The 57671-nt window shown below is 70.2% G+C and carries 54 protein-coding genes (2 of these 54 running past the window's edge); 32 read left to right on the top strand and 22 right to left on the bottom strand.

The window, feature by feature from the left end:
• From KIP79_RS15360 to KIP79_RS15370, 3 genes are all read right to left on the bottom strand, one after another.
• Positions 1-464 carry the 5' portion of an alpha/beta fold hydrolase gene (locus KIP79_RS15360; protein ID WP_214105466.1) on the bottom strand. Its footprint begins 355 nt before the window's first position, so the window shows 464 of its 819 coding nt (coding positions 1-464); it begins with the start codon at positions 462-464; its stop codon lies off the left edge, out of view.
• Positions 465-486: 22 nt separating this feature from the next.
• Positions 487-1056, bottom strand: a complete 570-nt coding sequence (locus KIP79_RS15365) for a DJ-1/PfpI family protein (protein WP_214105467.1) — start codon at positions 1054-1056, stop codon at positions 487-489.
• Between the two features lie 81 nt (positions 1057-1137).
• Entirely contained in the window at positions 1138-1881 is a 744-nt protein-coding gene (locus KIP79_RS15370; RefSeq protein WP_214105468.1) for a GntR family transcriptional regulator, read from the bottom strand.
• Positions 1882-2279: 398 nt separating this feature from the next.
• Between KIP79_RS15370 and KIP79_RS15375 the strand changes: the two genes are divergently transcribed.
• The 7 genes from KIP79_RS15375 (at position 2280) to KIP79_RS15405 (ending at position 10714) form a co-directional block, all read left to right on the top strand.
• Positions 2280-3653: an extracellular solute-binding protein gene (locus KIP79_RS15375; protein ID WP_214105469.1), complete on the top strand. Its 1374-nt coding sequence runs from the start codon at positions 2280-2282 to the stop codon at positions 3651-3653.
• Between the two features lie 101 nt (positions 3654-3754).
• A complete protein-coding gene (locus KIP79_RS15380; RefSeq protein ID WP_214105470.1) occupies positions 3755-4600 on the top strand; it encodes a carbohydrate ABC transporter permease in 846 nt (281 codons plus the stop codon).
• A complete protein-coding gene (locus tag KIP79_RS15385) occupies positions 4600-5511 on the top strand; it encodes a carbohydrate ABC transporter permease (RefSeq protein ID WP_214105471.1) in 912 nt (303 codons plus the stop codon). Before KIP79_RS15380 ends, KIP79_RS15385 begins: the two co-directional genes overlap by 1 nt.
• A complete protein-coding gene (locus KIP79_RS15390) occupies positions 5511-6578 on the top strand; it encodes an ABC transporter ATP-binding protein (protein ID WP_214105472.1) in 1068 nt (355 codons plus the stop codon). Before KIP79_RS15385 ends, KIP79_RS15390 begins: the two co-directional genes overlap by 1 nt.
• Entirely contained in the window at positions 6578-7654 is a 1077-nt protein-coding gene (locus tag KIP79_RS15395; RefSeq protein ID WP_214105473.1) for an ABC transporter ATP-binding protein, read from the top strand. Before KIP79_RS15390 ends, KIP79_RS15395 begins: the two co-directional genes overlap by 1 nt.
• Before the next feature lie 239 nt (positions 7655-7893).
• Positions 7894-9354, top strand: coding sequence for an NAD-dependent succinate-semialdehyde dehydrogenase (locus tag KIP79_RS15400; protein WP_214105536.1), 1461 nt, complete (start codon positions 7894-7896; stop codon positions 9352-9354).
• Positions 9355-9478: 124 nt separating this feature from the next.
• The gene (locus KIP79_RS15405; RefSeq protein WP_214105474.1) at positions 9479-10714 is read left to right on the top strand and encodes an iron-containing alcohol dehydrogenase; all 1236 of its coding nucleotides are present in this window, start codon (positions 9479-9481) and stop codon (positions 10712-10714) included.
• Between the two features lie 570 nt (positions 10715-11284).
• Here KIP79_RS15405 and KIP79_RS15410 read toward each other — a convergent pair.
• Together KIP79_RS15410 and KIP79_RS15415 are read right to left on the bottom strand one after the other, a co-directional pair.
• Complete coding sequence (locus KIP79_RS15410; protein ID WP_214105475.1) at positions 11285-11593, bottom strand: hypothetical protein; 309 nt, start codon at positions 11591-11593, stop codon at positions 11285-11287.
• Between the two features lie 3 nt (positions 11594-11596).
• Entirely contained in the window at positions 11597-18754 is a 7158-nt protein-coding gene (locus tag KIP79_RS15415) for a LamG-like jellyroll fold domain-containing protein (protein ID WP_214105476.1), read from the bottom strand.
• Positions 18755-19207: 453 nt separating this feature from the next.
• On the opposite strand from KIP79_RS15415, the gene KIP79_RS15420 reads away from it, so the two are divergent.
• Complete coding sequence (locus tag KIP79_RS15420; protein WP_214105477.1) at positions 19208-19495, top strand: aquaporin; 288 nt, start codon at positions 19208-19210, stop codon at positions 19493-19495.
• Positions 19496-20553: 1058 nt separating this feature from the next.
• Here KIP79_RS15420 and KIP79_RS15425 read toward each other — a convergent pair.
• A complete protein-coding gene (locus tag KIP79_RS15425; protein WP_214105478.1) occupies positions 20554-21003 on the bottom strand; it encodes a hypothetical protein in 450 nt (149 codons plus the stop codon).
• A gap of 167 nt (positions 21004-21170) precedes the next feature.
• Entirely contained in the window at positions 21171-21554 is a 384-nt protein-coding gene (locus tag KIP79_RS15430; protein ID WP_214105479.1) for a hypothetical protein, read from the bottom strand.
• Positions 21555-21707: 153 nt separating this feature from the next.
• On the opposite strand from KIP79_RS15430, the gene KIP79_RS15435 reads away from it, so the two are divergent.
• Positions 21708-22421, top strand: a complete 714-nt coding sequence (locus KIP79_RS15435) for a DUF2786 domain-containing protein (protein ID WP_214105480.1) — start codon at positions 21708-21710, stop codon at positions 22419-22421.
• Here KIP79_RS15435 and KIP79_RS15440 read toward each other — a convergent pair.
• Complete coding sequence (locus KIP79_RS15440; RefSeq protein ID WP_214105481.1) at positions 22418-22732, bottom strand: DUF952 domain-containing protein; 315 nt, start codon at positions 22730-22732, stop codon at positions 22418-22420. The genes KIP79_RS15435 and KIP79_RS15440 overlap by 4 nt on opposite strands.
• Positions 22733-22746: 14 nt before the next feature.
• Positions 22747-23070, bottom strand: coding sequence for a DMT family transporter (locus KIP79_RS15445; RefSeq protein WP_214105482.1), 324 nt, complete (start codon positions 23068-23070; stop codon positions 22747-22749).
• Positions 23071-23271: 201 nt separating this feature from the next.
• On the opposite strand from KIP79_RS15445, the gene KIP79_RS15450 reads away from it, so the two are divergent.
• Positions 23272-24006 (top strand): HAD family hydrolase, encoded by a 735-nt coding sequence (locus KIP79_RS15450; RefSeq protein WP_214105483.1) that lies wholly within the window; start codon positions 23272-23274, stop codon positions 24004-24006.
• A 19-nt stretch (positions 24007-24025) separates the two neighbouring features.
• Here the strand turns inward: KIP79_RS15450 and purB are convergent, their stop codons facing one another.
• Both purB and KIP79_RS15460 read right to left on the bottom strand, forming a co-directional pair.
• Complete coding sequence (gene purB, locus KIP79_RS15455; protein WP_214105484.1) at positions 24026-25450, bottom strand: adenylosuccinate lyase; 1425 nt, start codon at positions 25448-25450, stop codon at positions 24026-24028.
• A gap of 170 nt (positions 25451-25620) precedes the next feature.
• Positions 25621-28776: an efflux RND transporter permease subunit gene (locus KIP79_RS15460; RefSeq protein ID WP_214105485.1), complete on the bottom strand. Its 3156-nt coding sequence runs from the start codon at positions 28774-28776 to the stop codon at positions 25621-25623.
• A 153-nt stretch (positions 28777-28929) separates the two neighbouring features.
• Here KIP79_RS15460 and KIP79_RS15465 point away from each other — a divergent pair, with 153 nt between their 5' ends.
• From KIP79_RS15465 to KIP79_RS15480, 4 genes are all read left to right on the top strand, one after another.
• Positions 28930-29514, top strand: coding sequence for a MarR family winged helix-turn-helix transcriptional regulator (locus tag KIP79_RS15465; protein WP_308169735.1), 585 nt, complete (start codon positions 28930-28932; stop codon positions 29512-29514).
• Positions 29515-29656: 142 nt separating this feature from the next.
• Positions 29657-29866: a ferredoxin gene (locus tag KIP79_RS15470; protein WP_214105486.1), complete on the top strand. Its 210-nt coding sequence runs from the start codon at positions 29657-29659 to the stop codon at positions 29864-29866.
• On the top strand, positions 29856-31226 hold the full coding sequence (locus KIP79_RS49445; RefSeq protein ID WP_214105487.1) for an NAD(P)/FAD-dependent oxidoreductase: 1371 nt from the start codon (positions 29856-29858) through the stop codon (positions 31224-31226). Before KIP79_RS15470 ends, KIP79_RS49445 begins: the two co-directional genes overlap by 11 nt.
• 29 nt (positions 31227-31255) lie before the next feature.
• Positions 31256-32458 (top strand): cytochrome P450, encoded by a 1203-nt coding sequence (locus tag KIP79_RS15480; protein ID WP_214105488.1) that lies wholly within the window; start codon positions 31256-31258, stop codon positions 32456-32458.
• Between the two features lie 16 nt (positions 32459-32474).
• On the opposite strand, the gene KIP79_RS15485 is transcribed toward KIP79_RS15480, so the two are convergent.
• Both KIP79_RS15485 and KIP79_RS15490 read right to left on the bottom strand, forming a co-directional pair.
• The gene (locus KIP79_RS15485) at positions 32475-33695 is read right to left on the bottom strand and encodes an RNA polymerase sigma factor (protein WP_250213304.1); all 1221 of its coding nucleotides are present in this window, start codon (positions 33693-33695) and stop codon (positions 32475-32477) included.
• Positions 33692-34060: a YciI family protein gene (locus KIP79_RS15490; protein ID WP_214105490.1), complete on the bottom strand. Its 369-nt coding sequence runs from the start codon at positions 34058-34060 to the stop codon at positions 33692-33694. The genes KIP79_RS15485 and KIP79_RS15490 overlap by 4 nt, the downstream gene beginning before the upstream one ends.
• 173 nt (positions 34061-34233) lie before the next feature.
• On the opposite strand from KIP79_RS15490, the gene KIP79_RS15495 reads away from it, so the two are divergent.
• Positions 34234-35148 (top strand): TIGR03619 family F420-dependent LLM class oxidoreductase, encoded by a 915-nt coding sequence (locus KIP79_RS15495; RefSeq protein WP_214105491.1) that lies wholly within the window; start codon positions 34234-34236, stop codon positions 35146-35148.
• Positions 35149-35206: 58 nt separating this feature from the next.
• Here the strand turns inward: KIP79_RS15495 and KIP79_RS15500 are convergent, their stop codons facing one another.
• Entirely contained in the window at positions 35207-35929 is a 723-nt protein-coding gene (locus KIP79_RS15500; RefSeq protein ID WP_214105492.1) for a VOC family protein, read from the bottom strand.
• Between the two features lie 123 nt (positions 35930-36052).
• Here KIP79_RS15500 and KIP79_RS15505 point away from each other — a divergent pair, with 123 nt between their 5' ends.
• Positions 36053-36823 (top strand): SDR family NAD(P)-dependent oxidoreductase, encoded by a 771-nt coding sequence (locus KIP79_RS15505; RefSeq protein ID WP_214105493.1) that lies wholly within the window; start codon positions 36053-36055, stop codon positions 36821-36823.
• Positions 36824-37019: 196 nt separating this feature from the next.
• Here the strand turns inward: KIP79_RS15505 and KIP79_RS15510 are convergent, their stop codons facing one another.
• The 6 genes from KIP79_RS15510 to KIP79_RS15535 form a co-directional block, all read right to left on the bottom strand.
• The gene (locus tag KIP79_RS15510; RefSeq protein WP_214105494.1) at positions 37020-37490 is read right to left on the bottom strand and encodes a pyridoxamine 5'-phosphate oxidase family protein; all 471 of its coding nucleotides are present in this window, start codon (positions 37488-37490) and stop codon (positions 37020-37022) included.
• 108 nt (positions 37491-37598) lie between these two features.
• The gene (locus KIP79_RS15515; RefSeq protein ID WP_214105495.1) at positions 37599-38345 is read right to left on the bottom strand and encodes an alpha/beta fold hydrolase; all 747 of its coding nucleotides are present in this window, start codon (positions 38343-38345) and stop codon (positions 37599-37601) included.
• A gap of 105 nt (positions 38346-38450) precedes the next feature.
• Positions 38451-38864 (bottom strand): DUF3147 family protein, encoded by a 414-nt coding sequence (locus tag KIP79_RS15520; protein ID WP_214105496.1) that lies wholly within the window; start codon positions 38862-38864, stop codon positions 38451-38453.
• The gene (locus tag KIP79_RS15525; protein ID WP_214105497.1) at positions 38861-39202 is read right to left on the bottom strand and encodes a DUF3147 family protein; all 342 of its coding nucleotides are present in this window, start codon (positions 39200-39202) and stop codon (positions 38861-38863) included. Before KIP79_RS15525 ends, KIP79_RS15520 begins: the two co-directional genes overlap by 4 nt.
• A gap of 14 nt (positions 39203-39216) precedes the next feature.
• Complete coding sequence (locus tag KIP79_RS15530) at positions 39217-39387, bottom strand: hypothetical protein (RefSeq protein ID WP_214105498.1); 171 nt, start codon at positions 39385-39387, stop codon at positions 39217-39219.
• Between the two features lie 99 nt (positions 39388-39486).
• Entirely contained in the window at positions 39487-40455 is a 969-nt protein-coding gene (locus tag KIP79_RS15535) for a helix-turn-helix transcriptional regulator (RefSeq protein WP_214105499.1), read from the bottom strand.
• 54 nt (positions 40456-40509) lie between these two features.
• Here KIP79_RS15535 and KIP79_RS15540 point away from each other — a divergent pair, with 54 nt between their 5' ends.
• The 3 genes from KIP79_RS15540 to KIP79_RS15550 are packed head-to-tail and all read left to right on the top strand — an operon-like array spanning position 40510 to position 43338.
• A complete protein-coding gene (locus tag KIP79_RS15540; RefSeq protein WP_214105500.1) occupies positions 40510-41268 on the top strand; it encodes a DeoR/GlpR family DNA-binding transcription regulator in 759 nt (252 codons plus the stop codon).
• Positions 41269-41301: 33 nt separating this feature from the next.
• A complete protein-coding gene (locus KIP79_RS15545) occupies positions 41302-42474 on the top strand; it encodes an MFS transporter (protein ID WP_214105501.1) in 1173 nt (390 codons plus the stop codon).
• Between the two features lie 60 nt (positions 42475-42534).
• Entirely contained in the window at positions 42535-43338 is an 804-nt protein-coding gene (locus tag KIP79_RS15550; RefSeq protein WP_214105502.1) for a hypothetical protein, read from the top strand.
• Here KIP79_RS15550 and KIP79_RS15555 read toward each other — a convergent pair whose 3' ends face one another.
• Positions 43339-44088 (bottom strand): hypothetical protein, encoded by a 750-nt coding sequence (locus tag KIP79_RS15555; protein WP_250213260.1) that lies wholly within the window; start codon positions 44086-44088, stop codon positions 43339-43341.
• A 95-nt stretch (positions 44089-44183) separates the two neighbouring features.
• On the opposite strand from KIP79_RS15555, the gene KIP79_RS15560 reads away from it, so the two are divergent.
• The 13 genes from KIP79_RS15560 to KIP79_RS15620 all read left to right on the top strand — a co-directional run bounded on the left by KIP79_RS15560 (position 44184) and on the right by KIP79_RS15620 (position 57028).
• A complete protein-coding gene (locus KIP79_RS15560) occupies positions 44184-45221 on the top strand; it encodes an AAA family ATPase (protein WP_214105504.1) in 1038 nt (345 codons plus the stop codon).
• Positions 45218-46138: a DUF58 domain-containing protein gene (locus KIP79_RS15565; protein ID WP_214105505.1), complete on the top strand. Its 921-nt coding sequence runs from the start codon at positions 45218-45220 to the stop codon at positions 46136-46138. Before KIP79_RS15560 ends, KIP79_RS15565 begins: the two co-directional genes overlap by 4 nt.
• The gene (locus KIP79_RS15570) at positions 46135-47082 is read left to right on the top strand and encodes a VWA domain-containing protein (protein ID WP_214105506.1); all 948 of its coding nucleotides are present in this window, start codon (positions 46135-46137) and stop codon (positions 47080-47082) included. Before KIP79_RS15565 ends, KIP79_RS15570 begins: the two co-directional genes overlap by 4 nt.
• A 169-nt stretch (positions 47083-47251) precedes the next feature.
• The gene (locus tag KIP79_RS15575) at positions 47252-47857 is read left to right on the top strand and encodes a class I SAM-dependent methyltransferase (protein ID WP_214105507.1); all 606 of its coding nucleotides are present in this window, start codon (positions 47252-47254) and stop codon (positions 47855-47857) included.
• Positions 47854-48402 (top strand): TrmH family RNA methyltransferase, encoded by a 549-nt coding sequence (locus KIP79_RS15580; RefSeq protein ID WP_214105508.1) that lies wholly within the window; start codon positions 47854-47856, stop codon positions 48400-48402. The genes KIP79_RS15575 and KIP79_RS15580 overlap by 4 nt, the downstream gene beginning before the upstream one ends.
• Before the next feature lie 37 nt (positions 48403-48439).
• Entirely contained in the window at positions 48440-49942 is a 1503-nt protein-coding gene (locus KIP79_RS15585) for an AAA family ATPase (protein ID WP_250213307.1), read from the top strand.
• Positions 49943-50081: 139 nt separating this feature from the next.
• Entirely contained in the window at positions 50082-51476 is a 1395-nt protein-coding gene (locus KIP79_RS15590; RefSeq protein ID WP_214105509.1) for a CBM96 family carbohydrate-binding protein, read from the top strand.
• Between the two features lie 5 nt (positions 51477-51481).
• Positions 51482-52681 carry an MFS transporter gene (locus KIP79_RS15595; protein ID WP_214105510.1) on the top strand — a complete coding sequence of 400 codons (1200 nt, stop codon included), beginning with the start codon at positions 51482-51484 and terminating at the stop codon, positions 52679-52681.
• On the top strand, positions 52678-53637 hold the full coding sequence (locus KIP79_RS15600; RefSeq protein WP_214105511.1) for a TolB family protein: 960 nt from the start codon (positions 52678-52680) through the stop codon (positions 53635-53637). The genes KIP79_RS15595 and KIP79_RS15600 overlap by 4 nt, the downstream gene beginning before the upstream one ends.
• Before the next feature lie 80 nt (positions 53638-53717).
• Entirely contained in the window at positions 53718-54287 is a 570-nt protein-coding gene (locus KIP79_RS15605) for a GNAT family N-acetyltransferase (RefSeq protein WP_214105512.1), read from the top strand.
• A 54-nt stretch (positions 54288-54341) separates the two neighbouring features.
• On the top strand, positions 54342-55139 hold the full coding sequence (locus KIP79_RS15610) for a glycerophosphodiester phosphodiesterase family protein (RefSeq protein WP_214105513.1): 798 nt from the start codon (positions 54342-54344) through the stop codon (positions 55137-55139).
• A gap of 6 nt (positions 55140-55145) precedes the next feature.
• Positions 55146-56522: an MFS transporter gene (locus KIP79_RS15615; RefSeq protein WP_214105514.1), complete on the top strand. Its 1377-nt coding sequence runs from the start codon at positions 55146-55148 to the stop codon at positions 56520-56522.
• A gap of 161 nt (positions 56523-56683) precedes the next feature.
• Positions 56684-57028, top strand: a complete 345-nt coding sequence (locus KIP79_RS15620; protein WP_155336694.1) for an RNA polymerase-binding protein RbpA — start codon at positions 56684-56686, stop codon at positions 57026-57028.
• A 119-nt stretch (positions 57029-57147) separates the two neighbouring features.
• Here the strand turns inward: KIP79_RS15620 and KIP79_RS15625 are convergent, their stop codons facing one another.
• Positions 57148-57671 carry the 3' portion of a glycoside hydrolase family 15 protein gene (locus KIP79_RS15625; protein ID WP_214105515.1) on the bottom strand. Its footprint extends 1363 nt past the window's final position, so 524 of the gene's 1887 nt are visible here — the last part of the coding sequence; its start codon lies off the right edge, out of view; it ends in the stop codon at positions 57148-57150.

Here is a 57671-nt window from a genome sequence, read left to right on the forward strand (position 1 = left end):
CGACTCAACATGTCTCGTGCCCCGAGCGGGCCGGCGGGGGCGGCCCAGACCGCGTCGAGCTCGGCGGACAGCGGCGCCCCGGGGGCGCCCATCGTCGAGACCGCCACGACACGGGTGACCTGCCGGGGACGCGCGGCCGCCAACGCCAGCGCCACGGCACCGCCCATGGAGTGGCCCACCACGGCGTAGTACTCGACACCGAGAGCATCCATCAGGCCCGCGGCCTGCTCCGTCCACAGCCGGAGCCCACCCCTGGAGCCCGCCGGGACTGGTGTACGGCCGAACCCCGCCTGGTCAGGAGCCACCAGGTGCCAGGACGTGCCCAGCGCCTGTGCCGTCGTCGCCCAGGCGCCGGATCCGGTCGTACCGGGTCCGGAGCCGTGCAGCATCAGCACCGCGGGCCCGGTGCCGCTCTCCAGGACGTGGACGGGGGAGCCGTCGACTGTGACGGTCCGAAGTGCCATCACCGGGACAGGCCAGGTGTGCTCATGCGGATGCGGAGTTGATGGACTTCGAGAACAGCTCCATCATCGCCCTGCCGAATTGCGGCATGTCGGGCCACCCGCGGCAGGAGACGAGGTTGCCGTCCACGACGTCGGGGGCGTCGATGACCGTCGCGCCCGCGTTCTCCATGTCGCCGGTGATGGGGGGGAAGCACGCCGTCTTCCGGCCCTTCAGCAGCCCGTACACCGCCGGCACCTGCGCGCCGTGGCATATCAGCGCGATCGGGAGGTCGCGCGCGAAGAAGTGCTCGGTGATGCGCCTGACGTCGGGGTCGACCCGGATCCACTCGGGGGCGCGTCCCCCGGGGATGATGAGGGCGTCATAGCGCTCGACGTCGACCTCGGCCCAGGGCACGTCGACCGGCAGCTTCCGGCCGTTCTTCTCCACGTAGGCGTCGCAGTTGGGGTCGAACTCGTGGATGACCAGCTGAACGTCACGCATCGTCCGTGACGAGACGTCGACGTCCCAGCCGCCCTCCTGCACGCGATAGTAGGGATACATGGTGTCGAGCTCCTCGGCGGCGTCGCCGGTCAGAAGCAGCGCTCTGGGCACCTACTTCTCCTTGCATCTGGGGCGGTGAGTTGGATCAAATCCGATCCGATTGAGTTAGCATTCCTCGGTCCAGCCCGCCCGTCAAGCCTCTACCGCCATTCCGTCCGCGCCCTTGGCCTCGTCGAACAATCGCCGGAACCGCTCGCCGGACCGCAGGATGTGCCGACGCATGGCATAGGCGGCGGCGTCGGGATCACGGGCGGCGATCGCGGCCAGAACTTCTTCGTGCTCGGCCATGGCCAAGTGAGTGACCTGGGTGTCGTGGTGCAGCCGGAACAGGTGCACGTGCGTGTGCAGGCGAGCGAGCGCTTCGCGGATGACCTGGTTCTCCGCGCTCAGGGCGACGAGATCGTGAAAAGCGGCGTCGCGTAGCCCGAAGGCGCCATAGGCCATGGGCCCGGTGCCCCCCTCCAGCTCCGCCATCTCCTCCAGCAGTCGTCGCAGACCGGCCACCTGCTTGGAGGATGCGCGTTCGGCGGATCTGCGCGCCGCTGCCGGCTCCAGGAGCAGGCGGAGCTCAAGCATGTCCTCGAATCGTTGACGGGTGATTTGGGGGGGAATGCGATAGCCGGCATGGGGCACACGCACGACCAGGCCCTCGGCCTCCATGCGGTTCAGCGCGTCTCGGATCGGCGTCTGCGAGACCCCCAGCTCTCGCGCCAGGACGTCGATCGTGACGCGGGAGCCAGGCTCGATCCGTAGCGACATCAGCTGTCCGAGCAGCGTGTCGTACACCTCGTCGGCAAGGCGGCCGCGAGATCTTCCCGGCGGCATTCCGCCCGTCATGGCCCCACGGCGCCGCGCGATCATCGTTTCGTCGTCCATCGTGACGTGAGGTCCTTTCTTGCGTCTTCGGGAACCTGTTGACATCGGTCGCAACGCTGCGGGATGTTGACGCCCCCACATCAGATCGTATAGGAAAGGTGGCGGATGCCAGCCATCCTTCACCCATCGGGGAACCGCCCGCCATCGCTCCGCTTCGTTCAGTTGGAGCTCCCATGAGCATGCTCGACGTCCTACTCGACTGCCTGAAGCCCCATTACGTCGCGGCGTACTCGTGACGCCGGTCCGCGGGTCAGCCCTGCGACAGCCGGCAACACGCCTGAACCCAGCAACTGCTCGGCGAAGCACGCAGCAAGGCTACAAAAGTCCCCACCCAGAAAGCAGGCAAGAAGATGCGGTATCCAAAGCGAATAGGACGACTGTCCGTTCCCGGTCGAAAGGTGCAGCTGGCGACCGCGGCCATGTTGGTGGCCACGACCGTGGCGGCTTGCGGCGGCGGCCAGGACGGCGCGAGCGCCCCCAAGGCACCGGCGACCATCCCGGAGCTCACCAAGGACCCGCTGACCCTCAGCTTCATCTGGTTCGAGTGGCCCCCCGCCCAGGCGCTGGAAGCCTTCGCGAACGCGGAGTACACCAAAGAGCGGCCGAACGTGACCATCAAGGTCAACACCGTGCCGAACGCGAACTGGCACGACGCGATATTCACCCAGTTCGCAGCGCACAAGACCGACTTCGACATCCCGATCCTGGACTCGCAGCACATCGGCGAGGCCGTGACGAACGGCAACATCCTCGACATCACCGACTTCGTCAAGCAGAACATCGACGTCAATGCCTACAACCCGTACCTCCTGGCGGCCTACGGCCAGTTCCCCCAGGCGGAGACCGGGAAGCGCGACGAAAACGCCAGCCTGTACGGACTGCCGCTGCTCGGCGACACCTGGACGATGATCTACCGCAAGGACCTGATCGGCGACAAGCCACCGCAGACCTGGGACGAGATGATCGCAGCCGCCGCGAAGTGCCAGGCGGACAACCCCGGCGTCAGCGGGCTGGCCTTCCACCAGGCCAACGGCTCCGACGCCGCGGCCGTAACCTACAACACGGTCAACGGCGTCTACGGCGGCAACCTCTGGGACCCCAAGTCGCGCAAGATCGAGGGCGTCCTCAACGACGCTGCGGGCCAGGAGGCGATGGACGTCCTGGTCAACAAGATGAAGCCGCTGACCGCCACGGGCTCAGGCAACTGGTTCATCGACGAGGTGAACGCGGCGGTCGCCCAGGGCAAGGCATGCATCGCGTTCAACTGGATCGCCGCGAGCGGCGGCCTGCTCGACCCGAAGCAGTCGACACTCGGCACCACGCGGGAGGAGATTCTCGGCAAGCTGGGTTTTGCCACCCTGCCGAGCCAGAAGACGAACCTGGTGCCTCTCGGCGGCATGGGGATGCACGTGTCGGCCTACTCCTCCGAGGCGAACCAGGCGGAGGCCCTGAACTTCATGAAGTGGTTCCAGCAGGCTGACATCCAGAAGAAGTGGGCCGCGGCCGGTGGCGTGCCTTCGCGTACGGACGCCCTGGAGTCGCCCGAGTTCCTCAATGCCGGGCCGTTCAACAAGGTGTACGCCGACTCGGTTCCGCGGATGCGGGACATGTGGAATGTGCCCGAGTACGCGCGCCTCGTCGACATTGAGAACACCAACGTGAACGCGGCTCTCAACGGTGCGAAGACGCCGAAGGACGCGCTCAACGACATCGCCAAGGAGCAGCAGGCCGTGCTCGACTCCAGCGGCAGCAAGGGCGGCGGCGGGCTGTGAGTGACCCCGTCCCTCTGACGACCGACCACCCCGGGCAGGTGGCGTCCGCGACGCCGCCTGAACCGGGCTGGTCCCGCCGCTTGAGCGACCGCTGGCTCACTGTGGCATTCATTTCCCCCGCGTTGCTGCTGTTGCTCGCAATGTCGGTGTTCCCGTTGTTGTGGGCGTTGTACCTGTCTTTCACCGACTACTCGGCCACCCGCGGGGGGTCCGCCCATTTCGTCTGGTTCGAGAACTACACCGCCATCCTGACTTCGGCGCAGGTCCACCTGAGGGCCTTCACGACGTTGATCTACGTGGTCGGCGCGGTCACCCTGCAGACCGTGCTCGGTTTCACCATCGCCTACCTGATCTCCCGGCGCACGCACGGGCGAGGACTGCTGACCACTCTGTTCCTGGTTCCGATGATGCTGTCGCCGGTCGTGGTCGGGCTGTTCTGGCGATTCATGCTCGACGCGCAATTCGGCGTGATCAACAGCATGCTCGGCTCGATCGGCCTGGGGCAGGTGGAGTGGCTCACCCGGCAGCAAACGGCATTGATTTCCCTGATCGTGGTCGACACCTGGCAATGGACGCCGTTCATCATGCTCATCGCACTTGCCGGCCTTACCGCGGTCCCCAAGTACTTGTACGAGGCCGCCTCGATCGACCGGGCGTCCGAGTGGTTCCGGTTCCGCACCATCACTCTTCCGCTGGTGTGGCCGCTGCTCCTCATTGCCGTGTTGTTCAGGGCCATCGAGGCCTTCCGGCTGTTCGAGCTCGTCTACATCCTCACCAGCGGAGGGCCGGGGGTCTCCACCGAGACGTTGTCGTTCCACGTCTACAAGGTCGCGTTCCTGGGCTTCAACACCGGAACCGCCTCAGCGTACGGGATCCTCATGGTCCTCATCGTCATCGTCCTCACGCAGCTCTACCTGCGCTACCTAAACAAGCTCAAGGAGGACTGATGGCCGTCTCCGTCGACGAGGCCGCGTCCACCGGTCCTGTCCGGGATCGCACGCCCCGCGCGCGCCGCTTCGGCGGCCGGGGCCGCTCCGTGCTGGAGGTCGCGCTGCTGACCGTGCTGGCCGTCGTGATGCTCTTTCCGGTGCTGTGGATGATCGAGACGTCCATCAAGGAGAACCGGGACGTCTACGCCATCCCGGCCAAGTTCTTCGACTTCAAGGTCACTCTGGACCATTTCAAGGACGTGTTCTTCTCCTCCGGCGGCGGTCGCTCGTCCCTGTCCGTCTCGTTCCTCAACTCCGTCGTGGTCGCCGGGATCTCCACGGTGCTGGCCACCGTGCTGGGAGTCCCGGCGGCCTGGGCCTACTCACGCTTCGCCGTGAAGGCCAAGAAGGACCAACTGTTCTTCATCCTGTCCACCCGCTTCATGCCGCCCGTGGTGGTCGTGATCCCGATCTTCCTCATGTACCGCCAACTCGGACTCATCGACACCAAGCTCGGCCTGATCCTCATCTACACCGCGTTCAACGTCCCGTTCACGATCTGGATGATGAAGGGGTTCGTCGACGAGGTGCCCGCAGAGTACGAGGACGCCGCCATGCTCGACGGCTACACCCGCTTGCAGGCGTTCCGGCGATTCACCCTTCCCCTGCTCCTGCCCGGCATCGCCGCGACAGCCGTCTTCGCACTCATCTTCTCGTGGAACGAGTTCGTGTTCGCCATCTTCCTTACCTCCGGCGACAGCGTGCGGACGGCCCCACCCGCCATCGCCGGCCTCATTGGTGGAACCACCGTGGACTGGGGTCTCGTGGCCGCCGCCTCCGTAGTATTCGCCCTACCGGTACTCGTCTTCGCCTACCTGGTGCGCAAGCACCTCATCGCCGGTGTGACGCTCGGGGCGGTGCGACGCTGATGGCGGGCATCGAGGTGACCGCCCTGCACAAGCGCTACCCGGACGGGACGGTCGCAGTTGATCACGTAGACCTGTCCATCGGCGACGGCGAGCTGTTCGTGATGCTCGGCCCTTCGGGTTGCGGCAAGACGACCACGCTGCGGGCCATAGCCGGCCTGGAGAGGCAGACGACGGGCGACATCCGCATCGGCGACACGCTGGTCAACGACCTGCCGCCCGCCGAGCGCGACATCGCCATGGTGTTCCAGTTCTACGCTCTCTACCCGCATCTGAAAACCCGCGACAACCTGGCGTTCCCACTGCGGGCCGAGGGACTGCCCAAGACGGAGGTGCACGAGCGGGTCGACGAGGCCGCCCGGCTGATGCGGCTTGGTCCGCTCCTGGACCGGCGACCGCACCGGCTGTCCGGCGGGGAGCAGCAGCGCGTCGCGCTTGCTCGCGCCCTGGTGCGACGACCGCGCGCATTCCTCATGGACGAACCTCTCACCAATCTGGACGCGGAGCTGAGGGCGGACATGCGCACGGAGATCAAGCACCTGCAGGGGGAGCTGGGGACGACGATGGTCTACGTCACCCACGACCAAGTCGAGGCGATGTCGCTCGGTCACAGAATCGCCATCCTCAACAAGGGCCGCGTCGAGCAGATCGGCACGCCGCTGGAAGTCTACGACCGTCCGGCGAGTCTTTTCTGCGCCGCGTTCATCGGCTCCCCGCCGATGAACCTGATTGAGGTGGAGGTGGCCGACGGGAAGCTGCGCAGTAAGAGCGGCCTGGTCCTCACGCCACCGCCGAACCTGCCGCGCGACCGTGGCCTGGTCGCAGGCGTCCGGCCGGAGGCGCTGGAAGTCACAGAACCAGGGGCGGAAGGTTCGGTCCCGGCCCGCGTGGTCTCGGCGGAGTGGCTGGGCGACGAAATCATCTACGTGGTCGACCACGACGGCCGGCGCGACGTACGGGTTCGGATGCCGCCGACTGTCCGTTTCGCCGCCGACGCACCGGTCGGGCTGCGGCACACCGGTGGGCCCCCGCCGGTCTACGACGTGAGCACGGAAGAGCTGGTGGCCTGATGGGAACCGTGGCAGCGCACGGGCTGCGCAAGTCCTTCGGTAAAGTCCAGGCCCTGGACGGGGTGACGCTGGACGTGCCGGACGGCTCGTTCTTCGTCGTGCTCGGACCCTCCGGGGCAGGCAAGACGACGACCCTGCGAGCGATCGCCGGCCTTGAGAAACTTGACGCCGGGTCGGTGCATCTGGACGGGAGGGACGCGACCGGTGACACTCCGGCCGCACGCGACCTGGCCATGGTCTTCCAGAGCTACGCCCTCTACCCGCGACACACGGCGTACGAGAACATCGCTTCGCCGCTGCGGGCCCGCCGCTGTTCTTCGAGTGAGATCGCCGCCGCCGTCGAGCGGATGTCGAACCTGCTGCACATCGAACGACTGCTGCAGCGTCGTCCGGCGCAGTTGTCGGGCGGTGAGATGCAGCGTGTCGCCCTGGCCCGCGCGCTGGTCCGTAGCCCGCGCGCGTTTCTCATGGACGAGCCGCTGACGAACCTCGACCTCAAGCTCCGCGTCGAGATGCGCACCGAGCTCACCCGCATCCACCGGAGCCTCGGAGCAACCTTCGTCTACGTGACCAACGACCAGGTCGAGGCCCTGTCCATGGCCGACCAGGTCGCGGTCCTCAAGGAGGGGAAGGTGCAACAGGTCGGAACGCCGGCCGAGGTGTACGAGCGTCCGGCCAACCAGTGGGTCGCCGGCTTCGTCGGGAGCCCGCCGATCAGCCTGCTCGCCTGCCACGCCGAGGGAGATCGTCTGGTCGGGGCGGAAGGCTGGACGCTGCCGCGGCCCCGCTGGACCACGGCTGAGGACGGTCGTCCGCTGCTGCTGGGCCTGCGCGCAGAGGACCTGTCCGTCGAGCAGCGTGGGAACGCGTCGTTGTCGGGCGAGCTCTACGGCCTTGAGCCGCTCGGTGACCGAACGGTGGTCGACGTGCGAGTGGGGGCGGAGATCCTCAAGGTCAAGGCACGACCCACCGTCACCGGTACGCCGGGCGAGCGGCTGCATGTCACGGTCGACCTGGACCGTGCGCACCTGTTCGATGCGGGCACCGGGCTGGCGCTGTCCGAGGCCGGGAGGTAACCGCGCAGGGCGGCGACGGCAACATGCGCCCGCACGTGGCAATCGAGCCTCGGCGGACCGTCACCGGTGAGCACGGCCTGACGACGCTGAAGCAGCCATGGCCCGAAAAGGCGATCGGCGGCGCGGGGCGCCGCCCTGCAGCCAGGGCCAAGGCCACCTTCGACCCGTTCGTCAACGCGCGTGGCGCGATCGCTGAGGTCACGCCGGACATCACCAAGAACATCACAGGAGGCGACGCAATGAGTGACCCGATGAACGTCCTGGCCCCCGAGCACCGGCGGCTCCGGATCGGCGACGCCTGGCGCGACGCCGCCGGCGGAGCCACCTTTGTCGTCGAGGACCCGGCCACCGGCAAGACCATCGCCGAGGTGGCGGACGCCGACGTCGTTGACGGGCTCGCCGCTCTGGACGCGGCGAGCAAGGCAATGGCGGAGTGGGCGGCGACCCCGCCGCGGAAACGGTCAGAGTTGTTGACCGCGACGTACCGGGCACTGACCGAGCGATCCGAGGAGGTCGCCCGGCTGATAACGCTCGAGATGGGCAAGCCGCTCGCCGAGGCTCGGGGAGAGGTGGCCTACGGCGCCGAGTTCTTCCGTTGGTTCGCCGAGGAGGCGGTGCGCGTCGAGGGACGCTACAACACCGCTCCCGCTGGTGGATATCGCATCCTCACCGTGCCGAAGCCGGTCGGACCGTGCGTCTTCGTAACGCCCTGGAACTTTCCGTTGGCCATGGGTGCCCGCAAGATCGCTCCTGCGCTGGCGGCGGGCTGCACGACGATCACCAAGCCAGCAGCCCAGACGCCACTCACCATGCTGTTCCTGGCCCGCATCATGGAGGAGGTCGGCGTTCCCCCGGGCGTCGTCAACGTCGTGACAACCAAGCGTGCCGGCAAGGTGGTCTCAGCACTACTAGCCGACCGCCGGACCCGCAAGCTTTCGTTCACCGGGTCGACCGAGGTCGGGCGCGTGCTGCTACGACAGGCGGCCGACAACGTGCTGCGCACCTCCATGGAACTGGGCGGCAACGCGGCCTTGATCGTGTGTGCCGACGCGGACCTGGACGTCGCGCTCGACGGTGCCATGGTGGCCAAGATGCGCAACATCGGGGAGTCCTGCATCGCGGCCAACCGAATCTACGTCGAGGAGCCGGTACGCGAGGAGTTCACGGCGCGCTTCGCCGAGCGGATGGGCGCGCTCTCGGTGGGCCATGGTCTCGACGACGGCGTGGACGTCGGGGCGTTGATCGACGACGCCTCGGTCACCAAGATCGACGAACTCGTCGCCGACGCGGTCAATCGCGGCGCCCGTGTCCTGGTGGGCGGCAAGCGTCCGGATGGGCCGGGCCACTTCTACCCGCCTACGGTCCTCGTCGACGTGCCCGAAGACGCGCGGATGCTGGAGGCGGAAATCTTCGGCCCGGTGGCGCCGATCATCTCCTTCACGTCCGACGACGAGGTAATGGCGAAGGCCAACGACACCGAGCACGGCCTGGTCGGATACGTCTTCACCCGTGACCTCCAGCGGGCGCTCCGGTTCACCGAGGGGCTGGAGACGGGGATGGTCGGCATCAACCGTGGTCTGATCTCGGACCCGTCAGCTCCGTTCGGAGGCGTGAAGCAGTCCGGGATCGGCAAAGAGGGGTCGCACGAGGGCATCCTCGAGTACCTCGACGTCACCTACGCGGCAATCGACCTACCGTGACCGGCCCACTGCTCCGGGTGCCCGCCGAACATCACCGCGCCCTGTGCACACATGACCTGACCGGCCTCCACACGTGGGGCGGGACCCGGGCCATTCACCGCCGACGTTCCAGAGAGGCACTGACATGCTTGAGACCGTCCGCGGACCACGCCAGCTGATAGTGGGCGAAGGGGTCGCGCAGAACATCCCACGAGTGGTGGCCGAGTGTGGCTCGCGAGTCCTCATCGTGACCGACCGGGTTCTTCTGGGGCAGCCGGGCGTGGCCGAGATCGTGGCCGCCGTGCGGGAGAAGGTCGACGTCGTCGGGGTGTTCGCCGACGCGACTCCGGACGTGCCACTCGCCGATGTCGCCCTGGCCGTCTCGGTCGCCGCAGAGATGGACGCCGACGTAATCCTCGCCATCGGGGGTGGAACGGTGATCGACCTCGCCAAAATCGTCGGCGTCATCCGGCGCCACGGTGGGACGCCGCGCGACTTCTACGGCGAGTCGAAGGTGCCGGGGCCGACGCTTCCTCTCGTCGCGGTCCCGACGACGTCAGGCACCGGCTCCGAGCTCACGCCCGTCTCGGTGTTGACCGACCCGGACCGCGAGCTGAAGGTGGGGGTCTCCAGCGTCCACATCGTGCCCGACTTCGCCATCGTCGACCCCGAGCTCACCTACACCTGCCCTGCGACCGTCACTGCCCACTCCGGCATCGACGCATTTTGTCACGCGGTGGAGAGCTACACCGCGCGACCCCGGGCCCACGGACCGCGCGACCCGGTGGAGCAGGTCTTCCTCGGCCGCAACCCGATCACCGATCACTACGCGCTCCTGGCCGCGAAGCGGATCGCCCGCAGCCTGCCCCGTGTCGTCAAGGACGGAGGCGACAAGGACGCGCGCGCGGACATGTCCTATGGGTCCATGCTGGCCGGGCTCGCATTTTCCCACGCAGGCAACGCGGCTCCGCACGCCCTCCAGTACCCCATCGGCGCAGCAACCCACACACCGCACGGCCTGGGCGTCGGGCTGCTGCTGCCCTACGCGCTGGACGCGGCCAGGGATGCCATCGGCGACCGGTTGACCATCCTCGCCGGGGTGTGCGGGCTCGACGTGACCGACGCCTCGGATGCCGAGGCCGCAGATACGTTCCTCACCTGGCTCGACGGGCTCCTTGCCGACATCGGCATCCCTACCACCTTGGCGGACATCGGCGTGGCACGCGCCGACCTCCCGCGCTTCGCGGAGATGGCCAGTGGCGTCACCCGCTTGATCCAGAACCATCCAGGCCCGACCGACACCGCCAGCCTGACCGCGATCCTCGAAGCGGCCTGGATCGGGGACCGGACCCGACACGTCCTGACTCCGGAGCAGAGATAGTCCGGCCAGCTCCGCGTCGATCCGGGTGAGGTCCGGGGATCGCGCGGGCGGGAGCCGGTCAAGCAGTCAGTCGTCGGCCCGCCACACCCGGCCGGCGGGGATGGTGTCGGGGAGGGCGGTACCGAGGCTGCTGGTGGGGGAGAGGTGCGTATTTCCGCTAGGTGTCTGACCTGCTAGGTGTCCAGCAGTGGCCCTCTGCCTGTGAAGGCGGTCACTGCAGCTTTACAACCCCCAGATGACGATGGGCTTGGCCGCATTCCGGATCCATGCTGATCGCCTCGATACAGGCTCAGGAGGTCTCGAACCGAGTGCGAGCCCGACAGGACCGGGGGAGAGCCTTACGGCCGAGGAGTCCTCTCTTCATGCCCGCCGAAGATCGGCGAATGGGCCAAATCCGACGAAGTCGATCGGAACAGCAAGCTTCACGAATCCGGGCTGTTCTAGGTCACGTGGGTGCCGCCGTTCCCCAAACTCCGCCGTGGCCCACCCTAACGCGCAAGGACGATCACACAGCGCGATCATCAGAACTCGAAATGCACGAGACGCGAATGCTTACGATTAAACAACCTCTCAGAGTGGAAAGTCGTTTCGCCAAGGGACATCGAGATCATCAGGGTCAACCCCTGACATTCTCACCACTTCGTCCACTTCGGAGATATCTGCGACAGTGCCCACATGGATTCTCTCGATATCTTCCTCAAAGAAGCACACGTCGTTATCTACGAAGTGCTTCGGAATCTCGAGCGTGGATATCTTGAAGGTACCGTCACGCAATGGCGCGACCCACACCCATGAGTATCGATCTATAGAGCTTGCCCCACGGCGCGCCGAGACAACGGCTTTGGTCATGACCAGGCGATTCTCGATCTCGATCCGCATGGCTTAACCTCCCCAAAAGATGCGGATGATAGATCCACCCCACTGGGAGTCTTCGAATGTGTGGATCTGAAGGTGAGGGAAATTACCGTCTGCGTTGTTGATCCCATGTCCAAGAACTCTACCATCTGCACCAAGCTGATCATCCCAGTGATATGTTCCGGCCTTGGATCCGAAATATTGCCTAGTACCCTTCCCGTCGAAACCGGTGGCGTTTCTATAGCCAGCTCCCTGGAATTTGCCAAGGAGCAGCTCCTCTGCCTGCCTCCGAGACTGGACATGGATGCTGAGCGCGCCATCATCGATGGACTGGGCTGCCTTGGAAACCGCTCCGCTGGACCAGGGAATGCTCTTGGCGCCGACACCGGCGGCACCGCCGACCCTGAGCCCTCGTACCAGAGGCAGGATGCTGGCTACTTCAAGAATTGCATTATCAATTGGCCCGCCAAGGATACCATCAGGGACCGCGGTTCCCTCGTCACCGGTGCCGGCGGCTATCCGCGCGTCCCTGATCGCCTTCTCTCGCCGCTGATTCGCAAGTCGGCTTTCGTTTTCGAGTCGTTCCTGCTTTTTCCTCCAGGCCGCCGCCTGTGCTCTGGCGAGGGCTCTTTCGGCGGCCACCCGTGCCCAGTAAGCCCGGATCCGAGCCCGCTCGGCGGCTGCCGCCGCCCTCTTCCTCCGTTGTTCCTCCTCCCATTTCTTGCCATTTCCTTGATGGGTCTCCCCCAGTGTTGCGTTGGCCGCAGCGTTTCCCGCGTCGATGCGTAGCCCGGACGGGTCGGACAGGCCGATCGGGTTGTTTCCCGCATATCCGTAGGGGTTGGCCCATTGGGGTCTGCGTAGGTCTAGCAGGGGGTCAGTAGAGATGAATTTGGCGATGCCGGGGTCGTAGTAGCGGGCCGACAGGTAGGTCAGGTCAGTGGAATCGTCTTCGATCTTGCCGAGGAAGCCCCGGTCGGCGAAGGGCAGGTCGTCTGTGCCGCGGCGGTGGCCGAAGGGCAGGTAGCGTTCGCGGCTGATCTGGCCGTTGACATCGTCGATGGCCATTTGGGCGGTGCCGTGCAGACCACTGGTCAGCCATTTGATGCCGCCGGTCTGGCCATCACTAGTGGTGCGCATGGCGACCGTGGCACCGTCCGGGCTGGTGTAGTAGCGGCTGGCGGTGATCTGCCCACCAGCCACCTGAATTTCCATCGAGCCGAGGTAGAGGGTAGCAGTCCCGTCAGGTTCGCGGCGGATCAGGCGCTCGCCGTCGGCGTCGTAGACCATCGTGGTGTCAGCATCGTCGATGCTGGCCTTCTCCAGCTGGCCCAGCTCGTTCCAGGTGAAGGTGCCTTCCTTGCCCTCGACGGTGCGGGTGGCCAGCTGTCCGGCGTTGTCGTAGGTGTAGGTGTCGACGCCGTCCGGGGTTGTCGGGGTCGGTGACGGGGTCGGTGAGGGTGAAGGGCTTGGTGACGGGGAGGGACTGGGGGAGGGGGACGCGCCGCTGGTGATGGGGGTGTTCATGTCGGTGCTGATCTGTGCAGCGGTCAGCGCATAGTTGTAGACGCGGACCTCGTCGATCAGGCCGTCGAAGTATTCCCCCCAGATGCCACTGCCGCCGATGCGCAGCGCCCCGGAGCCGGTGGCGATGGAAAGGTCGGCGGCTTCGGCGTGCTCCAGGACGCCGTTGACGTAGACGTTCAGGCTCTGGCCGTCGTAGGTGGCGGCCAGGTGACTCCACTGGCCCACCGGCAGAGTGGAGGTTGCGGACGAACCGGCGAAACCACCCTCCGGGTCGACGATCCAGGCGCTGGGAGGATCACCGAAGGTGCTGGTGAACATCCCGTAGCTGAGGTTGTCGCCGTTCTCTTTCTGCATGAGGGTGCGGTAGCCGGCGTTGTCATCGGGTTTAACCCAGGCCTCGATGGTCATACCCGTGGTCAGGTCCAGCGAAGCGGCATCGGCCACGGTGACCCAGCTGGAACTGCCGTTGAAGTCCAGCGCCTGCCCGTACTTGCCGGGCACCCAGGTGGTGTTGCTCGCGGTGCCGTGGTTGGCCAGGCCGGAACTGTCGGCGATGCCGGTGCCGGTGCCTTCGTCCATACCGTAGGCGGCGACCAGCTCCGGGGAGACCTGCAACATGAGCGGGGCCGATTGCGCACCCGCCGGTAACGCGCCTTCGGACGGGGCCAGCTCTGCAGACCGGCCGGTGGTCTCGCCGCTATCTTGGGCGGGTTTGGCATTCTGTCTGGCCAGGTGATGCGGACCGAGGGGAACGGTTCGCTGGGCCGCGGACTCGGTTGGCGGGGTGGTACGGGTGATGGAGGTGACCGCGTTCGGCCGCACCGCAGAGACACCGGCGACGGGATAAGCGTAGGTGGCGGTCTGATCGCCGTTGGTCAGCGTGGTGAGGTTGCCGACACCGTCGTAGGCGAAGGTCTGGTTGTAGGGGTCGATGCCCAGACCGTCCGGGCCAGCAGTGCAGGAGGCTGCGGTAGTGGTGAAGGCGGCCGACAGGCGGTGCAGGCCATCATAGGTGAAGCATTCGGACTGGCCGGGACTGCCGGTGACGGCCGAGGCCGCGTCCAGAATACGGGTGATCTCCCCGGAGACGTCGTAGGTATAGCGGTCATCGGCGACCGTGATTGGGCTGGCGGTGTCCGCGCCGGTTTGGGTGGCGACACGGTTGAGCCAGCCGGTCCCGTTGTCCCACTCCAAAGTGCGCCGGATCTTGCCTCCCGTTCCGTAGCTGCGCTGGGAGAGGAGACGGGTGGAGGTGTAAGAGGTTGCATCGACATAGGTGCCCAGTGGGGAGGCCAGCCGGTCGGGTAATCCGAGCGGGGTGTAGCTGGAGGTGATCGTCTCAGCGGGCAGGCCGCCCGCGGCGGGCATGCTGTAGTCGACGAGTTGGCCGGCGGTGTTGTAGGCGTTGGTGAAGGTATAGGACCCGGCAAGCAGTCCTTCGCTAGAGGGAATGGTTATGGTTGAGCCTGTCGGACGGCCCATCACGTCATATCCGGTCACCGTGTCGGTGTAGGGCTGGCCGCCGGTGAAACGGGTGGCGGAGGTTAGCTCTCCCTTGGAGAGGGTGTCGTATACCCATTCGGCCAGCTTGGTGCCAGCGCCGACCTCGCCCGCCCATAGCGCGGTTTGGCGGCCCAAATCGTCGTGCGTGTAGGAGGTCTTGTCCCCGTTACCGTCGATGGACCACAGCAGCCGACCGGCCGCGTCGAAACCCTGACTGGAGTCCCCAGCGTCCGGGTCGTGGGCGGCGATACGGCGGCCGAGCAGATCGTAGGTGAAGGCGCGAATATTGCCGCTTGCGTCGGTCTGCTTGGTCAGCGCGCCGTTCACGTCATATTCGTAGAGGGCATCGTGGTGAGTGGTGGCGTCCTTCCACTCCTCCACCTTCGTGACCTGCCCGTCCACGTCGGTGTAGGAGACGGTCTTGCCGCCGGTCGGCGGGGTCACCTCGGTCCGGTCGCCGAAATAGGCGGTGCTGGTACGGCGCAGTTCGGTGGCGGCGGTCATCTCCACGGTCGCGGTGGTGCGGCCCAGCCCGTCGGTCACGTTCTTGGTCCACTGCGGGAACGTGGTGGGGGCGGCGTTGAGCAGGCCGCTGCCCGGCGCAGCGCCGTTGTAGGCCGGGCCGCCGGTGGTGACGGTGAGCCCGCGGCCGTCATAGGTGGTGGCGGTCACGACCCGCCCGCCGGACGGGGAGGCGACCTGGGTCTCGCGCGAACGGCCAAACCCGTCGTCGTAGGAATAGCTGGCGAGGTACGTATTGCCGGACTGCAGGGTGGACACCATGGTGCGGGCAGGGCCGTTTACCGCGCCGCTGGCGTTGACCGGGATGGTGTAGTCGACCGTGGTCGCCGCGACACCGCCGGTCTTGGGCTGGGCCGGAGTCCACAGCGCCACGGCACGGCCGAGCGCGTCGTAATCGATGTTGGTGTCGCGGTTGTCAGCGTCACGGGCGCCCACGACGCCGCCCCAGGCTGCTTGCCAAGTGGTGACCACGTGGCCAAGCGGGTTGGTCACGCTCACCCCGCCCACCGGCAGCCCGATTGCGGGGCTGTAGGCGGTGGTGGTGATTTTGTTCAGCGGGTCGGTGGAGGACACACTCCGGCCGTAGCCGTCGTAGCCAGCCTTGACGGTGGTGAAGTCGCTGCCGCTGATGTAAGTGCGGGTCTCGGTCGCATTGCCGCGCGTGGGCGCGTTGGCCGCCTCACTGGTGGCGCCGTCATACAAAGTGACGGTCCTCCCGAGCAAGGTCCCCGCCGTGCAGTCATCGCCCGCGCGACGTTCCACGGCGGCCGGGTAGGAGATCATCCATGCGCCGCCGGAGGTGTTGCGGGCGTAGGTGGTGGCGGTGCAGGTGTTGTCGGCGGCCACCCCGCGTTCGCCGTAGTCGTTGACCTTGATCGGCAGGCCGTCGGCGTTGTAGGTGGTGGCGGCCTCGGTGTAGCGCCAGCCGGCGGTCACCTTCTCCCGGGCAACCTTGCGAGTCTGGTTGATCTGGCGGGGATCGGCGACGCCAGGGCCGTCACCGGTCGCCACGATGGTGTACTCAGAGCGGGTGCCCGCCTCTTCGACGAAACCTGAGGTTCCAGAGCCGTAGATGGGGCAGGCGCCCAGGTCCCTCCAGTAGGCCGGGTTGGTGGCCGGGCGCCGGTTGGTGCTGTCCTGCAAGGCCAGCCAGTCGTGCCCGTCGGAGGAAACTCGGAAGAGGAAACTGTAGCTTGTGGTCGGGGACCAGGCCGCGAACTGGCAGGTCGGCGAGGGTGCGGTGTAGCCGGTGGCACGCCAGGTCTGCTGCTGAAGCGCCCGGCCGGCCAGGACGCGGTGGTCGTTGGTGGTGTTTCCTTCGAAGTCGGTGACGGTGGTGTTCTTGGGGGTGCCGTTGGCGAGTTTGTCCTCATACAGGCCGCGGTAGAACGTGGTCGTGGTCACGCTGTACTGGGAGGGGTCGCTGCCGCTGCCGCGTACCGTGCGGACGGTGGGATAGCCGCGCCATTCGGTCCAGGTGTTCTGCCAGTCCGAGCACGGGAACGGGAAGCCGGGCGGGAAGCCGCAGTACGGGCGGGGCACGTCGTAGGAACCGGCGACGTTCTCGTCGAAGGCGACGGGCTGGGCCCAGGCGGGGGTTCCGACGTACTCGTAATTGGTCACCATGTCGGGGGAGGCTGCGACCAGGTCCTTGTCGATGGTTCTGATCACCTGCCACTTGTTGAAGATCTCGCCGTGGTAGTAGGTGTCCTCGGTGGAGGGGTCGACGCCCTCGCCGGCATAGACCCAGTAGCAGTCGAAGCCCGCCTTGTCGCGGGTGGTCGCCAGTGACCGGTAGTGGAGGTTGCAGCCGCTGGGGCGGCCGTAGGAGACCTCGGTCCGGCCGCCCATCTCGTTGCCCACCGCGGCGATGCGGGGAAAGCGGGCCAGCTGCTCGTCCTTGTCGTTGACCAGCTGCACCGCATCGAAGGTGACCTTGGGCAGCGCGATGTCCGGGCCGTTTCCGGCCAGGCCCACTCGGGTGATGCTGTCCAGCCACAGCACCGAGTTGGTCCACTCGCCGCTATCGGAGGGACCGGTGTCGATCATCTTGTAGCCGAAGTCGAGCCGGGTGACATCGTCCCAGACCTCGCCGGAGGAGTTCCACGCCTGGTTCAGCACCGACTTCAGCCGTTTGGTGATGTAGAAGGTCGGCCCGTCGGCGGAGGCGAAGCAGAACTCCTCCGATGAATCGCATCCCAGCAGCCAGGACGGGATGTCGGAGGTTGCATCGGCGGGCCGGTTCTCCACGGTGAACGTCAGCCGCCCGGTCGGCTGCGAACCGGCCATGTTGGTGTTGGCGCCGTAGCTGATCTGGGCGAAGTAGCCGCCGCGGTCGTAGTCGAGGTTGTAGCCGGTCTGACGGCAGGTGCTCCATAAGGCGGCCAGGCAGTATCGGTTGGTCTCCCGCGCGTAGGTGTAGTCGATCACGTTCCCGTTGGGGTCGATTTCCTGGTCGAGCATCCACCGCCACGGGGCGTAGCAGAACTTGTTGGCCGGCGGGGACGCGTTGTATTTGTTGGCGCACGGGTCCCCGGCGCGGGAGCCCAGGAAGGGGACCTGCAAGGAGGAGTCCCGGTGGTAGCCGAACCGGTACCGTGTCCCGTCCTGGGTGGTGATCTGCCAGTAGGGGGCACTGGCCTGACCGCCGGTCTCGACCTGCTCGATCTTCCACCCGAAGTCCTCCACCGTCCGCCAGACTCCGGCCACCTTGACGATGCGGGAGGAACGCCCACCGACCGACAACGTCAGGTCGTCGTTGATGTTCCAGCACAGCTGAGGCGTCTCACTGTTGTCCGGCAGCTTCAGCCAGCATCGGGAGAACCTGCGCTCGATGAACCCGCCCGACAGCTCCCAGCCGACACCCACCCATCCGGCCTGGTTGTTGGTGCTGTTGGTGAGCGAGTCCACCGAGGAGGAGTTGTAGTCGACGGACAACTGGGGGGCGCTGCCCGACGGGCCCGGCGCGGCCGGAATCGGGTACGAATAGGTGAACGCACCCCCGGAGGCGCCCACCTGCCAGGTACCGGACGGCTTCAGATCCGTGGCGGCGAAGTCGCCGCCCAGACCGGAGGAGGCCGCCGCCGCGACCGCGACCGTGTACACGGCGGCATCGGCCTCCGGCGCGGCCTCCACCACCGCAGTGAGCGTCTTCGCCTTGATGTCATTCACCACGGGAATCATCAGCGGTGCGTCGAACTTGCAGTCGGCGGCGGGTTCAGCCGCGGCCGCGCACCCCGGCAGACGACGCAAGGTCAGCCGCGACCCGAACCCGGGACCATAGGCGGCGCTGAAACCCGAGTAGTCCACAATCACACTCACCGGACCGGTCTTGGCCTGACCGTCTCGCCGCGTAATCTTCATCGCGAGGCCGACCCCGCCCATCCGGCGGGCCACGCCATCGTCGAAAGCCTGCACACGCACGGTCTTCGGCCCGTCCGCCGCCTTCTCCGCTGCCTTCTCTTTGGCCGCCTTCGCCGACCCGACCCGTATCGGGAGGTCACCCGCGGCCACCGATTCGCCATCGGCGGGGATGTCCAACTCGGCGCTACCGGCCTTCGGCCACACCGGGCGGGCCGCCCGTGCCGGAACCTGCCGGTCCTCAGCCCCCGGCGGGATCTGGACAGCCGGCACCGCGCGAGCGGGAACCACCGGATCAGCGGGAGAAGCCCCGACCCGCTCCGCTCTCGCCGGATCCGCCAGAGTCGGAACCCCGACACCGGCGGCCAGCACAGCCAGCGTCACCAACCCGGACAGCACAAGAGCGGAACCCCGAGATCTCACCATGCGCGCACTCACCCCGTAGTCGGCCGCTCCCATCTGGACGAAGCGGACAAAAGGACTATAGAGGTGATTGTGTGCGCTAAGGGTCTTCTGCAACAGGAGCGGAACAGTGCTAGTCCGTTCACGCAGGGCGATCATGCAGAACGTATCCGCACGTCCGCAACGATCTGACCGAGCAAAGTAAGGAATCTAACAATCGCGCAACGGCCCAACGACAGCCGGCTGAGGGCGAACCGGTGAGGGACACGGCCTGTCGGACGTGCTCGAACCTCAACCACTCGCTGCGACGGTTTCGGGCGCGCCGTGATCGCGATCGGCCTGGCGCGGCGAGCAGCAGCGGAGTTCCTGGGCACAGGCTTGCTTGTGGCCGTGGTGGTCGGCTCGGGCATCATGGCGCAATCCCTGACCCCGGGCCAAGTGGGCCTGCAACTGCTGGCCAACTCCAACGCGACCGTGTTCGGACTCGCGGTGTTGATCATGGTGCTCGGCCCGGTCTCCGGCGCGCACTTCAACCCGGCTACTACCGGATCAACGACGCCTGCGTGGACTGTTTCCCGAGTGCGGCCGACGTGGCGATGGGGCGCCGACTGATCCGAAGGCACAGCGTCCAGAACCGTGTGGAGCGGTCAGACGGGTTTGTGGTGGAGGACGATGTGTTGGTCGATACCCCGATCTCCTCGGCGACCACCTTGGTGGATACGGGTAGGCCGTCCTCGCCGATCGCATCACAGGCCAGGATCAGCCGGGCCCGTAAGGCCATGTCCTGGGCGCCCTTGCGCCGCCGTACCCACCGCTCAAGCTCAGCCCGCTCGCGCTCGGCCAGATGCAGCGGCTCGATCTTCGGTCCCGGACGTCCCATAGCCAAGAACGATAGGCGAATTACTGACTCAGGACACTAGTGCCGTCGCGCACCGCTCCAGCGAGCGCGCCGATCGTCTCGTACGAACGGACGGGAGTGGCGTCCGAGACCAGTGTGATGCCGAGACTGGCCAACTCCACGCCGATCCGGGTGAGATCCGGGGGACGCGCGGGTGGAAACCGGTCACGCAGCCAGTCGTCGTCGTCGGCCCGCCACACCCGGCTGGCGGGATGGTGTCGGGGGAGGGGCGGTACCGAGGCTGCTGATGGTGGGGGACAGGTGCGTACTTTCCGCCAGGTTTATGACCTGTTAGGGGTCTAGCCGCGGCCCTCTGCCTGTTACAACCCCCAGATGACGATGGGCTTGGCCGCATTCCGGATCCATGCTGATCGCCTCGATACAGGCTCAGGAGGTCTCGAACCGAGTGCGAGCCCGACAGGACCGGGGGAGAGCCTTACGGCCGAGGAATCCTCTCTTCATGCCCGCTGAAGATCAGCGAATTGGTCAAATCCGACGAAGTCGATCTCATACTGTTCGCGGCGGAGCGAATGGGCCTTGCACTCGATGCCAGACGACACCTATCTGGATGGTTCTTCCGCGATGTGCGCGCTGACATGGCGAGCGTTTCCCCCAGGAGGATGTGTTGGCGCGCAGGTGCTCCAGCAGGTGCCGTTCAGTGGGGCGCTGGTGGGCGTATTTGAAACCAATGCCATACCTGACAGAATCCAGCTTCTGTCTGGTATCAGGTGAAAAGGGGGAATTGGGTCTGGAGGCGCGCGGAACGGTGGCGTCAGAGCGCGTCGATGAATGCTTCCGCCGCGGACTGGTCCATTCCGGTTTCGCCGCGGACCAGGAAAACGGCCTGCTCGGTGCGGCCGGCCGCTTTGAGTGCGCGGGCGCGGGTGGCCAGGTCGTCGTTGAGCTGGCCGGCCCGTCCGCCGGGCATGGGAAGGCCGGCGGCCAGGGCGTTGGCGATCATCTGGGCTTCTCGGAGGCCGACTCCGGTGTGGGCGCGGATCAGTCTGAGTGCCTCGACCTTGTTGGCCTGGATGTTGGTCAGGTACAGGTCCCGCGCCTGCTCCTGCACGTCCGGCGGCATCGGCATCGGGTTCGGTGTCCGTTGCGCGAGGCGTGCGCGCTGGCGGGCGCCCGACTGCGACATCCCCACGATGATGAACGCCACCGGCACGACGGAAACCACCAACACGACGACCAGGATGACCGTCACGAGTGTGCTCATCCGGCGATCGTACGGGTTTGCGCCGCATCCAGGTACGCAATCTTTAATGCTCGATAATGTACATTATGTCAAGTTAGCCTTGGCGTAGTCGCGGAAGAGCACCGGGGACACCGAGGCCAGGGGAACCCGCCCTACAGCTTGCGGGCCCCACTGGCAAACCAGTGGTCTCAGCCGCCGAACTTCAGCTGGAACTCGCGGAACTTCTTTTCGATCTCCCGCTTCGCCTGCGTCTTGAGCGCCCGGAGCAGATCGGCCGCCATCCGCGACAACTCGGCCTCGCGCTCCTGCCGGACCCGGTTCAGCCGCCCCGTGTTGGCGACCGGCTTCACCCCGGCCGGCCACACCGAAGGCCGCGGCGGCCCCCCGTGCGGAGGCACGGACGACGAAGGCGAAGCCACCGGCCGGGCCAGCGACGACGGTGGCGGCGGAACCGCTCGTGCGGTGCCCGCCGCGACCGCCCCCGCCGCGACCGCCCCCGCCGCGATACAGCAGGCGGCCAGCGCGGCGGTGAGCCCACCCGACCTGACGATGTTGGAAGCCATTCGCGGCACGGCCCTCTCCTATCGATCACTCCTGCCGCCAGCCTGCCGCCTCCAGCCCCGCCGCCGGTGGCGGCCAGCCGCTCCCCCGGCGCATATTGGGCGATTATTGGCCCCCCGTTGGCGGGTGCCTCCCGCCACGCCACACCCCCTTAGGGTGGGCGGGTGATTCCCGAGCGGAAGCTGGACCTGGTACGCAAACTGCTGGCCGTGGCCGAGCACCCGGGCACCGACCCGGTCGAGGCCGCCGTCTACCTGGAGAAGGCGTACGCGGTGATGGCCGCCCACGGCATCCAGCAGGCCATGCTCGCCGACACCGGCCAGCTCGAGGACCAGATCGAACGGCTGGCCGTCCGCGTGGGAAACCCGTACCAGGCCGACCGGCGGGCTCTGCTGGCCGGCGTCGCCGAAGCCCTGCGCTGCCGCGCCGTCTATCGCAGGTCCGCGAGCGAGTCCCTGGTGGAGGTGATCGGGTTCACCAGCGACCTGGCGGCGGTGGAACTGCTGTACACCTCGCTGAGCCTGCAGATGGCCTCCGGCGCGGTCCGGGCCGCCGTGCCGGCGGGATCGGCGGTGGTGGGCTTCCGCAAGGGCTGGATGGCCGGATTCACCATCCGGGTCTGCGAACGTCTGCGCGCCGCCGCCCGCCAGGCCGCCGCCACAGCATCGGAAGGCGGCCGGTCGGCGGAACTGGTGCTGGTGGACCGCCGTACGCAGGTGGCGCGCGTCTACGCCGACCTGTATCCCGACGCCAGACGCGGGTCACGGCGGCGGCTGCGTGACTGGTCGGGCTGGGAGGACGGCCGGGCGGCCGGCGACGCCGCCGACCTGGAACGACCGCGGATGGCCGACGGCCGCCGCCGCCAGCTGCGCGGCTAGGGCCAGGGGGTGACCGCGGTCACCGCCGCGACCGGGATGGGCCCGTAAATGTGCGGATAGGACTCCTCGGCGCCGGGCGGGGTCTCATAGACGACCGGGCAGCCCAGCAGTTCCTCGGAAATGTGTAGCAGCACCAGCGGTTCGCTCACCCCGCCGTAGTAACGCTCCGCCACACCGGCCGCCTGCCCCGGGCCGGTGGAGGCGTGGATGAACCCCTCCTCCTCCAGCGTCCGTCCCAGCGTGGAAACCCGGTATTCGCCCAGCCGCCGCGCCTGCGCCCAGTCGGCGGCCAGAGCCAGATGTACGATCACACCCGCGACTGTAGTCAGTGCGCACCGGCGAGGTTCAGTACCACCACCCCGCCGATGATCAGCGCGATGCCGCCCGCCTTCAGCAGGTTCATGCCCTCTCCGAGGAACAGTGTCCCGATCGCGGCGACGGCCGCCGTCCCGATGCCCGCCCACACCGCGTACGCCACCCCGACCGGCATCTGCAGCTTCAAGGCCCGCGCCAGCAGCGCGAAGGAGGCGATGTAGCCGATCACCACCAGCACCGACCAGCCCTTGTGCGCGAACCCGTCGCTGAGTTTGAGAGCGGTGGTCGCCATGACCTCGCAGGCGATCGCGGCGGCCAGCAGGATCCACGCCATGGCTACTCCCCTGTCGAGCATGGTGGTGCGCGTCACCAGGGTAGTGGTGGCGCGTCTGCCGCAAACCTCAGGGGGCCTGAAACCATCCCATATGCCGCGAAGGCGACCCCGATTCCGGTTTCACATCCGCCAAGGCGACATGGTTTCCAGTTTCACATCGCGGAAACCCCGCTGTAATAGGCATTCCCGAGGATGGCACACATGATCAGGGCCATCCTTTTCGACCTGGACGAAACCCTCTTCGACCACCGCTCGGCGGTGGCGCACGCGGTGACGGCCTGGACGGCGGCACTGGCCCCCTGCCACCCGCTCCTCGGCGAAGGCCCGGCCCTGTGGCTGCGCCTGGAGGACAAACACCTGCCCGCCTGGCACCACGGCGAATGCTCCTTCGGCGAACAGCGCCGCCGCCGCCTGCGCGACTACTGCCGCCAGATGGGCCTGGCCGAACCCGCCGACCTGGACGACGCCTACGCCGACTTCCTCACCGCGTACGAAGCCGCCTGGGAGGCCTTCCCCGACGCCTACACCGTCATGGACGCCTACACCGGCTCCGGCCTGACCCTCGGCGTGCTCACCAACGGCCAGCCCATGCAGCAGGAGGCCAAACTCCGCCGCCTCGGCCTGCTGGACCGCATGGACCCCGTCCTCACCCCCGACTCCCTCGGCGGCAACTTCAAGCCCTCCGCCGAGTGCTACCTGGCGGCCGCCGCCAAACTCGGCCTGGCCGCCAACGAGGTCGCCCTCGTCGGCGACAACCTCAACCTGGACGCCATCGGCCCCACCCGCGTCGGCATGCTCGGCATCTGGCTGGACCGGTACGGCTCCGCCACTCCCCCGCCCGGCATCCCCGCCATCCGCACCCTCGCCGACCTGCCCGCCGTCATCCCCCCGCACGCCAAGCCGGAACGGCAGGCCTGCCTGGCGGGCCACGCCTGACCCGCCGGCCACACCCCAGCTACAAGATCGCCGCAGGGCGGTAGGACGCCGCCTCCGGATGGCGCGCCACGACTTCCGCCACCCGCGCCACCACCGACGCCACCTGCGCCTCCGCCGCGCCGGTGAACGACAGCCGATCCGCCAGCAGCCCCTCCAGCGCCGTACGGTCCAGCGGGAACCGCGCATCCCCCGCCAGCCGCTCCACCAGATCGTTGGCCGACCCGCGCGCCCGCATCGCCAGCGCCGCCGCCACCGCATGCTCCTTGATCAGCTCATGGCCGCTCTCCCGGCCCACCCCCGCCCGCACCGCCGCCATCAGCATCTTGGTCGTCGCCAGGAACGGCAGATACCGATCAAGCTCCGCCTCGATCACCGCCGGGAACGCCCCGAACTCCCCCAGCACCGTCAGCATCGTCTCCACCAGCCCGTCGAAGGCGAAGAACGCGTCCGGCAACGCCACCCGCCGCACCACCGAACACGACACATCCCCCTCGTTCCACTGATCCCCCGCCAGCTCCCCCACCATCGACGCGTACCCGCGCAACACCACCGTCAGCCCGTTCACCCGCTCACACGAGCGCGTGTTCATCTTGTGCGGCATCGCCGACGAACCGACCTGGCCCTCCTGGAACCCCTCGGTCACCAGCTCGTGCCCCGCCATCAACCGGATCGTCTTGGCCAGCGACGACGGCGCCGCCGCCAGCTGCACCAGCGCCGTCACCACCTCGAAGTCCAGCGACCGCGGATACACCTGCCCCACGCTGGTCAGCCGCCGCGCGAACCCCAGATGGGCCGCCACCCGGTCCTCCAGCTCCGCCAGCCGCTCCGCTCCCAGCAGGTCCAGCATGTCCTGCGCCGTCCCCACCGGACCCTTGATCCCGCGCAGCGGATAGCGGGCGATCAGCTCCTCCAGCCGCCCGTAGGCCACCAGCAGCTCGTCGGCGGCCGAGGCGAACCGTTTGCCCAGCGTGGTGGCCTGCGCGGCGACGTTGTGGGAGCGGCCGGCCATGACCGTACCGGCGTGCTCGGCCGCCAGCCGGGCCAGCTGCGCCAGCAGCGCCACCACCCGGTCGCGTACCAGCAGCAGGCTGTCGCGGATCTGCAGCTGCTCCACGTTCTCGGTCAGGTCCCTCGAGGTCATGCCCTTGTGGACCTGCTCGTGCCCGGCCAGCGCGTTGAACTCCTCGATCCGTGCCTTCACGTCGTGCCGGGAGATCCGCTCACGGGCCGCGATCGAGTCCAGGTCGACCTGGTCGACCACCTTCTCGTAGTCGCCGATCGCCCCTTCCGGCACCGTCAGGCCCTGGTCGGCCTGGGCCTTCAGGACCGCCAGCCAGAGCCTGCGTTCCAGGACGACCTTGTGCTCCGGGGACCAGAGCCGCGCCAGCTCGGCGGAGGCGTAGCGGGCGGCCAGAACGTTGGGAATACGCGCCTTCACAGTCACGTTGCCCCAGCCTATCCGGTGCCGGGGTCCTCCCTCGGTGAGGGTTTGTTGTGTGGGTGTGGAGCGGCGTGCAACCACCAGGCGGCTTTACAAAGTAGATCAATGGCGTGAGAGAAGGCCGCCCGCCCCCGGAAATCTCCGGAAGCGGGCGGCCTGTCACAAGCGTCCCGTCAGCGGGAGGGGGTGAGCGTCCCCTCCTCGTACACCTTCACCTCACGGTTCGCCTCGTGCTTCGGGGTGCGGCGGAACCGCTCCTTGGTGCGTTCGACCATCGTGTACAGGGTCGGCACCAGCACCAGGGTGAGCAGCGTCGAGGAGATCAGTCCCCCGATCACCACGATGGCCAGCGCCTGGGAGATGAACCCGCCGGAACCGGTCAGGCCCACCGCCATGGGGGTCAGCGCGCCGATGGTGGCCAGCGCGGTCATCAGGATCGGCCGCACCCGGCGGCGGCCGCCCTCCAGGACCGCCTCCACCACGCCCATGCCCTGCTCCCGATACTGGTTGATCAGGTCGATGAGCACGATCGCGTTGGTGACCACGATGCCGATCAGCATCAGCATGCCGATCAGGGCCGGCACGCCCAGCGCGGTGTCGGTGACCAGCAGCAGGCCGATCGCGCCGGTGGCCGCGAACGGGATGGACACCAGCAGGATGAGCGGCTGCACGAAGCTGCGGAACGTCGCCACCATGATCATGAAGACGATGGCGATGGCCAGCAGCATGGCCAGCCCCAGGTCGGCGAAGGCCTCCTCCTGGTCGGCGCTGGCCCCGCCGATCTGCCAGCGCACGCTCGGCGGCAGGGTCAGGCCGTCCATCTTCTGGGTCACCGCGGTGGTGATGGCGCCCAGGTCGGCGGCGTCGGCCCGGCCGGAGACGGTGGCGGTGCGCTCCCCGTCCAGGCGGCTGATCTGGGTGGGGCCGCCGGCCTGCTTCACCTCGGCCACCTGCGACAGCTTCACCGCCCCGGTGGCGGTCGGCAGGACCAGGTCCCGCACCGCCTTCAGGTCCTCCGGGGCGTCGCCGGTGCGCAGCACGATGTCGCTGGAGCGGCCGTCCAGGTCGATGGAGCCGACCGGGGCGCCGCGGAAGGCCTGCGCCACCAGCTGGCCGATCCCGGCCTCGGTCAGGCCGCGGGCGGCCGCCTTCTCCCGGTCGACGTGCACCTCCACGCGGGGGGCGCTGTCCTCCAGGTTGGAGCCGACGTCACGCAGCCCGGACATGCCTTCCAGGGCGGCGGCCACCGTGGTGGCGGCGGTCTTCAGCTCGGCGCTGTCGGCGCCCTGCAGGATGATCTGGAGCTGGTCGCTGTTGAAGCCGCCGCCGCCCTCGCCGACGGTCACCTCCCCCGCGTCCAGTACGGCCAGGCGCTCGCGCAGCCGGGCCTCCACCGCCGGGGTGTCGGCGTCCTCGGCCACGGTGACCGAGAAGCTGGCCCGGTCGGCGCTGCCGCCCGCGCCGCCCATGAACTGGCCGCCGCCGCCCACGGTGACCTGGTAGGAGGAGACGCCGGGGTCGGCGTTCAGCACGGCCTCGACCTTGGCCGCGGCGGCGTCGGTGGTCTCCAGGTTGGTGCCGACCGGCATGCGCTGGCTGAGCTGGATGGTGTCCTGGCCGGAGGAGTCCAGGAAGTTGGTCTTCAGGTTGGGCACCAGCGCCATCGTCCCGGCGAACACGGCCAGGCCGATGAGCAGGGTGACCAGCCGCCGCCGGGTGGCGAAGCGCAGCACCGGCAGGTAGGCGCGCTGCAGCGGCGAGCGCAGTTCCTTGCGCTCGGCCTCCTCCCGTACGGCCTGCGCCTGTTCGGGGGTGAGTTTGGGTGCTTTGAGGAACCAGTACGCCAGCACCGGGATGACGGTGAGGGAGACCAGCAGGGAGGCCAGCAGCGCGACCGTGACGGTGATCGCGAACGGGCTGAACAGCTGGCCCACCATGCCGCCGACGAAGGCGATGGGCAGGAACACCGCCACCGTGGTCAGCGTGGAGGCGGTCACCGCCCCGGCCACCTCGCGCACCGAGGTGAGGATGGCCTGCCGCTTCTCCTCGCCGTACCCGAGGTGGCGCTTGATGTTCTCCAGGACGACGATCGAGTCGTCCACCACCCGGCCGACCGCGATGGTCAGCGCGCCGAGGGTGAGCAGGTTGAGGGAGTAGTCGCCGGCCCACAGCGCGATCAGCGCGATCACCACCGACAGCGGGATGGAGACGGCGGTGACGATGGTGGAGCGGATGGACAGCAGGAAGATCAGGATGATCAGGACGGCGAAGGTCAGGCCGAGCAGGCCCTCGGTGGTCAGGTCCTCGATCGAGCGCTCGACGTAGGGGGCCTGGTCGAAGACGACGGTGAGCTCGGCGCCGGCGCCGAGCTGGCGGGTCAGCTCCTCCTCCTGGGCGCGCACGTCGTGGGAGATCTGCACGGCGTTGCCGTCGGGGGTCATGGTGATGGACACCCCCAGGCTCGGCTTGCCGTTGGTGCGGGTCAGCGTGGTGGCGTCGGCGTCGCGGACCTCGATGTCGGCGACGTCGCCGAGTTCGACCGGCTTGGGCGCGGCGGGGGCCTGGCCGGGCCGCGCGGCGGCCGGGGCGGCGGGCGTCAGGTAGAGGCCCTTGAGGTCGTCCACCCCGGCGATCCGGTCGCCGACCTGCACGGTGAGGTTCTTGCCGTCGTCCTCCAGGGCGCCGGCCGGGATGGCCACGCCGTTGGCGCGCAGCAGGTCGGGGATGGCGGCCGGGGACAGGCCGAGGCGGGCCATCTTGGCCGTGTCCGGGGTGATCACGACCTGCTTCTCGCGGTTGCCGGTGACCTGGGCCTCGCGCACCCCCGGCACGCCCTGCACGGCGGGCACCATGATGCGTTCCAGCTTGTCGGCCATGGCGTGCGAGTCGCCGCCGTCGCTGACCGCGATCACCATGACCGGGATGTCGTCGGTGCTGCCGGCCAGGACCTGCGGGTCGACCCCGTCGGGGAGCTGGCCGCTGATCCGGGAGACCGACTGCTGCATCTTGCCGACGGCCTGGTCGATGTCGGTGCCGTACTCGAAGGCGACCTGGATCTGGGCCAGGCCCTCCTTGGAGGTGGAGGTGACCTCGGTGACGCCCGCGATGCCCTGGAAGCTGTTCTCGATCGGCTTGGTGACCTGTTCCTCGACGATCTCGGGGGCCGCGCCGGGGTAGGCGGCGATGACGAAGGCGCCCGGGAACTCCAGGGAGGGCAGGAGCTGTTGTTTCAGCGACGGGATGGCGAACACGCCGAAGGCGCCGAGCACCACCGCAATCATGATCACGAGACTGCGGTTGGCGAGGCTCAGCCTGGCCAGGGACGTCATGGGGGCGGGCTCCTCGGGGTGCCGTGGTCGTTGGATCCGGGGGGGTCGGTGGTCCGGAGTCAGATGTTCGCCCCACTCTAACACTTCGCGTTGCACAAATATTTAACGTCACCTTGCGTTCCTGATAACCTTCTCAGGTTGCGAGAGGTGAGCGTGAGCGACCAGACAGGCGAACGGCCGGGCACCAGCCCCGGCGCGGGAACCAGCGCGGGAAACAACCAGGCCGGAAACGATACCGCCGAGCGCCGGAACCCCGGCGGGACAACGGAGGATTCCGAACGGACGCTGCTGATCGACCGGCTGGCCGAGAGCCAGCGCGGGCTGGGCCGCTTCCTGGCCCGCGACCGCTCGATGCCCCTGCTGGCCACAACCCTCACCATGCAGCAACTCAAGGTGGTGATGTCACTATCCTTTCTCGGCTCGGCCTCCGGGCAGGACCTGGCCCGCGAACTGGGCATCGGCCTGGCCACCATGACCGGCATCGTCGACCGGGTGGTCGCCCGCGGCCTGGCCAGCCGCCGGGAGGACCCCACCGACCGGCGCGTGCGCCGGGTGGAGCTCACCCCCGCCGGGCGCGACCTGGCCGCCCAGATCCTGGACGCCGGCGCCAGCACCTGGCGCGACCTGCTCGCCCACCTGGACCTGGAGACCCTGCGCGACCTGGAACGCGTCATGGGCCGGCTGACGGAGCTCATGGCCGACCTCCACGCCAAGGACCACACCCCCTGCGCGCCCTGACCCCTCCTTCCGGCCAACGAACCGTCTGGGCTGGGGCAACCGCCCGGCCTGGCGCCACGGCGGCGGGGACGAGATAGGCGAGGGTGGTCCCGGGGACCACTCTGACCGTCCCCGCAGGGGTGACGGGAGGGAGTGGCGTGGCATGCGGATCGTCGTGGACCTCACCCGCTGCCAGGGCTACGCGCAGTGCGTGTTCCTCGCGCCGCAGGTGTTCGAACTCCACGGGGAGGAGGCGTTGCGGTACGACCCGGCCGTCCCCGACGGTCAGCTCGACCGCGTACGCCAGGCCGCGGCCGCCTGCCCCGTCCAGGCCATCCTCGTGGGCGAACAGGTGAACACCGGTGCCCGGTGACCTTCGTCAGGGCCGCATCGTCATCGTCGGGGCGTCGCTGGCCGGGCTGCGGGCGGCCGAGACGCTGCGCGAGGCGGGCTTCACCGGCTCGCTGACCGTGGTCGGGGACGAGCCCCATCCGCCCTACGACCGCCCGCCGCTGTCCAAACAGGTCCTGCTCGGCCGGGTGGCCGCGCACGCCACCGCGCTGCCGGCCCGCCGCGACCCGGACGCCGACTGGCGGCTCGGCGTACGCGCCACCGGACTGGACCCGATCGGCAAGCGGGTCCTGCTGGCCGACGGCGAACCCCTCCCCTACGACCGGCTGCTGATCGCCACCGGGACACGGGCGCGGCCCTGGCCCGACCAGGCCCAGGCCGCCCTGGACGGCGTGCTCACCCTGCGCACCAGCGACGACGCCGCCCACCTGGCCGAACGCCTGGCCGCCGGGCCGCGCCGGGTCCTGGTGATCGGCGCCGGTTTCACCGGCTCGGAGATCGCCTCGGCCTGCCGGGAACTGGGCATCGAGGTCACGGTCGCCGAACGCGGCCCCGCGCCGCTGGTGGGCGCGCTCGGCGGGACGCTGTCCCAGCTCGCGGCCGGCCTGCAGCGCGCCCACGGCGTGGACCTGCGCTGCGGGGTGACGGTCACCGCCCTGCGCGGCGACGGCCGCTTCACCGGCGCCGACCTGTCCGACGGCAGCCACCTCGAGGCCGACGTGTGCGTCATCGCCATGGGGGCGGTCCGAAACACCGAATGGCTGGCCGACTCCGGCCTGGCCGCCGGCCCGCGCGGACTCGCCTGCGACGCCGGCTGCCGCGTCTTCGACCAGTACGGCATCGTCACCGACGACGTCTTCGTGGCCGGCGACGTCGCCCGCTTCCCGCACCCGCTGTTCGAGTACCAGATGCTCTCCCTGGAACACTGGGGCAACGCGGTCGCCCAGGCCGAGGTCGCGGCCCACAACATGGTCAGCCCGGGGCCGTCACGGCGCCCGCACCTGGCGGTCCCGGTCTTCTGGTCCAGCCAGTTCGGGCTCAACATCAAGTCCGTGGGCGTGCCCACCTTCTCCGACCAGGTGCTCATCGCCCAGGGCTCGATCGCCGAAGGCCGCCTGGTGGCCGTGTACGGCTACCGCGGCCGGATCACCGCCGCGGTCACCGTGAACATGGCCAAATGGCTGGAGCACTACCAGGGCCTGATCGAAACCGCGGCCCCGTTCCCGCCCGGGCCCGGCGCGGCCGACGCCCGCCCGCTGGTGGCCGACTTCCCGGTCCCCTCCAACGTGCCGGACCCCCGAGGCCTCTGCCACGGTCCCACCGTCGCGCTCACCGGACACCTGCCCGACCGACGGCTGTCGGTGGTGCGGCCCGCCGGCTGACCCCTGCCGTCCCTTCCCGAGGAGCCCGCATGGCCGTCGACAGCCTGCTGGAGCGGATCACCGACTACGCCAGCCGTCCCGACCCCTACCCGCTGTACGCGGAACTCCGCGCGGCGGGGGTGGCGCGGCAGGCCGGCGGCGGCTACCTGGTCGGCGCCTACCACGACATCGTGGCCCTGCTGCACGACCCGCGGATCAGCTCCGATCCCCGCAACATCGCCGCCCCCTACCGCGCCCTGGTCCAGCCGGAGGAGCAGATCTCCTTCATCCGGCTCGACGACCCCGCTCACCACCGGCTGCGCGGCCTGGCCATGCGGCCGTTCGGCCCGCCGCACAGCCCCGGCCGGCTGGACGCCATGCGCGGCCAGATCGCTCAGATCACCGAGGAACTGATCGAGGGGCTGGCCGGCCGCAGCCGGATCGACATCGTCGAGGACTTCGCCTACCCGCTGCCCGTGACCGTCATCTGCCGGCTGCTCGGCGTCCCCCGCGAGGACGAGCCGGTCTTCCGGGAGTGGTCGGCCGCGATCATCGATTTCGCCGACATCAAGGCCGGGGAGGATCCCGCCGAGCGGCAGCGCGCCGGTGGCCAGGCCCTGACGGAGATGGGCCGGTACCTGGTGGACCTGGCCGAGCGGCGGCGCGGCCACCCCGGCGACGACATGCTCTCGGCGTTCGTCAACGAGCCGGACCCGGCCGGGCGGCTCACCCGCGAGGAACTGGCGGCCACCGGGGTGCTGCTGCTCGTGGCCGGGCACGAGACCACGGTCAACCTGATCGCCAACGGGGTGCTCACCCTGCTGCGCCATCGCGACCAGCTGGAGCGGCTGCGCCGGGAACCCGGCTTGCTTCCCGGGGCGGTGGAGGAGCTGCTGCGCTACGAGCCCCCGGTCCATCTGCGGCAGCGCACTCCCCTGGCGAACATCGAGGTCGCCGGCACCACCGTGCCCAAGGGCGTGCCCCTGATCCTGGTGCTGGCGGCGGGCAACCGCGATCCGAAGCGGTTCCACGACCCCGAGCGGTTCGATCCCGCCCGCACCGACAACCAGCATCTCGGCTTCGGCAGCGGCGTCCACCACTGTTACGGCGCGCCGCTGGCCCGGATCGAAGCCCAGACCGCGCTCGGCGCGCTGCTCCCCCGCCTGGTCGGCGCGACCCTGGTCCAGGACCCGCCGCCCTACCGGCGCGGCGCCATGCTGCGCGGGCCCCGCCACCTCCCCATCGAACTGTGACCGTCCTCGCCGGCCGCTACCGGTCCAGCCTGCCCGCCCTGTCCCGCAGGTAGCGCTGCTCGGGCAGGCTCGTGGTGCGCCGGGCCGCCAGCCGGTAGTTCTCCCGCGCGGCGGCGTACTCGCCGGCCAGCTCCTGCAGGTGGGCGCGGACGGCGTGCAGGCGGTGGTGGCGGGCGATCCGGGGGTCGCCGTCCAGGCTTGCCAGCAGGACGAGTCCGGCCTGAGGCCCGCGGGTCATCGCGACCGCGACGGCGTGATTGAGCGTGGCCATCGGGTTCGGCGCGATCCGGGTGAGGATCGCGTACAGGATGCGGATCTGTTCCCAGTCGGTGTCCTCGGCCCGCGGCGCCTGAACGTGCAGCGCGGCGATCGCCGCCTGGAGCTGGTACGGGCCGAGGGGTGAGACGGCCATGGCGGCGGTGACCAGCGCCGTGCCCTCTTCGATCATGGCGGCGTCCCACCGGTCGCGGCGCTGCTCGGCCAGCGGTACCAGGGCGCCGTCCGGGCCGGTGCGGGCCGCGCGGCGGGCGTCGGTGAGCAGCATCAGCGCCAGCAGCCCGGCGCACTCACCGTCGCCGGGCAGGGACCGGTGCAGTACGCGGGTGAGCCGGATCGCCTCCGCGGTGAGCTCGCCGCGGTGCAGGTCCGGTCCTGAACTGGCGGTGTAGCCCTCGTTGAAGATCAGGTAGAGCACGTGCAGCACGGCGTCCAGGCGTCCGGCCCACTCCTGGGCGGCCGGCATGGCGAACGACGCGCCGGCGGATCTGATCCGCTGCTTGGCACGGCTGATCCGCGGCGCCATGGTGGCCTCCGGCACCAGGAACGCCCGCGCCACCTCGGCGGTGGTGAGCCCGCCGACGGCGCGCAGCGTGAGCGCCACCTGGGCGGCGGGCGTCAGCACCGGATGGCAGCACAGGAACAGCAGCGCGAGCGTGTCGTCCCGGTCGCCCGGGCTTTCGCCGCCCTGCCCCTCCCGTGCCGCCACGGTGATCTCGCGGCGGCGGCGGGCCCGCTCGCTGCGTACCTGATCGACCAGGCGGCGGGAGGCGACGGTGACCAGCCAGGCCCGCGGGCTTTCCGGGACGCCCTCGGCGGGCCAGCGCAGCGCCGCGGCGAGCAACGCCTCCTGCACCGCGTCCTCGCACTCCTCGAACCCGCCGTGGCGGCGCAGGAGCACGCCGAGGACCTGCGGCGCCAGGTCGCGCAGCAGGTCCCCCAGGCGTTCGGACGCGCTCAGCCGTCGGCCGTCCCCGCGAAGACCACCGGCCGCACCTCGACGCCGAGGCCCTGGACGCCGGCGTCCGGAATGAGCGCGGCCAGTTCCAGGGCACGCTCCCTGCTGTCGCATTCCACCAGGTAGTAGCCACCCAGGTACTCCTTGGCCTCAAGGTAGGGGCCGTCCGTCACCGCCGGGACGCCGTCCCGGATCCGGACCACTGCGCTCTGCGACGGGCCGGCCAGCGCGACGGTGCCGACCATCTCCCCGGACTTCGTGACGGTCTCCATGAACGCGCCGTGGCCGGTCATCACCTCGTTACGCTCCTGTTCGGTCAGGGCATCCCAGATCAGCGGGTTGTTATGCATGATCAACAAGAACTTCATGTGGTCTCCTTCGGTCGGAGGCCGGCAGCCCGGAGGCGCCGTCCGCCATGGAGTCGGAGCCCGGGCCGCATTCTTGCGGTCCCAGGCCGCAAATATCTCCCCGCGGCTCCGACCTTCTTCCCGAAGGGACGCCTGACCTGGGCGTTCCGCCCCGACAGCCCTGGAGTAGAGGAATGCACCTTCCGCGCATCGGCGTCAGCCTGCCGCACGTCGGCCCGTACGCCGGGCCCGACGCCGTCGTCGCCGTGGCCCAGGCGGCCGAGCGGCTCGGATTCCACGCCGTGTCCGCCAGCGACCGGCTGCTCATCCCCGCCGGGCCGGACTGGAGCAACGACGCGGGCCTGCCAGAATCCCACGTCTGGGAGTCGCTGGAGCTGCTGACCTGGGCGGCCGCGCACACGCGGCGGATCCGCGTGGCCACCGGCGTCCTGAACACGATCTTCCACTCGCCTGTCGTGCTGGCCCGCAGGCTGGCCACGCTCGACCGGCTGTCCCGGGGACGGCTGGACGTCGGCATCGGGCAGGGCGGCGGCACCCGGCAGCCGCCGTTCTACATCCCTGAGGAGTTCATCGCGGCCGGGGTGCCCGCCGGTCGCAGGGGGGCGGGGTTCGTCGAGCACACGGCCGCGATGCGGGCCTGCTGGGCTCCCGACCCCGTCGAGTTCCGCGGCAAGCACTACCAGATCCCGCGGTCCATGGTCGGTCCCAAGCCGTGGGGGGACACCATCCCCCTGTTCATCGGCGCGATCACCCGTCCCACCATCGAACGGGCCGCCCGCGTCGGGGACGGCTTCATCACCGTCGCCGTCGACTGGGACGAGACCCGCACGCAGGTGCGCTGGTATCGCGACGCAGGCGGCGTCGGCGCCGTCGTGGTGAACGTCATCCCGGCCCCTCCCGGCACGCCGGTCTCCCCCGCCGCCTTCACCGACGCCGTACTGAACGACCTCGACCGGACCGCGGCCGTGGGCGCCGACGAAATGCACATCGCGCTCCACCTCCTGCCCGCCCACCCGCAGCAGCAGGTCGAACTGCTGGAAGGGCTCGCGGCGAAGCTTGATCTGCCGACGCCCTCGGCCACGCCGTAGAACCGCCCCCTTAGGCGCGCCGCGTGGAGGGCCTGGCGACCAGCGGGCCCAGGTCACGCTATCGGGGGGTCAGCACACAGAACTCATTGCCGTCCGGGTCTGCCATCAGCACCCGGCCGGCCCCGGGCCGGTCGCTGTCGATTCGGGTCGCTCCGAGGGAGATGAGACGGTCGACCTCCGCTTGCTGGTCACCGAGCTCAGGTGGGGCGAGGTCGAAGTGAAGTCTGTTCTTCCCGGTCTTCGGCATCAGCGGCGGACCGCCCCACGTGATCTTCGGGCCGCCGTGCGGTGAGCGGATCGCGGTCTCCTGGTCCTGGTCCCAGACCAACGGCCAGTTCAGCGCCTCGCTCCAGAAGTACCCGACCTCCCGCGTACCGTCGCACGAGAGCGCTCCGATGAATCCGCAGTCGGCGAGGAACTCGTTGCCCGGCCCGATGACGCAGAACTCGTTGCCTTCGGGGTCGGCGAGCACCACGTGGTCATCTTCCGGGTCCTGCCCGATGTCGATGTGCCGCCCACCGAGTTCGAGCGACCTCGCCACCGTCTCCTGCTGGTCCTCCAGGGACGTGCTCGTCAGATCGAAGTGGATCAGGTTCTGGCCGGTCTTCTTCTCCTGGGTCGGCAGGAATCGGATCCGGAACCCGGTGTCATCGCTCGGCAGGAGCGCGATGGAATCCTGGAGTTCGTCGGCCGTCTCCCAGCCCAGGACTGCGGCCCAGAAGCGCGCGACACGGAGCGGGTCGTTCGCGTCGAAGCAGAGCGCGACAAGCTGAGCAGTCATCCCGTGTCTCCAATCTGCTGACTCACCGGTGCCGACAGGCGGAACGCTAGCCCGCTGCAGGACCGCGACGCCAAACGTTTAATACTGTCGTAGGACAAAGGTAGGACGATACGATAACCGGCTATGTCATATCTCTCCGAGCTGTTCTCGCTCACCGACCGGGTCGCGCTCGTCACCGGAGGCAGCTCCGGCATCGGATACGGCATCGCCGAGGCCCTCGGCCGCGCCGGGGCCGCCGTGGTGCTGGTGGCCCGCCGCCCCGGCCCCCTCGCCGAGGCCACCGACCGGCTCCGCGGGCACGGCGTACGCGCGGCGGCCATCAGCGCCGACCTCGGCGACCGGGCCGCGCTCACCCGGGTGACCGCCGAGGCGGCCGGCCACTTCGGCGAGATCGACATCCTGGTCAACGACGCCGCCAACAACATCCGCCGCCCGATGGCCGAACTCACCCCCGCCGACTACGAGCAGACCATCGCCGTCAATCTCACCGCCCCCTACCTGCTCGGCCAGCACTTCGGCCCGCGCATGGCCGACCGCGGCTGGGGCCGGATCATCAACATCGGCTCCCAGCAGGCCCTGCGCGCCTTCGGCGACAGCGGCGTCTACGGCGTGGCCAAGGCCGCCCTGTGCGGGCTGTGCCGCTCCCAGGCCGAAGCCTGGACCCGGTACGGCGTCACCAGCAACGTCCTCATCCCCGGCTTCGTCCTCACCCCCCTCACCGAAGCCGCCCAGGCCATCCCCGGCCGCATCGAGGCCATGGCCGCCCGCACCATGACCGGCCGCAACAGCCTGCCCGCCGACTTCGCCGGCGCCGCCGTTCTGCTGGCCTCCCCCGCCTCCGCCGCCATCACCGGCCAGACCATCTGCGTGGACGGCGGCTTCTCCGTCGCCTGACCGCGCGGCCGAGATCGATTGGACCCCCGACCGCGCGAGGTGCTCGCGGCCCCGCAGCAGCGCGGTGTCCGCGAGCTGAGATCGAGCGTCCAACCATGCGTCCATCGGCCGCCCGCCCCCGCGTCCGGATTCGAAGGGGGAAGGGGAATCCGGACGGGGGCAGCCGATGGACGCACGGGGTCCAGGGGCCGCGGGTCTACTTGCGGCGGATCTCGCGGAGGCCGCGGCCGGGCGTCCAGCTGGTGATCACGAGTTCGTCCCCCTCGACATGGGTGAGCACGGCTTCACCGATGTCGATGCGGAACAGATGGAAGGACGACCCCGGCGGGCCGCCGTATCCGGCGATGACCTCCGGGTCGGTGATCTCCACGACGTGCCCGGCGAGCTTGGCGTCCCCCTGCCAGGCGTCCGGGTTCTCAGGCGGGTCGGCGGACGGGCTGTGCACCGCGATCCGCGGATCCCGCCGCAGGTCGAGCGCCTTCATCGCACCCGGCATGGAGCCCAGCCACGCCTCCCCGTCCTTGAACTCCACCTCGGTCCCGCTGATGCGCGGCGAACCGTCGCGGCGCAGCGTCGCCATGGTCTTGTGCTTGCCCGTGCCCATCACCGCCAGGACGCGGGCAGCGAAGTCCGGCACCGCCTTCTCGATCTCCTGCCATGAAGCCATGCCGCCATCGTGCCCGCCGCCACCGACAAAATCGGCTCCACTCGGAGCCGGGTTGAGGTTTTGCCCGAAAATTCGGTTTTCCCCAACCCAGCGGCTTTACTATGTAGATTAATTAGACAGCCGGTCCAGGAGCAGGCGGGTGATCTCCTCCGGGCGTTCCATGCCCGGCAGGTGACCCGCCCACGGCAGTTCCAGCAGCTCGGCCGAAGCCAGCTCACGGGCCAGGTGACGCCCGGTCTCCCGGAAGTAGGGAAGGTCCTGGGCGCCGATCACGACCAGCGTGGGTGCGGTGATGACCGTCAGATCGATGGCGGGTTTGACGAACTCCAGGTCCTCGGCCGCCGCCAGCTGCAGCTCGAAGGCGTTGCGCTGCATGAGAGCCAGGCGGGCGTGCGCCTCGGGGGCCGCCTCCGGGCCGAGCCAGGTGCGTACGTTGAGCTCGACGGCCCCGTCCAGATCGCCCGCCTCCAGCAGCCGATCCTCCTGATCACCGAACTCGGCCAGCTCGGGCGTGGGCGGCAACCCGGCGCCGGCGTTGAGCAGCACCAGCCGGGAAACCAGGTCGGGCCGGAGCGTGGCCAGCTGAAGGGCGACCTCACCACCACCGGAGGCCCCGACCACCGCCACCGGCCCGGTCCCCAGCCGATCCAGCAGCTCGGCCGCGTCCCCCGCATGGGAGAAAGGCCCGTCGGCGGCACACGGAGTCCGGCCGTAACCACGGAAATCCATGCGAATGACACGGAAGGCACCGGCCAGCTCCGGCCATTGCGGGTCCCACATGCCGGAGTCGGCGGCCGTGGAATGAAGCAGCAGCACGGGAGGGCCGTCTCCGGCCTCCTCCCACCAAGGGCTCATCGCAGACACCCGGTCATGCTCCCGCCCAACCCAGGCACCCGCAATCGGTTTAACGACCGACCCGGCTGCGGCTCCCCTGCCCCCGAAACGGACGCCCCGCATCCGTCAGCCGGACGGCTCATTGCCCCGGTGAAGGCCGAACGCCAGATACAGTACGGCGGCGATCACCGCCCACGCCGCGGTGCCGATTCCCAGGACGAGCGGAACGGGCAGCCGGGTGGCCGTCGCCCAGACGCACACCGCGAAGGCGATCATGCCCACGGCGCCCAGCACCGCGCCCCGGACATCCTGGACGGCGGGCGCACGCCGATGTTCCTCCTCCTCGATGAGGGTCAGCGTGGCGGCCAGGATGGCGGGAAAGGCCAGGAACACTCCCCCGGCCACCGGCCCCCAGTGCAGCCCGACCAGGCCGGCGATCACCGAGACCAGCGCGCCGAAGGCGAAGCGCACCACCAGCCCACGCACCGGCGTCTGCCGTATTTTCGACGGCCGCACCCGGATCCGGTTCCCCGCGCTCATGTGATCAGCACCCAGCCCGCGCCCGCGACGGCCGCCCACACGGCCAGCGCCGTCACCGAGCCCGCCAGGGCGCCCAGGCTGCGCACCAGGGGCACGGCCACCGCGCAGTAGGCGACCAGCGCCACCGATCCGGCGATCATGCCGAGCGCGGACTCCGCCAGCGGGCGGCTGCCCTGGTCCAGCACGGTGACCGTCATGCCCGCCAGCGCCACGGCGGGAGCGGCGGCGAAGATGCCGGCGAACCGCTTGGGCGTCACCGTCTCACCGGCCATGGCGAAGACCATCACGAGCAGGCCGCCGAGCAGCCCGCGCGCCACGATCAACCACACCTGACTCATCCGACTGTGAAGGCTCAGGCCGCCTCCACGGCCTCCCCGGCCTCCCGGAGGCGGGGGAAGCGGCGCTGGCTGGACAGCAGGTGGCCGATGGCGACGATGCCCACGACGGGCCAGTCCACCACACCCGCGGCTCCCAACCCGACCAGGACCGCGTAGAAGACGAGGTGCTCGGGCCTGACATCCATGGATGCCTCCCTTCTATCGGCGATTGGCCGTTGGTGCCCTCCGGCATATCGGGTAAGCCCGTACGGCGGTAAAGGTCGGTAAAGAGGACCGAACCGCGGTCAGACGCCGTACATCTTGGCCAGTTCCCTGACGGCTTCGGCCATCAGGTCGCGCAGCTCGGGCGGGTCCAGGACCTCCAGGCCCGAGCCGAGGCGCAGCAGTTGCCAGCGGGCGTGGCGCAGCGACTCGATGGGGACCGAGAGCAGGATCCGGCCGTCGGGGTCGGAGGTGGCGGCGGCCAGGGACTCCTCGACGGTGTCGTTGCCGAGGGTGTAACGGAGCAGGCCCAGGGAGTCGGGGTGGAGGCGGATGCGGGCGGTGCCGGTGTACATGCGGGCGGCGAAGTCGGCGGCGAAGCGGCGCCAGAAGTCGACCAGGTCGAAGTCGGGGCGGCGTTCGAAGCGGCCGGGCAGGGGGTGCACCGACAGGATGCGGGCGATGCGGTAGGTGCGGAAGTCGCCGGAGGTCTCGGCGGCCAGGTACCAGGAGCCGCCTTTGAGCACCAGGCCGTAGGGGTGGATGTCGCGTTCGACCTCCTCGGGGCCCCAGCGGCGGTAGCGCATGCGCAGCGGCCGCTGCTCCCAGACGGCCTCGGCCACCTCGGCCAGGTGCGGGACCTCCTCGCCTGACCGGTACCAGCCGGGCACGTCCAGGTGGAAGCGTTCGCGCATCATGGCCGCCTGGGAGCGGGGTTCGGGCGGCAGCGCGGCCAGCACCTTCAGCTCGGCGGCGGCGGCCACCTCGCCGAGGCCGAGGTCCGCGGCGGGTCCGGGCAGCCCGGCCAGGAAGAGCGAGGCGGCCTCGGCGGCGGTCAGCCCGGTGAGCCGGGTGCGGTAGCCGTCCAGCAACTGGTATCCCCCGGCGGGGCCGCGGTCGGCGTACACGGGCACGCCGGCGGCGGACAGGGCCTCCACGTCGCGGTAGACGGTGCGGATGGACACCTCGAGCTCGGTGGAGATCTCGGCGGCGGTCATCCGGCCGCGGGTCTGGAGCAGCAGCAGGAGGGAGAGCAACCGGCTGGCACGCATACGCCCAAGTGTGCCCGATTGCGTATCGAACATTGCTTGTGTTCAAATGCACACATGGAAGGTGCCGACCGGATTCGGGCGATCATGAACGCGCTGCGCGTCAACGACAGCGTCTCGGTGGCCGAGCTGGCCGCCAGGCATGGCGTCTCGGAGATGACCATCCGCCGCGACCTGGACGAGCTCGCCCAGCAGGGCGTCGTGCGCCGCGTCCGCGGCGGCGCGCTCAGCCTGCTGCTGCGCGGCGAGGAACCCCCCTTCGGCGTACGGGAGCGGGAGGCGGTGGACGCCAAGCGCCGCATCGCCCAGGAGGTGGCCGCATTGCTGGCCGACGGCGAGGCGGTGGTGCTGGACGGCGGCACCACCACCCTGGAGGTGGCCCGCGCGGTGCACGACCGGCGGCTGACCGTGCTGCCGCTGGCCCTGCGCTGCGCCGACGAGCTGGCCCTGGCCCCCCGCGTCAAGCTCGTGCTGCCCGGCGGGGAGGTGCGGGCCGGCGAGCTGAACTTCGTCGGCCCGCTGACCGAGACCTCGCTGCGGGCGCTGCGTTTCGACACCGCGGTGATCGGCTGCTGCGGCATGTCGGCCGAGCACGGGGTCACCGCGCACGACCTGGAGGACGTGGCGGTCAAGCAGGCCGCCATCGCCTCGGCCCGGCGGGTCATCGTGGCCTGCGACTCCGGCAAGTTCACCCGCACCGCCTTCGGCGCGGTGTGCTCCTACGACAAGCTCGACGTGGTGGTCACCGACGTCGGCATTCCCCGTGACCAGCTCGACGCGCTCACCGGCGCCGGGGTGACGGTCCGGGTCACCTGACCCCCCTCCTTTACGAAGTAAGGAACGTCCCCCATGACGATCACCGCCCCCGACCGGGCCACGCTGCTGCGGGCCCGCCTGGCCGTGTACGGGCTGTTCATGATCGCCGGAATGGCGCTGGGCACCTGGACCTCCCGCATCCCGGCCATCAAGGACCGTCTGTCCCTCAGTGACGGCGAGCTGAGCCTGGGCCTGCTCGGCATCGCCGCCGGCGCCATCGCCGGCATGCAGGTCGTGGGCCGCCTGGTCGACCGGTACGGCAGCCGCCGCGTGATGATCCCCGTCGCCCTGGCCCAGGGAGTGGTGCTGCTGCTCCCGGCGTACGCGCCGAGCCTGCCGGCCCTGGCCGCGGCGATGTTCACCTTCGGGGTGGTGCACGGCGTGCTGGACGTGTCCATGAACGCCAACGCCGTGGTGGTGGAACGCGCCCACGCCCGGCCGATCATGTCCTCCTTCCACGCGGTGTTCAGCCTCGGCGGCTTCGCCGGAGCCGGGGTGGGCGGCCTGTTCGCCCACGCCCAGGCCAGCGTGCCGGTCACCTTCGGCACGGTCGGCGTGGTGATCACCGCGATGGCGGTGGTGTGCGCCCGCTGGGCGCTGCCCGACGCCTTCGACGCCGGGCGCGACCCCCAGCGGGAGGAGGGGCCCCAGGCGCGGCTCGGCGGGTGGGTGCTGTTCCTGGGCGTGCTGTCGTTCTGCTGCCTGGTCGGCGAGGGCGCCGCCGCCGACTGGAGCTCGGTCTACCTGGTGCAGGACCTGGCCGCCCAGGAGTCGGTGGGCGCGGTCGGCTACGCCGCCTTCTCGATCATGATGACCGCGGGGCGGCTGGCCGGGGACCGGCTGACCGCCCGGTTCGGGCCGGTGCTGCTGGTGCGCTGCTGCGGCGCGCTGGCCGGAACGGGCCTGCTGGCGGCGCTGCTGATCGGCCACCAGCTGGCCGGGGTGATCGGCTTCGGCCTGTTCGGGGCGGGCCTGTCGTGCATCATCCCGCAGGTGTTCTCCGCCGCCGGCCACCGCGACCCGGCCCAGTCCGGCCGCGCCCTGGCCCGGGTGGCCAGCCTGGGCTACCTGGGGCTGCTGGCCGGGCCGGTGCTGATCGGCGCCGCCGCCGAACTCACCTCGCTGCCGGTGGCGCTGGGCGTCCCGGCGGTGCTGGCCCTGTTCGTGGCCCTGGCCGCCCCCGCCCTGCGACCCTCCCGCGGCTGAGGGACAGCCTGAGGGACAGCCCCCTGGGGCGGGCCGGGGCGGCTGCCTACCGTGACCGTTATGACGCAGTTGCAGAACCGGCCGCAGTCGTGGCGGCCGACCGCCACCGAACGGGACGCCTGGGTGCGGGACGCGCTGCGCGCCGTGACCGGGCTCATCGCGGGCCCGGGCGGGTTCGCGCTCTACCTGCTCGGCGAGTACGTCTACGACCGGCGCCACCTGCTCTACCAACTGGGCGGGGAGCCGTACCAGGCGCTGAACACCCAGGGCCGCAGCGCGCCGGCCGGGACGGGGACCTTCAACGCGATGGGGTTCGTCGCCGGCGCCGGGTACGGGCGGACGCTGTCGATCACCCCGGCCCTGACCACCTCGGCGCAGGCCATGGGCATGCGGGCCGGGGACCCGGTCTCGGTCGCGCTGGCCGGGCAGACCAGCGGGTCCGGGCTGGTGGTACCGGGCCGCATCGGGTCCACCCTGCACGTGACCGTGCCCGCCGAGACGTACTCGGTGGCGGCGCTGGGCGCCAGCCGGTCGGGCCTGTTCCAGCAGCGGGACCCGGTGATCGGGACGGCCGGGGCGCAGACCGGGGGCGGGCCGGTGCTGCTGCCGCTGCTGGGCCGCGCCCCGCACCCGGCCACGCCCTTCCAGACGCGGCTGCCGCGCTGCCCGTGGTGCGGGAAGGAGGTGCGCGGGTCGGTGTTCGCCGCGATGCAACAGTGCCCGGCGCGGCTCCTGCCGCAGGTCGGCCAGGGCCATCGGGCCAGGCCCGCCGCGACGGTCTGCGGCGACTGCGGGCGCACCGTCGTCAACGGAAGCGGCCACACCTGGTTCTGCCGGGTGCTCAGCTTCCTGGACGACCTGTGATCAGATGGCCTGTCCCGGGTCCTCGCCGCCCGGCAGCGGGCTCGGGCTCTGCCCCCGGGTCTCGGTCTCCCCTGGGCTCGGCGAGGGCTGCATCGGCTCCGGCGAGGTCGGCACCGGCGGCGGCGTCGGCACGAACACGGTGGGCGGCAGCGGCCGCGCCGGGGTGACCTCGTCGTCGGAGCGGAACATCATCAGCCACAGGATGACCCCCGCCAGCAGCACCAGCGTGGCCAGCGCCACCGAGGCCAGCGTCACCGAGCGCACCGTCTCGGTCGGCGGCGGCGCCGGGGGCGGCGGCGCGGGCAGCGCCGGGTTGCGGTCCCCCAGCCAGTACGGCACGAAGTCCGGCCCGTGCCGGTCGCCGATCAGCATGCCCGAGACCATCACCGGCTCCAGGAACCGTTCAGCCCCGATCCCGCCCGGCGCGTACGGCACCGCCACCCAGGGGGCCTCACCGCCGTCCCAGGCCACCACCGGCGGGGTACCCGCCGCGCGCCGCATCCGGCCCACCCGCGACAGCAGCCCGCGCACCCCGCTGCGGGCCGCCTCACTGTCCTTGATCCCGGTCACGAACCGGTCCCTGGCCGCGGGGTCCAGCGCGGCGCCCCTGGTCAGCACGGCCACCGAGACCGCCCGGCCGTCCGCGCCCTGGGCCAGGTAGACCAGCCCGGCCGGGGCCGCCTGAAGACGCGCCTGCAGCACGAAAGGCCCCAGCCGGGGCGGGTCGCCGTACTGCAGTGGAGTGGCCATCTCCCTCATGAAAACACACCTGGTGTTCCCATCCGCCACAGCGGGCAGGGACAGACCATGGATTTCTGCCGGGGAGTCACGATTGAATAACACCCATGACCGTTGCTGAGGAAGAGCCGGGCACCAGTGTCGCCCGGGCCGCCGATGGGAACACCGACGCCGACCTGGGCGCGCTGCGCGAGGCCCTGAGCGAGGTGCGCCGGGTGATCGTCGGCCAGGACCACATGGTGGAACGGCTGCTGGTGGCGCTCCTGGCGCGGGGCCACTGCCTGCTGGAGGGCGTGCCCGGGGTGGCCAAGACGCTGGCCGCCTCCACGCTGGCCACCGTCGTCGGAGGCACGTTCGCGCGCATCCAGTTCACCCCCGACCTGGTTCCCAGCGACATCGTCGGCACCCGCGTCTACCATCCGAGCAGCGAACGCTTCGACGTCGAGCTGGGGCCGGTCTTCGTCAACTTCCTGCTGGCCGACGAGATCAACCGCGCCCCCGCCAAGGTGCAGTCGGCGCTGCTGGAGGTCATGGCCGAACGCCAGGTCACCCTGGCCGGCGTCACCCACCGGCTGCCCCGCCCGTTCGTGGTGCTGGCCACCCAGAACCCGATCGAGTCCGAGGGCGTCTACCCCCTGCCGGAGGTGCAGCGCGACCGGTTCCTGTTCAAGGTGCGGGTGGCCCACCCCACCGCGCACGAGGAACTGGAGATCCTGCACCGGATGAGCGTCACCCCGCCGGTGCCGGAGAAGGTGCTCGACCCGGACCGGCTGCTGGCCCTGCAGCAGACCGCCGAGGAGGTCTCGGTCCACCAGCTGGTCGCCGACTACGTGGTCCGCCTGGTCATGGCCACCCGCAACCCCGCCGAGTACGGGCTGCGCGAGCTGGAGGAGACCATCGAGATCGGGGTCAGCCCGCGCGCCACCCTCGGCCTGGTGGCCGCCGGGCGGGCGCTGGCCCTGCTGCGCGGCCGCGACTACCTGCTCCCCGACGACATCCGCGACGTCGCCGTGGACGTGATGTCCCACCGGCTGATGCTCACCTTCGACGCCCTGGCCGACGGCATCGAACCGGAGGACGTGATCCGCCAGATCCTGCTGTCGGTGCCGCCGCCGCTGGTGGTCTGGAACCAGGGCCAGCGGTGAGCTCCCCGGAGCTGCGCCGCGCTCCGCACGCGGCGCTGCGGCGGCTGGAACTGACCGTGGTGCGCCGCCTGGACGGGCTGCTCCAGGGCGGCCACCAGGGGCTGCTGCCGGGACCCGGCAGCGAGCTCGGCGACACCCGGGTCTACGTGCCCGGCGAGGACGACGTGCGCCGGATGGACTGGGCGGTCACCGCCCGCACCACCATCCCGCACGTGCGGGACCTGATCGCCGACCGGGAACTGGAGACCTGGGCGCTGGCCGACATGTCGGCCAGCATGGACTTCGGCACCGCCGACACCGACAAACGCTCCCTGGTCATCGCCGCCCTGTCGGCGATCGGCTTCCTGGCCAGCCGGGTCGGCGACCGCTTCGGGGCGTACGTGATGCACGGCGAGGAACTGCACCGCTACCCCGCCAGGCCCGGCCGCCCGGCCCTGTTCGGGCTGCTCGCCTCGCTCACCGACGCGCCCCGCGCCACCGGCTCCACCGAACTCGGCGGCGCGATCGAGCTGATGGCCGCCGCGCACCGGCGGCGCGGCATGCGGGTGGTGGTCTCCGACTTCCTGGACGACCCCGCCACCTGGGAGCGCCCGATGCGGCGCCTGTCGGCCCGCCAGCAGGTGCTGGCCGTGGAGGTCATCGACCCGCGCGAGCTGGAACTGCCCGACGTCGGCTCGGTCACCCTGCTGGACCCCGAGACCGGCCACTCCCGTGACATCCACCTGTCCCGCCGGCTGCGCGAGCGGTACGCCGAGGCCGCCGCCGCCCAGCGCGAGGCCAACCGGGTGGCGCTGCGCCGCAGCGGGGCCGCCCACCTGGTGCTCCGCACCGACCGGGACTGGGTGTTCGACATCGCCCAGTTCGTCCTGCAGCAACGCCGGACCGCCCACCTCCTGGCCCGGAGGGCACGCGCATGATCTTCCTGTCCCCCGCCTGGCTCTGGTTGTTCGCCGCCCTGGCCGTGCTGGCCGCCGTCTACGTGGTGCTCCAGTTCACCCGCCGGCGGTACGCGGTGCGCTTCACCAACCTGGCGCTGCTGGCCCTGGTGGCCCCCGAGCGGCCCGGCTGGCGGCGGCACGTGGCCGCGGCGCTGTTCCTGGTCATGATGAGCCTGCTGGTGCTGGGCGCGGCCCGTCCTGCCGACGCGGTCCGGGTGCCCAGGGACCGGGCCACCATCATGATCGCGATCGACATCTCGCTGTCCATGGAGGCGGCCGACGTGCCGCCGAGCCGGATGATCGCGGCCAGGCAGGCGGCCGAGACCTTCGTCCAGGAGCTGCCGGAGCGCTTCAACGTGGGCGTGGTCTCCTTCGCCCGCTCGGCCGCGGTGGCCATCCCGCCCACCACCGACCACGCCGCCGTGATCAACACCATCCGGAACCTGACCACCCGGCCGGGCACCGCCATCGGCGAGGCCGTCTTCAACTCGCTGGACGCCATCCGCTCCTTCGACCAGCAGGCCGTCACCGACCCGCCCCCCGCCGCCATCGTGCTGCTGTCCGACGGCGACAACACCTCCGGCCGCTCGGTCAACGAGGCCATCGAGGCCGCGCTGGGCGCCAAGGTCCCGGTCTCCACGATCGCGTACGGCACGCCGGAGGGCACCGTGGCCATCGACGGCCGCGACGTACAGGTGCCGGTCAACAAACAGACCCTGCAGTCCCTGGCCGACGGCACCTCAGGCCGCTCCTACACCGCGGAGTCGGGCGCGGAACTCCGCGACGTCTACGACCAGATCGGCACCTCCCTCGGCTACAAAATCGTCCACCAGGAGATCACCCAACGCTTCATCATCGCCGCCATCCTGGCCGGCGTCCTGGTCTCAGGCGCCGCCCTCGTCCTGGGCACCCGTGTGCCGTGACATTGGCCGCGCCTCCGGCACGGCGGCCCGGCTGTGACATTGGGCCCGCCTCCGGCCGGGCCGGCCCGGCAGCGGCCGGGCAAACCTCACATTTGGCCTAGAAAGCTGATTGCCGGGGAGAGGGCTGGGTGGCCTGGGCGGTGGTCCGGGATTGGTAACGTTGCGGGGCGTGAGCAACGGCGGCGCGCACTACTTCCAGGAGCGGCCCCAGGCCCCCTCGCGGCCCGGGTCGGTCGATCTGGCGCTGCCCGACCTGCACCTGCGCCTGGAGACCGACAGCGGCGTGTTCTCCCCCGAGCGCGTCGACCTGGGCACCCGCATCCTGCTGGAGTCGGTCCCCCGCCCGCCCGCCACCGGCGACCTGCTCGACCTGGGCTGCGGCTACGGCCCGATCGCGCTCACCATGGCCGCCCGCGCCCCGGAGGCGACCGTCTGGGCCGTCGACGTCAACCGCCGCTGCCTGGAGCTCACCGCACGCAACGCCACGGCCGCCGCCCTTGACAAAGTAAGGTCGGTGCACGTGGACGAGGTCCCGCCCGAGCTGCGCTTCCGCGCGATCTGGTCCAACCCGGCCATCCGCATCGGCAAGCCCGCCCTGCACGCCATGCTCACCCAGTGGCTGGACCGCCTCACCCCCGACGGCGTGGCCTACCTGGTCGTCCAGAAACACCTGGGCTCGGACTCCCTGCAACGCTGGCTGACCGAACAGGGCTGGACCACCACCCGCCACGCCTCCCGCGCCACCTACCGCATCCTGAAAGTGACCCCGCGATGAGCACCCCCAGCCCGCGCCGCCAGCTCCGGCCGACCGACGTCAAGCGGCTCAACCGCACCTGGCGACGGAACACCGACGCGCGCCTGGCGCTCATCCTGGAGTCGGTGACCGGCCCCTTCAACGTCGGCGGCATCTTCCGCACCGCCGCCGCCTTCGGCGTGGAGACCATCTGGCTGGCCGGCAACGCCACCCCGCCCACCAACCCCAAGGCCCAGAAGACCGCCCTGGGCACCGACCGCCTGCTCACCTGGCACCCCCCCGTCCCCGCCGCCGAGGCCGTCAAGGCCGCCCACCAGGACGGCTACCGCGTCATCGCCCTGGAACTCACCACCGACGCCCTCCCCCTCCACGAATCCCCCCTCACCGGCGACATCTGCATCGCCGTCGGCAACGAGGACCACGGCTGCTCCCCCGCCCTCCTGGACGCCTGCGACGCCACCACCTACATCCCCCAAACCGGCCGAGTCGGCTCCCTCAACGTCGCCACCGCCACCGCCATCGCCCTGGCCGAATCCCGCCGCCAGTCGTGGACCAGTTCAGGTTGACCCAAACAAAATTCGTTAAGGTTAACCTATACATGTGATGGATCTGGCGAAGCCCGGCACGGTGCTGGACCGTGTCCACGAGTGGGAGCTGCTGCGCGGTTTCCTCATCGACCCAGCGCCCCAGCTGCGCCTGGCGATAGTGTCCGGGCGCCGCCGCCACGGCAAGTCCTTCCTGCTCCAGGCCCTCACCCGGGCCTGCGGCGGCCTCTATCTGACGGCAGTCCAGGAGGAGGGCCGCATCCCGGCCCTGCGCCGGTTCACCGAGGCCATCGCGGCACACGCCGGCCTGCCGGCCGGGGCGCTGCAGCTGACCGACTGGCGCGAGGTGCTGACCACCGCCCTGGAGGTGGCCGGACGCACCGGAGGCGCTCCCCTGGTGGTCGTCGACGAGCTCCCGTACCTGATGCAGCACTCCCCCGAGGTGCCCGGGTTCCTGCAGCTGATCTACGACCAGTCCCAGGCCGGGCAGGGTCCGGGCGGGCGCATGATCCTGTGCGGATCGGCGATGAGCGTGATGAGCGACCTGCTGACCGGCACCAAACCGCTGCGCGGCCGAGCGGTGGTCGATCTGCGGCTGGGCGCCTTCGACTTCCGTACCGCGCGGCGGCAGTGGGAGATCGAGGACCCCGCCACCGCGTTCCGGGTGGACGCCGTGGTGGGCGGCGCGCCCGGATACCGCCCGCTGGCGCCGGGACCGGCTCCCGCCGGGGTGGCGGAGTTCGGGGACTGGGTGTGCCGGACGCTGCTGGATCCGGGCCGCGCCCTGTACACCCGGGTGGAGGCGGAGTTCCTGCTCCGGGAGGACCCGCGTATCACCCACCGCACGCTCTACTACGACCTGCTGACGGCGGTCAGCGAGGGGGCGAGCACTCCGTCGAAGATCGGCGCCGTGCTGGAGCGGCCCCGCGCCTCGGTGGTGGCGCCGCTGGAGGTGCTGGAGTCGACCGGGTACCTGCGCAAGAGCCAGGACCTGCTGAAGGCGCGCAACCCGGTCATCACCGTCATCGATCCGATCATCCGGCTCAACCAGCTGGTCACCCTCCCGTTCGCCGACGAGATCGAGCGGGGCCGGGCCGGCCGGGTCTGGGCGGCCTCGCAGCCCACCGTCAACTCCAAGATCCTGGGTCCGCACTTCGAGGAGCTGGCCCGGGAATGGACCCGCTCCTTCGGCCAGGACGAGACCGGCTCGCGCTGGGGGCTGACCGGGGCCGCCGAAGTCGCCGACCCACGCGCCCGCACCAGGCACGAGGTCGATGTGCTCGCCCTGACCCCCGGTCAGCGCCCGCAGGCCCCGCGCGCCGGGATCGCCCTGATCGGCGAGGCCAAGGCGACCGTGCGCCCGCGCGGCGCCGCCGACCTGGAACGCCTGGAGCACATCCGCGGCCTACTCGCCGAACAGGGACACGACAGCGGCCAGGCCACCCTGGCCCTGTTCTCCCTGCACGGCTTCCACCCCGACCTCCAGCGCACCGCCGCCGGCCGCCGCGACGTGCTCCTGGTGGGCCTGAACACCCTGTACGGGGACGCGCCCGCCGGCTGATCCGGTCGGCCGACGCTCGTCGCGATTCGTCCAGGACGCCTGGGCTTCACCGGATGGTCGTTCGGTGATCACCGGTTGGGCGGGGTTGGGCGTTTACAGTCCGGGCGGGCTCAAGGTCAGGCCAGGCGAAAGGAACGCGATGGTTCGGCGTGGGAGTGTGCTGGCGGTTGTGGCGGCGTTGGGGTTGGGGGTGTGCCTGTCCGTAGGGGTGGCCAGTGCGGCCACCAGTACCTTCGGTCCGGTCGCGGACACGTACGTGGACAACAGCGCGACGGGGACCAACTACGGGACCTCGGGGCAGTTGGGGGCGGACAACTCGCCGGTGAAGCGGATCTTTCTGCGGTTCACCGTGTCGGGGGTGTCGGGGACGATCAGTTCGGTGAAGCTGCGGCTGCACACCGACGACGTGGCCGGGTCGGAGAGCAGCAGCGGCGGCACGTTCCGGGGGATGAGCTCGACCACCTGGTCGGAGACGTCCACCACCTGGAACAACCAGCCGGCCGTGGACGGGCCCACGCTGGGCTCGATCGGGTCGGTGGCCCGCAACGCCTGGTACGAGGTGGACGTGACCTCGTACGTGACGGGCAACGGCACCTACAGCATCGCCGTCACCTCGGCCAGCACCGACGGGGTGGACTACGACTCGCGGGAGAGCGGCGCCTCGACCGCCCCGCAGCTGGTGGTGACCACCGGCACGACCCCCAGCCCGTCGCCAAGCCCGAGCCCGTCCCCGGGCGGCGACCCGGTGCTGGTGGGCGCCGGTGACATCGCCACCTCCGGGTCCGGCGACACCGCGACGGCGGCGCTGCTGGACGGCATCCCCGGCACGGTCTTCACCCTCGGCGACAACGTGTACGACAACGGCACCGCCGCCGAGTTCAACAGCTACTACCACCCGACCTGGGGCCGGCACAAGGCGCGTACCCGGCCGGTGGCGGGCAACCACGACTACAACACCTCGGGCGCGACCGGCTACTACGGCTACTTCGGCTCGGCCGCCGGCGACCCGACCAAGGGCTACTACTCCTACGACCTGGGCAGCAACTGGCATGTGATCGTGCTCAACTCCAACTGCTCGGCGGTCCCCTGCGGCACCACCTCGGCGCAGGTCACCTGGCTGCGCGCCGACCTGGCCGCCAACACCCGGCCGTGCACGGTCGCCATGTGGCACCACCCGCGCTACACCTCGGGCGCCAACCACGCCCCCAACAGCTCGGTGGCGCCGTTCGTGCAGGCCCTGTACGACGCCAACGCCGACCTGATCCTGACCGGCCACAACCACCAGTACGAGCGGTTCGCCCCCATCAACCCGGCCAACCAGCTGGACACCGCCCGCGGCATCCGCCACATCGTGGCCGGCATGGGCGGCGCCGGCCACTACGGCTTCGGCACCATCCTGCCCAACAGCGAGGCCCGCAACAGCGACACCCACGGCGTGCTCAAGCTGACCCTGCACCCCAACTCCTACAGCTGGCAGTTCGTGCCGGAGGCGGGCAGGACCTACGCCGACAGCGGCACCACCGCCTGCCACTGACGCGCGTGTACCTGTCCACTCTGGACCGCACCCGTGCCGCCGGCGGATCCCTGCGGACCGTCGGCGGCACGGTGTACGCGCTGGGCGCGGTCAGTCTGGCCACCGACGTCTCCGCGGAGATGGTGACCGCGATCCTGCCCCTGTACCTGGTGGTCGGCCTGCAGTTCAGCCCGGCCGCGTACGGGCTGATCGACGGCCTCTACACCGGCGCGACGGTGCTGCTGCGGCTGGCCGGCGGGCACGTGGCCGACCGGATCGGCCGCCACAAGGCGGTGGCCGGGGCCGGGTACGGCCTGTCGGCGCTGGCCAAGCTGGGCCTGCTGGCGGCGGGCGCGTCCGGCCCGCTGATCGGTCTGGCCATCACGGCCGACCGGGCCGGCAAGGGCCTGCGCACCGCGCCGCGGGACGCGCTGATCACCCTGACCACCCCGCCGGAACGGCTCGGCCTGGCCTTCGGGGTGCACCGCACCATGGACGCCACCGGCGCGTTCCTGGGCCCGCTGGCCGCGCTGGGCGTGCTGCTGCTGGCCGGGGGCGCGTTCGGGCCGGTCTTCGTGGCCAGCTTCTGCGTGGCCCTGCTCGGCCTGCTCATCCTGGCGCTGTTCGTCCAGGACGTCCCCCCGGTACGGCGGGAGCGCGCGACACTGCCGTGGCGGGCGGTGGCCCGGACCCGGCTGCTGCCGGCGGCCTGCCTGCTGGGCCTGGTCACCATCGGCGACGGCTTCGTCTACCTGCTGCTGCAGCGGCAGAGCGGCCTGGGCCTGGGCTGGTTCCCGCTGCTGGCGGTGGCCACCAGCCTGGTCTACCTGCTGCTGGCCGTGCCGCTCGGCCGCCTGGCCGACCGGTACGGCAAGGTCAGGATCATGGTGGGCGGCCACGGCGCGCTGGTGGCGGTCTACCTGCTGCTGGCCGCGCCGCTGGGCGGCTGGGCGCCGCTGGTGCTGGTCCCCGTCCTGTACGGGGTGTTCTACGCGGCCACCGACGGGGTGCTGATGGCGCTGGCGGGCACGGTGTTCCCGCCGGAGCTGCGGGCCACCGGCCTGGCGCTGGTCCAGAGCGGCCAGGCGCTCTGTTATGTCGTCTCCTCGGTCCTGTTCGGCCTGGCCTGGCAGGCGTGGGGGCCGCGCCCCGCCCTGCTGGCCGCCGCCGCGACCGCCGTCCCGGTCATGGCCGGGGCCGTGTACCTGCTGATGAGGAAGCCATGAACTCGCTCCGGCGGCGGTTGCTGCTGACCATCGGGGCCGCCGTACTGCTGGCCGTGGTCGCGGTCGGCTACGCGGTGCTGGCCCCCGACCACCGGACCCCCGCCTCGGCGGCCCCCGTCCAGGACGGGCCCACCCTCCAGGTGCTCAGTAACGGGCTGCTGTCCACGGTCGCCAGGGCCGATCCCGGCGGCCCGCGCGAGGTCACCGGGGTGCGCTGCGACCGCGCCTACCGGGCGGGCGGGACGGTGGCCTGTCTGACCCCGGTGGGCGCGCTCACCGCCACCGGCCTGGTGGTGATGGACGAGCGGCTGGCGGCCCGGCGTACGGTCCCGCTGACCGGGTTCCCCAACCGGCTGCGGGTCTCGGCCAGCGGGCGGATGGTGGCCTGGACGCTGTTCATCGACGGCCACTCCTACGCCGCCGCCGGCTTCTCCACCCGTACCGGCATCCTGGACACCCGCACCGGGCGGCTGGTGCACTCGCTGGAGGAGTTCGCGATCACGCTGGACGGCAGGGCGTACCGGAACGCGGACGTGAACTTCTGGGGGGTGACCTTCGCCGCCGACGACAACCGGTTCTACGCCACGCTGTCCACCGGGGGCCGCCGCCACCTGGTGGCGGGGGATTTCCGGGCCGGGAAGGTGTGGACGCTGCGGGCGGGGGTGGAGTGCCCGTCGCTGTCGCCGGACGGCACGCGCATCGCCTACAAGGCGGCGGTGAACGGCGACCCCGGGCAGGGCTGGCGGCTGGCGGTGCTGGACCTGGCCGCCGGGACGACGGTGCCGCTGGCCGGGACCGCGAGCGTGGACGACCAGCCGGACTGGCTGGACGATCGCACGGTGGTCTACACGGTGCAGACCGGGGACGGCACCAACAACGTCTGGTCGGTCCCGGCGGACGGAACGGGCGGCCCCCGCCTGCTGGTTCCCGGCGCCAGCTCCCCCGCGAGCAGGTGATTCAAGCCGGCCGCAACCGGCCGGTAAGGCGATCCGGGTCGAATGACGCCAACAGAACATTAATCGGGGGAGCCGACAAGATGAGCCGCAATCCGTTCGACAACCGTCCACCGCGCGGTCCACGCCCCATCGGCGCCGCGCGGGGGCGGACGCTGCGCACCCGGGTGGGGGACACCGAGGTGCTGACCCGGCCGATGCTGACCGCGGACGCCGGGGCGGTCCGCGAGATGCACGGCCGCTGCTCGCCGGAGTCGCTGCGGTCCCGCTACTTCGGGCCCAAGCCGCGGCTGAACGAGACCGTGATGAGCCTGTTCACCAGCGCCACCCGCGGCCTGACCCTGGTCAGCGTGGCCGACGGGCAGGTGGTCGCGATGAGCCACCTGATGGACCTGGCCCCCGGGGAGGCCGAGCTGGCGTTCCTGATCGAGGACGCCTGGCAGGGCCGGGGCCTGGGCCGGGCGCTGCTGGACCACCTGGTACGGCTGGCCCCCGGACGCCAGATCTCGGTGCTGTCGGCCACCGTCTACGCCGCCAACCGGCGCATGCTCGGACTCCTGACGGGCGCGGGCGCCGTACTCCCCCGGGCCGCCGGCGGGATCGTCGACGTACGGCTGCCGCTCGGCGCCCCCACGGCGGAAATGTTGACCTAAATGTTCATGTTCGCTCGCTGACGCGGCCCCCGTCCAGGCGGGATACTCCGACTCGTGCCGCGCCGTTTCGCGTTCCTCGACCATCCCGGGCCGCTGGCCTTCGCCCACCGGGGCGGCGCCGCCGAGGGCCGCGAGAACACCATGGCCGCCTTCGCCAGGGCCGTCGACCTCGGCTACACCTATCTGGAGACCGACGCGCACGCCACCGCCGACGGCGTGCTGGTGGCCTTCCACGACCACACCCTGGACCGGGTGACCGACCGCGGCGGCCGCGTCTCGGAGCTGCCCTACCGGGAGGTGGCCAGGGCCCGCATCGGCGGCGTGCACGAGATCCCGCTGCTGGAGGACCTGCTGGCCACCTGGCCGGACGTGCGGGTCAACATCGACGTCAAGGAGTCCCCGGCGATCGAGCCGCTGGCCCGGGCCATCCGGCGCACCGGCGCGCAGGACCGGGTCTGCCTGACCAGTTTCTCCGACGCGCGGCTGGCCAGGGCCCGGCACGCGGTCGGCCCTGGCGTCTGCTCGGCGCTGGGCCCGCGCGGGGTGGCCGCGCTGCGCGCCGCCTCCCTCGGCTCCGGGTACGGCCGGCTGCTCACCGGCCTGGCCCGGGCGGGCGTGCCCTGCGCCCAGGTGCCCATGGGGGTGCGCGGCCTGCCCATCATCACCCGGGCCTTCGTGCACACCGCCCACGCCATCGGCATGCAGGTGCACGTGTGGACCATCGACCGCCCCGCCACCATGGAACGCCTGCTCGACCTCGGCGTCGACGGGATCATGACCGACAACATCACCGGCCTGCGCGAGGTGCTGCTCGCGCGGGGCCAGTGGCACCCCCGGCAGGACATCAGGTAGGAGATCATGGCTGCCCCCGAAGCCCCCCAGGCCCCCGAAACCACCGGCCCCGTAGACGAGTCCGCCCGTAGGCGGGAACAACGCGGCTGGTACTGGTATGACTGGGCCAACTCGGCCTTCCCCACCACGGTGCTGACGGTCTTCCTCGGGCCGTACCTGACGGACGTCGCGGAGACGGCCGCGGCCGGCCGGCCGTACGTGGACGTGCTCGGCTTCGACGTGCGGCCCGCCGCCTACTACTCGTTCGTGGTGGGCGTGGCGGCGGTGTTCCAGGTCATCGTGATGCTGCTGGCGGGCGCGCTGGCCGACCACACCGGTCGCAAGAAGGGCATCATGGCCTTCTTCGCCTACCTGGGCTCGGCCGCCACGCTGCTCATGTGGTTCGTCAGCGACGGCGCCTACCTGCTGGGCGGGGTGCTGTTCATCATCGCCACGGTCGGCTTCGCCTCCTCGTTCGTGGTCTACAACTCCTTCCTGCCGGAGATCGCGCGCCCCGAGGAGCGGGACACCGTCTCGGCGCGCGGCTGGGGCTTCGGCTACCTGGGCGGCGGGCTGCTGCTGGCGATCAACCTGGGGCTGTTCCTGAACGCCGAGGCGCTCGGCCTGGACGGCGGCACCGCGGCCCGGCTGGCGCTGGCCTCGGCCGGTCTGTGGTGGGGCGGGTTCACGATCATCCCGCTGCTGCGGCTGCGCAACCGCCGCCCTGCTCCCACCGGGGAGAGCGCCCCGCAGGCGGTCGGGCGGAGCCTGCGCCAGCTCGGCGGGACCGTGCGGGACCTGGTCCTGCGCTACCCGCGGACGCTGCTGTTCCTGCTGGCCTACCTGGCCTACAACGACGGCGTGCAGACGGTGATCGCCTTCTCGGCCACCTACGCCGACAAGGAGCTGGGGCTGAGCGACACCGTCCGCATCGGCGCCATCCTGATGGTGCAGTTCGTGGCCTTCTTCGGCGCCCTGCTGCTGGGACGGCTGGCCACCCGGTTCGGCACCAAGAAGGTGGTGCTGTCCGCGCTGGCGGGCTGGACGGCCGTGGTGGCGGTGGCCTACTTCCTGCCCAAGGGGGCGGCGCTGCCGTTCTTCGCCCTCGGCTTCGCGATCGCCATCGTGATGGGCGGCACCCAGGCGCTGTCCCGCTCGCTGTTCTCGCACGTGATCCCGAGGGGCCGGGAGGCGGAGTACTACAGCCTGTACGAGATCAGCGACAAGGGCGCCACCCTGATCGGCTCCTTCAGCCTCGGCCTGGCGCTCCAGCTGACCGACAGCTACCGGTTCGGGATCCTGTCGCTGATCTTCTTCTTCGTCGTGGGCGGCGTGCTGCTGGCCGGTCTCAACCTGCCCAAGGCCATCCGGGCGGCCGGAAACGAGGTTCCGGAGCGGATCTGACGGCGGACCGTTCCCAGTCACGCGCTTGAAAACCCAGCCCCAAAAAGCGCGATTGGATCACCTCTTGGGTGGGAATCCACTCACGGTATCAAGCGTTGTACGCGGTGGAGACCAACCCCTCTAAGGCTGTATCGCTAGGGGGACTTCAGGAGGCTTAGAACATGGGCGAGCGTGCGCTTCGCGGTACCCGGCTCGGGGCGACCAGCTACGAGAACGACCGCAACACCGACCTGGCGCCCCGCCAGGAGGTGTCTTACACCTGCCCGAAGGGCCATCACACCACCGTCCCGCTGGCCGCCGAGGCGGAGATCCCGGCGAGCTGGGAGTGTCGCAGCTGCGGCTCTCCCGCCCTCCGGGTGGACGCGGAGCAGCCCCAGCAGAAGAAGGCCAAGCCGCCTCGGACGCACTGGGACATGCTGCTGGAACGGCGCTCGATCGAGGACCTGGAAGAGGTGCTGAACGAGCGGCTGGCGATCCTCCGGGCGCAGCGCCGCAAGAGCGCCTGAGAGGCACGCCTGAGAGGGATCTGGGCATAGGCACACATTAGGCAGAGGGAAGACGAGCGGCCCCCGGGGGATTCCCCGGGGGCCGCTCGTCTGTGCCCAGGTGCTCAGGGCCCAGGTGCTCAGGCCGAGGGCGGCCGCGGGGAGACCGACTGCTCCCGCTCCGCCCGGATGATGTGGATCACCGCGTTGATCAGGGCCAGGTGGGTGAACGCCTGCGGGAAGTTGCCCAGCTGGCGGCCGCTCACCGGGTCGATCTCCTCGGCGTACAGGCCGAGCGGGCTGGCGAAGGACAGCAGCTTCTCGCACAGCCGCCGCGCCCGGGCCAGCTCGCCGGTCTCCGCCAGCGCGGAAACCAGCCAGAACGAGCAGATGGTGAAGGTGCCCTCTTCACCGGACAGCCCGTCGTCGGTCTCCTTGGTGCGGTAGCGCAGCACCAGATCGTCCACGGTCAGGTCGTCGGCGATGGCCAGCACGGTGGCCTTCACCCGCGGGTCGTCGGCGGGCAGGAAGCGCACCAGCGGGATGAGCAGCAGCGAGGCGTCCAGCGCCGTGGTGCCGTAGTGCTGGGTGAAGATCCCCTGGTCGCTGATGCCGTTGGTGCACACGTCGTCGTGGATCTCGTCGGCCACCGCCTGCCAGCGTT

The sequence above is a fragment of the Acrocarpospora catenulata genome, from assembly GCF_018476525.1.
Lineage (GTDB): Bacteria > Actinomycetota > Actinomycetes > Streptosporangiales > Streptosporangiaceae > Acrocarpospora > Acrocarpospora catenulata.

Bases quoted from the DNA above. Each gene is read 5' to 3' on its own strand.
- KIP79_RS15445 (WP_214105482.1), bottom strand. From the start codon at position 23,070: ATGGCGTGGATCCTGCTGGCCGCCGCGATCGCCTGCGAGGTCATGGCG.
- KIP79_RS15580 (WP_214105508.1), top strand. From the start codon at position 47,854: ATGAGCACCCCCAGCCCGCGCCGCCAGCTCCGGCCGACCGACGTCAAG.
- KIP79_RS15530 (WP_214105498.1), bottom strand. From the start codon at position 39,387: ATGGATGTCAGGCCCGAGCACCTCGTCTTCTACGCGGTCCTGGTCGGG.
- KIP79_RS15425 (WP_214105478.1), bottom strand. From the start codon at position 21,003: ATGAGCACACTCGTGACGGTCATCCTGGTCGTCGTGTTGGTGGTTTCC.
- KIP79_RS15570 (WP_214105506.1), top strand. From the start codon at position 46,135: ATGATCTTCCTGTCCCCCGCCTGGCTCTGGTTGTTCGCCGCCCTGGCC.
- KIP79_RS15515 (WP_214105495.1), bottom strand. From the start codon at position 38,345: ATGAGCCCTTGGTGGGAGGAGGCCGGAGACGGCCCTCCCGTGCTGCTG.
- KIP79_RS15520 (WP_214105496.1), bottom strand. From the start codon at position 38,864: ATGAGCGCGGGGAACCGGATCCGGGTGCGGCCGTCGAAAATACGGCAG.
- KIP79_RS15550 (WP_214105502.1), top strand. From the start codon at position 42,535: ATGACGCAGTTGCAGAACCGGCCGCAGTCGTGGCGGCCGACCGCCACC.
- KIP79_RS15410 (WP_214105475.1), bottom strand. From the start codon at position 11,593: ATGCGGATCGAGATCGAGAATCGCCTGGTCATGACCAAAGCCGTTGTC.
- KIP79_RS15615 (WP_214105514.1), top strand. From the start codon at position 55,146: ATGGCTGCCCCCGAAGCCCCCCAGGCCCCCGAAACCACCGGCCCCGTA.
- KIP79_RS15390 (WP_214105472.1), top strand. From the start codon at position 5,511: ATGGCGGGCATCGAGGTGACCGCCCTGCACAAGCGCTACCCGGACGGG.
- KIP79_RS15460 (WP_214105485.1), bottom strand. From the start codon at position 28,776: ATGACGTCCCTGGCCAGGCTGAGCCTCGCCAACCGCAGTCTCGTGATC.
- KIP79_RS15370 (WP_214105468.1), bottom strand. From the start codon at position 1,881: ATGGACGACGAAACGATGATCGCGCGGCGCCGTGGGGCCATGACGGGC.
- KIP79_RS15500 (WP_214105492.1), bottom strand. From the start codon at position 35,929: ATGACTGCTCAGCTTGTCGCGCTCTGCTTCGACGCGAACGACCCGCTC.
- KIP79_RS15510 (WP_214105494.1), bottom strand. From the start codon at position 37,490: ATGGCTTCATGGCAGGAGATCGAGAAGGCGGTGCCGGACTTCGCTGCC.
- KIP79_RS15620 (WP_155336694.1), top strand. From the start codon at position 56,684: ATGGGCGAGCGTGCGCTTCGCGGTACCCGGCTCGGGGCGACCAGCTAC.
- KIP79_RS15540 (WP_214105500.1), top strand. From the start codon at position 40,510: ATGGAAGGTGCCGACCGGATTCGGGCGATCATGAACGCGCTGCGCGTC.
- KIP79_RS15600 (WP_214105511.1), top strand. From the start codon at position 52,678: ATGAACTCGCTCCGGCGGCGGTTGCTGCTGACCATCGGGGCCGCCGTA.
- KIP79_RS15605 (WP_214105512.1), top strand. From the start codon at position 53,718: ATGAGCCGCAATCCGTTCGACAACCGTCCACCGCGCGGTCCACGCCCC.
- KIP79_RS15545 (WP_214105501.1), top strand. From the start codon at position 41,302: ATGACGATCACCGCCCCCGACCGGGCCACGCTGCTGCGGGCCCGCCTG.
- KIP79_RS15585 (WP_250213307.1), top strand. From the start codon at position 48,440: ATGGATCTGGCGAAGCCCGGCACGGTGCTGGACCGTGTCCACGAGTGG.
- KIP79_RS15490 (WP_214105490.1), bottom strand. From the start codon at position 34,060: ATGAAGTTCTTGTTGATCATGCATAACAACCCGCTGATCTGGGATGCC.
- KIP79_RS15535 (WP_214105499.1), bottom strand. From the start codon at position 40,455: ATGCGTGCCAGCCGGTTGCTCTCCCTCCTGCTGCTGCTCCAGACCCGC.
- KIP79_RS15505 (WP_214105493.1), top strand. From the start codon at position 36,053: ATGTCATATCTCTCCGAGCTGTTCTCGCTCACCGACCGGGTCGCGCTC.
- KIP79_RS15405 (WP_214105474.1), top strand. From the start codon at position 9,479: ATGCTTGAGACCGTCCGCGGACCACGCCAGCTGATAGTGGGCGAAGGG.
- KIP79_RS15525 (WP_214105497.1), bottom strand. From the start codon at position 39,202: ATGAGTCAGGTGTGGTTGATCGTGGCGCGCGGGCTGCTCGGCGGCCTG.
- KIP79_RS15470 (WP_214105486.1), top strand. From the start codon at position 29,657: ATGCGGATCGTCGTGGACCTCACCCGCTGCCAGGGCTACGCGCAGTGC.
- KIP79_RS15480 (WP_214105488.1), top strand. From the start codon at position 31,256: ATGGCCGTCGACAGCCTGCTGGAGCGGATCACCGACTACGCCAGCCGT.
- KIP79_RS15385 (WP_214105471.1), top strand. From the start codon at position 4,600: ATGGCCGTCTCCGTCGACGAGGCCGCGTCCACCGGTCCTGTCCGGGAT.
- KIP79_RS15450 (WP_214105483.1), top strand. From the start codon at position 23,272: ATGATCAGGGCCATCCTTTTCGACCTGGACGAAACCCTCTTCGACCAC.
- KIP79_RS15400 (WP_214105536.1), top strand. From the start codon at position 7,894: ATGAGTGACCCGATGAACGTCCTGGCCCCCGAGCACCGGCGGCTCCGG.
- KIP79_RS15555 (WP_250213260.1), bottom strand. From the start codon at position 44,088: ATGGCCACTCCACTGCAGTACGGCGACCCGCCCCGGCTGGGGCCTTTC.
- KIP79_RS15395 (WP_214105473.1), top strand. From the start codon at position 6,578: ATGGGAACCGTGGCAGCGCACGGGCTGCGCAAGTCCTTCGGTAAAGTC.
- KIP79_RS15495 (WP_214105491.1), top strand. From the start codon at position 34,234: ATGCACCTTCCGCGCATCGGCGTCAGCCTGCCGCACGTCGGCCCGTAC.
- KIP79_RS15560 (WP_214105504.1), top strand. From the start codon at position 44,184: ATGACCGTTGCTGAGGAAGAGCCGGGCACCAGTGTCGCCCGGGCCGCC.
- KIP79_RS15590 (WP_214105509.1), top strand. From the start codon at position 50,082: ATGGTTCGGCGTGGGAGTGTGCTGGCGGTTGTGGCGGCGTTGGGGTTG.